The following is a 49,512-nucleotide window of genomic DNA, read 5'->3' as shown; positions in this document are numbered from 1 at the left end:
CGCGGGCGCCGACGACCGCGTCGGCGGGCCGGACCGCCCGGGCCCGCCGCCAGACCGTCTGGTCCGGGCCGAGCTGCCACGGCGCGGGCGGCTGGCCCTCGGGCCAGGCCAGCTGGAGGTGCAGCGCCTCGTCGGTGAGCCATGCCGCGTAGACCGTGGGCAGCTTGCCGCCGTCCGAGGCGAGCCGTGCCGATAGGGCGCGCAGCGCGCGGTCGAGGAACGCGACGGTATCGGCGTCCGCGCCGATCCGCAGCGCGTCGGCGGCGTCGGCCTCGGGCCCGTTGGGGGTGCGGGGCGTGCGGACCGCGCCGGCGGTGACCGACTGCCACAGCGCGGTACGGCGGCGCCGCCCCAGCGCGGCGAGCAGCCCGGCCGCCAGCAGCGGGGCGCCGATGAGCGCCTCGGGCAGCCCGAATCCGTGCCCGGAGCCCTGGGATACGGACGGTGCGGCGACGGCCGGCCCGACCGGGGCCTCTTCGGCGTGGGCGGGCTGCTGGGCGGGCTTCTGCGTGGGCGTCTGGGCCGGGGTCTGAACCGGCGTTTGGGCGGGTGTCCGGACAGGTGCGGTGTGCGCCGCGTGAGCCCCTTCGGCCGCCGTGTCCTTGACCCCGCCGCGCTCCGCGTAGTGCTGCACGTCGGGAGCGGGCTTCGGCGCCGCGACGGGCATCTCCACGAGGTCGCCGCCGCGCGCGTCGGCCGGCATCTCCATGATCCAGCCGGGCCGGATCAGGCTCGCCTTGGACAGCTTCGAACCGTCGGGCTGCGCCCGGTCCTTGTTGAGCTGGTAGATCTCGTTGTAGCGGCGGCCGTCGCCGAGGTGGCGTTCGGCTATCTCCCACAGCGAATCGTGGTGCCGGCCCTCGGGCGGCTGGATCCGGTAGAACTTCGTCGCTTCCTTGGCGGCCTCCGCGGCGGCGGCCGCACCCGGCGTCACCGTCGTGGAGGCGGGCCCGCCGCCCTGCTGCTGCGTACCACCGGCCGCGTGCTGCTGGTGCTGCTGCACCTGCCCCGGCGTCTGCTGGGCGGTCACGGCCGGGCCGCCGCGGTGCGGCTGGTCGTGCAGGTTGCCGAGCTGCGCGAGCCCCGGCGTGAGGCTGGCGGCGCTCGCGCCGATCAACAGCAGCGCCGCGATCAACTGGCGCGCCAGCAACTGGCTCGGCCCCGACGCGGGCACCCGCGACGGCATCCCGATCCCGGAGATCGCGGCCTTCGTCTCCACGATCACGCACGCCGCGAACTGCGCCCACGCCAGCCAGACCACGACGGCCAGCACGTTGATGAACGTCTCCGTCGTGATCGGCTCCCGCAGCACCTCCATCGAGTAGGAGTGCGGCAGCGGCGAGCCGACGATCTTCAGCAGCGCGACCGGCACGCCCACCACCAGGACGGCGAGCGCGAGAAACGCCAGGAGCGCCCGGACGACGTCACCGAACGTACGGCGGCGGCGTGGCGGCTGCGGCCGGCCCGGTTGCGCGGGTTGGGCCGGTCGCCGACTGGCGGTCGTGCGTGCCATGGGCTCGTTCCTCTGCCTTCTGCCTTCGGTGGTGCGGTGGATGGACGGCGACGAATCAGCCGGTGGCGATCTCGGCCGCCGCCGTCCCGTGGACCGTGAAGTCCTTGCTGTAGAAGAAACCCGTCAGAGTGGGACTGTAGGTGAGCTGAATCCTCACCTCTACATGCTGGTCGGTGGTCCTGGCCAGGTCGCAGCCGGAGGCGGCGGCGTCCTCGATGCTGAGCCCCGACCGTGCGGCGAAGTCCTTGACCCGGGCGTCGCAGTTCGCGGTGTTGATCCGCGGCGGAGTGCCCGCGGGCGCGTTCCGCAGCGCCTCCACGTCGATGTCCTGGGCCGCGTAACGGGCCGCCTGCTCGGCGATGTCCGCGGCGCGCTCGCGTTTGTGGATGGACAGTCCGCCGTCGACGACGAAGGCGGCGAGCGTCATGAACACCAGGGCGAACATGAGCACCGCCGCGGTGCCGGAGCCGCGATCGTCGCGGGCCGCGGGCCGTCGCGCCGTCAGCCACGTCACGGTGCTGCCCTCCGGTACGGGTCGAGCGGCGAGGCGCTCGTGGCGGTGATGGTGTTCTTGATGTTGAGTCCCAGAACCCCGAAGCCGCGCACGGTGCACGTCACATCGACGGAGAAGAGCCCGCCGGCCTCGAAGCCCTTACTGGTCTTCGTCACGGTGGGGTGGTCGAGGCAGGTGTCCGCCAGATCCGCCTCGGCCGCCGCCTGGGCCTGGCTCATCGCCGTCGTGCCGTCGCGCTGCAGCGAGCCGGCGCGGGCGGCGTCGCGCGCGGCGCTGTCCACCGCGCCCCGGCCGTCGACCAGCTGTCCGAAGGCGACCAGGACGAGAATGAACAGGATCATGACCGGCGCGAGGATCACCACCTCGATGGTGGAGATCCCCTGATCGCCGGAGCGGCCGGCCCGACGGGCCCTGTTCCGCAGCCAACTGCGCATGACCGGCCTCAGCCCCCGATGTCCGGTACGAAGCGCTCGATCGGCCCCTGCGACTGCTCGTTCACCGTGAACGTCATCCCCGGGAAGACCGTCGGCACGGTGGCCGTCACCCGGATCCCCACGGTGTTGTTGGCGGGTCCGGAGGACGTCACCGTCGGGCCTTCCAGCAGATTCGGTCCGAGCTGCGCGATATAGCTCAACGCCGTCGATCTGGCCTTCGCCTCCCAGCCGCCGGGGTTCCCGTCCGCCTCGGCCCGCGCCTTGCGGGCGCCCGCCTGGGCGGCGGCCTGCGCGACGTGGTCGGCGAAGTAGAAGAGCCCGAACTGCACGGTCGCGAAGATCATGAAGAAGAGCACCGGGGTCAGGAAGACGAACTCGATCGCGGTCATGCCGCGGTCGCCACCGGAGCCGGTGCGACTGCCCACACCGCTGTCGCCGCGGGCGGCATCGAGCCTGCGGCGTACGAAAGACCCTGATCGGCTGCTCATCACTCCGCTTACTTGCAGGTACCCGTGTCGGTGGTGCCCGAGATGCAGTTGCCGACGTCGGTGGCCTTGCCCTTGAGCGCGTTGTTGATCAGTGCGGCGACCACACCGACGATGGTCACGACCACGGCCGAGATGATGACCCACTCGACGGCGGACGCGCCGCGTGAGGTCTCCTCCGAGCGGGCGTGACGCACCCGCCCCTGAATGAACGTGACGAGGAAATCGATCGCGGGGTGACTGATGGGCAAACGGTTCATGGTTCAAGTCCTCTCGACTCGGTGACTACGTGGATCAGACTCTTCGACATCAGACGATTCACAGGGTCCGGATGGTTCGACGATTCGGCGATTCAGACCTTGAAGACCCGCATCGCCGCCGGAAAGATCAGAAAGACCAGGAAGCCCGCACAGAGCAACAGCTGGGCCACGAGCATGGACTGCGACTTCTCGCCTGCCCCGCCCTCGATCTCGGCAAGCTCCCGGTGCCGCATCGTCTCCGCACGCGAGGCGAGCGACTCGCGCACCTTCGCACCGTCGTCGGCGACCAGCCCCAGCGTCACCGACAGGTCCTTCAGCTCCTCGACCCCCAGCTCGTCGCCGAGCCGCCCCAGGGCGACCCACTGGCTCGTGCCGGTGATCCGCGCGTCCGCGAGGGCGTTGCGGATGCGCAGCAGCGCCCAGCCGTCGCCGATCTCGGCGGCGGCCATGAGCGCCTCGGGCAGACCGCGGCCCCCCGCGAGGTTCATGGAGACCAGGTCGAGGTACGCACCGATGACGCGCCGCAGGTCGCGGCGCTTGTCGACGGCGTCGCGCCGTACTTCCACGTCCGGCAGGAAGAAGAAGAGCCCGCCGAAGAGCAGCGCCATCCAGAGCGGGATGACGGGGTTGCTGCCGACGCCGAGCTGCCAGGCGATCGCGAACAGGAACGGGCCGAAGAACACGCCGACCGCGGACAGCATCACCTTCGTGGCGAGGAAGCTGTCCCAGCTGCGGTCGAGGACGGCGAGGTCCGCCCGCAGCGAGCGCTGTTCCCAGCCCTGCTGCAGGTAGAAGGCCGAAACGCGCTGGCCGAGCCGCCCCTTGAGGTCGGTGGCGCGCGGAGCGGGACCGCTCGACGGCCCCGCCGCGCGCAGCGCGTCGATCTGCGCGACGGTCGCGACCGCACCACGGCGGTTCGGCATCAGCGCCCGGACAAGGGCGAAGATGCCGAGTCCGGCGATGGCGCCGACGGTCACGGTCAGGAAGATGCTGTTCATCGGGCGCCCATCTCCTGTCGCTCGGGTGCGTGCGTCAGGAACCGCTCCGGCGTCTCGATCTTCGACAGATTGCGCAGCCACCAGAACCCGGCAGCGAACAACGCGCACACGACGCCCAGCACCAGCTGGCCGACGGCCGTCCCGTACGGCTCGACGAAGCTCCGGTTGAAGATCGCCAGCCCCAGCACAAAGGTCACCGACACCACGATGACGATCTGCACACTGCGCCGGGTGCTCGCGCGCTGCGCCATGACGCGCTGCCGCATGTCGACCTCCTCGCGGGCCGACTTGGCGAGGGCACCGAGGACCTCGCGCAGACCGGGGCCGCGGAGCCGGGAGTTGAGGATGAGCGCCGCGATGATGATGTCGGCGGAGGCGTCGTTGATCTCGTCGGCGAGGTGCTGCAGCGCGTCCGGGAGGGGCGTACGCGACCGCAGCCGGTCGACGAGCGCCTCCAGGTGGGTGCGCAGCGCCGGGGCGGCGGCCCGCGCCGAGGCGGGGATGGCCTGCTCCAGGCCGACGGCGCCGGCGATGGTGTCACGCAGCGATTCGGTCCAGGCGGCGAGCGCCTCGACGCGCTTCATCGCGGCGCGCTCCTCGGCGGCGCCGCCGAAGAGGCGGTCCCAGGTGAAGACGAGGATGCCGGTGGCGGCGCCCATCACCATCCACCGGGTCAGCGCCAGGACGACGAGTCCGCCGCCGATCGCCAGCGAGCCGCGGGTGGACAGGAAGCGGACGAGTTCGGCGGCACGCTTCCCGTTGTCGTTCGCGGCGCCCGGCTTGGGCGCCCAGCCGCGCAGCGCGACGACGAACAGCGCGATACCGCCGCCGACGGCCGTGCCGGCCAGCAGTCCGTACAGCACGGGCAGGGAGAACACACCGGTCATCATCGCCACACCCCCGAGGGCTGGTAGCCGTTGGCGAGGAGTTCGTCCAGGCAGGACAAGGGCGCGTGCGGGTAGGCCCGCCCGTCCTGGCCCTCCGCGAAGACCTCGCTGGACAGGACGCGGCCGTCGATGCCGTTGACCTCCCGGATGGATGTGACGACACGGCGCAGGGTGCCGCCGCGTTCGAAGTCGTTGCGCCGCTGCACGAAGACGACGAAGTCGATGGCGCCCGCGACGAGCATCTGGGACGCCTCGACGGGCAGCCGCTCCTTCGCCTGGAGGGCGTACGTCGAGATGCGGTTGAAGACCTCGGCGGAGCTGTTGGCGTGGATCGTGGAGAGCGAGCCGTCGTTGCCCTGCGACATCGCGTTGAGCATGGTGACGATCTCGTCGCCGAGGACCTCACCGACGATGACGCGTGAGGGGTTCATACGCAGCGACCGCCGCACCAGCTCGGCCATCGAGATCATGCCCTGGCCCTCGGAGTTGGGCAGCCGCTCCTCGAACGCCACGACGTTCGGGTGCAGTTCGGGGAACTGGTCGAGCCCGAGCTCCAGCGCCCGCTCGACGGTGATCAGACGCTCGGTCGGCCCGATGACGTTGGCGAGCGCGCGCAGCAGCGTCGTCTTCCCGGCGTTGGTGGCGCCCGCGATCATGATGTTCTTGCGGGCGAGCACGGCGGCGCTGAGGAACGAGTGCAGTTCAGGGGTGAGCGTGTTGTTGCCGACCAGGTCGGAGAGGAAGACCTTGCCGAGCCGCGCCCGGCGGATGGAGAGCGCGGGGCGGCGCGTGACGTCCATGACGGCGGACAGACGCGAGCCGTCCGGGAGCCGCAGGTCGAGCTGTGGGTTCGCCGAGTCGAAGGGGCGCGACGACAGGCCCGAGTACGCGCCGAGCACCTGGATGAGCTCGATGAGCTCCTCGTCGGACTCGGCGACGGGGTCGGCGCGCAGTTCCCGGCCGTCCGAGTACCCGACGAACACCTGGTCGCAGCCGTTGATGTCGATGTTCTCGACCTCGGGGTCGTCGAGCAGCGGCTGCAGCCGTCCGACGCCGAACAGCGCGGCGTGCACGGCCGCCGCGTACGCCTCCTCGGCCTCCGCGTTGGGCGGCGTGCGGCCGAGGTTGATCTCGGCGCGCGCGTAGTCCTCCAGGATCTGCGCGATGACGGCGCGGGCGAACTGCCGCTCGTCCTCGGGGGACATCGCGGGCACGCCCGACACCTGGTCGAGGCGGCGCTGCTCGGATATGCGGTCGCCCGCGTCCTGCCGGAACCGCTTGACGAGCTGGTGGTCCATGGCGCTCATCGAAGAACCCCGCTCATCGGAGAACCCCGTACCGGTGCGGCACGTCGGCGGTGATCTGCCGGGCCGAACGGATCAGCAACGACTTGTCGAGACGGCCACGGCGGCGGCCAGCCAGCTGCTCGGCGCCCGCGGGGTCGTGCGCGAGGGTGCCGACGACGCGGGCGGCGATCTGCGAGGCCACGAGCATGTCGTTGACCTGGCTGACGATACGGGCGCTCTGTCCCGGTTCGGCGACCAGCAGCACGCCGATCGGCGGGAACCCGAGCGCGGCCGCGCCGCGCTGCGAACCGTGCAGCTTGGCGGAGAGCGCCGCGGCGCGGTCCCGCACCCTGGCGAGCTGCTCGGGCTCCGTCCGGGACACCAGCAGGACGAGCGCGGCATGCGAGAACAGTTCCAGCGAGGGCGAATCGGCGCCGATCCGGCCGCAGTCGGCGAGCACGTCGGCCGCGCCGTTCGGCGACTCGGCGAGCGTCGCGAACGCCCGGCCCAGCGTCGGCCACAGCCCGACCAGCCCGGCCGCCTGCTCGGAACCGCCGAGCCCGACGACCACATCGAGGCCCCCGGCGAGCGGCTGCGCGTGGTCCCACAGCTGTTCGGCGGCCAGCCCGCGGCGGGCCGTCGCGGCCAGCGACAGCATGCCGGTGTTCGGGTCGAGCACACCGCCGTGCGCGGCCTGGCTGCGGTAGACAAGGTCACCGCCGGACGGGTCCGCCTCGACGAGCAGCGCACGGCGCGGCCAGACGGCGGCGAGGGCGACAGCCGTCGTCGTCACACCGGGCGACCCCTTGTCCGCCGCGATCGCGATAAGTGCCATGGCGGGCCTCAGCCCTTGCTGGCGGGAACGAGCACCAGCGAGACCTCACCGGCGGACGCGGCCAGCGTCAGCGGGCCGGCGTCGCTCTGGTCGACGACGATCGAGTACGCGGTGCCGCTACTGCCGAGCGCGTCGCCTCCGCTCGTCGGTGCGGACTTGACCTTGGCGTTGTTGCTGAGCAGCGTGTTCCCGCCGCCGGAGTTGCCGGAGTTGCCGGCAGTGGACTTCGCCGCGTCGTTGCCCACGCGGTAGACGGCGACCGTGTCGCCGACCTTCAGTCCCTCGGGGAACTGCCCGCCCTTGAGGGAGAGTCCGATGATCGCTTTGCCCGCCTTGAGCTGATTGTCCTCACTGCTGAGCATCGCCCCGACAAGAACGGACCCCTTGACGAGGTCGGTAGCGGCCCAGTACTTGGCCAGCAAGCCCTTATCGCTCCACGGTACGTACTTAATATCCGAACCAGCGGCGACCATTACTTCGCGGATCGCCGAAGCCGGAATGACCTCTCCCGCCGGCACGGCTTCCGTGATCTCGATCGCCGAAATCCGGTCCCCGGCACGCATGACCAGCACCGTCGCACCCAGCGCCCCAACGAGGATGAGCAGTACGGCGAGCGCGGCCAGCGCGGGCTTCCGTTCCCGCGGCGCGACCGGCAGCCGCTCACCCGTCGGCCCACCCATCATCGGCCCGGGCACAGACGGCCTACCACCACTGCCACCTGCAGCGGAACGTTCCCTGATCTTCACGTCAATGCCCCCGTCGAGCTGGCGTGCTTGGACTCCTGGCTGCGTGGGGAGAGGTCGTCGCGCTCCGGATGGCGACAGCCCGCAGGCCGGTGTCAAGTCACCGCACGCTATCAGCGCCGCATAAACACCCTCAAGGCGCATCGTGTGACGGGAGACTCACGGAAGCGCAACGGAACCGTCCGTGATCATTCAATGGTGGACGACTTCCGCCCAGGAATGTGACCCCGCCGTGCGGACCCGGTCACAGAACGGGCAGGGTCCCTATAACCGCTCGGACATCACCGGTAGCGTCGAGCCTCAACGCTCTGTCCGCGCATCACACGGGGGACCCCATCGTGACCCGCAGCACGCCGCCCATCGCCGCCGCTCTCGCCACGGCCACGGCCCTGGCCCTGGCCCTGACCGCCTGCGGCAGCGACGCCAAACCCTCCGACAAAATCTCCGGCGTCCCGACCACCGCCCCAACAACGGCCCCAACCACCCCGAGCGCCTCCGCGCCGGAGCCGGGCGCACCGACCTTCAAGCTGCCGGCCGACGTCAAGGTCAAGATCGACGGCTTCGAGAGCACGGACGCCACGAAGAAGGCGGTGCTGCGGGACACCTCGTACGCGATCACCGCGATCCTTGAGGCGGAGGCGATGGCCAGCGACAAGGAGACCCCGAACTTCAAGCGGTACTTCACGGGGCTCCATGGCGCGGAGTTCGCTGACACGATCATCAAGTACGGCAAGGACGGAAACGTCATCACCGGCTCGTACCGCTACTACAAGCCGACGGCGAACGTCACCAACGCCAGCTCCGCCACAGCCACTTACTGCGAGGACCAGCGCAACGGGTACGACAAGGACCGGAAGACGGGCAAGGTCAAGAAGAACGCGCCGTCCCCGCAGGACTACTCCCTCTGGTCGTTGGTCCTCGCCAAGGGCACCACGGGCGACTGGCAGGTGTTCAGCTACGACGTGAAGGAAGGCGCGAAGGAATGCCAAAGCTCTTGATCCGTCGCCTCGGTCGGGGTGCGCTGGCGTCAGCGGTCGCAGTCGCCGCCCTGAGCGCCGCCACGGGTCCGGCCTACGCCGGGCGCACGATTCATCCGAAGCCTCCGCAGAGCTCGACCACTGTGCTGAACAAGGACGGTGAAATCGCGTCCCGGGTCGAGACCACCACCAGCCCGGAGGAAACCGGCTCCAAGCCGATCACTTCCTCGGACGCCACCTGGACGCCTCCCCCTTGCTGGTACGAGCCGTTCACGCCCGAGGAATTCGATGCGCTGCTGTTGGCCAAGTACTACAAGGCCGGAGCCGACCATTCGGGAACAGTCTATGACTACTACTACCAAATACGGTCGAAAATGGAGGCCATCCACTACCACAAGGGCGACAAGGGTTCGTGGTTGGTCCTCGTGCGGAACGAGAACCTCCCGCCCGGTTCGGCAGCTCCGTGCAGTTCGACGACTTCCTGGCAGTGGACGGGCCCCGGCACGCCTCCCCCGCCCGGACCTGTCATCACCGCCAAGATGCTCTCCGACGTCGCCTACGGCGCGACCAAATTGTCCTCCCGCCAGGTGACGCTGAGTCCGGCCGCAGGGAATCAGAAGGTCAACCTCGCCACGTACGTGAAGTTCGACCACCCTATTAATCCCGTATGGGCCACCGCCCAGTTGAAGGCGCTGAACCTCGCCGCCACCGTGGTCGCCGTCCCCTCAGCGCTGCACATCGACGCGGGCACGTCCAACGCCGACCCGCAGTCGTGCAACTACAGCTTCACTCCGTCCGGCGCCACGTACCAGGTCGACAGCTCGAGTGCGGCCTGCAACATCACGTACCGCAAGGCAACCACCGGCGGCGCTCCATACACCTTCAAGGCCCAGATCACCTGGAACGTCACCTGGACCCCGACCGCCACGCCTCAGCCCGGTGTGGGCGAGCGCATGAACGACGGCTACTCGACGTCCGAACAGGCCGTCGCCGTCCAGGAGATCGAGGCCGTCGTCAAGCCGACCTCGTAGTCCAGCCGGTCATGGCCGACGCCTCTCGTCGTCGGCCATGACCCGCGAAGGACGGCTTGACCGCCGAACTGCCGAGCACCAACAACAACCTCCTGTCCACGCGTCTTTCGGGGGATCCGATCGTTACCCGCACCACACTGCCCATGACCACCGCCCTCACCCTGGCCACGGCTCTGGTTCTGACTCTGACCGCCTGCGGCGGCGACACCAAGGCCTCCGACAAGGCCACGGCCGCCCCCAGTACCGCCGCCCGGACCACGGCATCGGCGAGCGTCTCGCCGACCCCCTCCGCGGTCCAACGCCCAGTGATCACGCTTCCGAGCGACGTCAAGGACGTCTTCGAAGGAGCCAGGACCGGCGATCCCAAGAAGGACGCGGTCCTGGCCGACAACGCGGAGGCGATCAGGGGGGTGGACGCGGCGATCGTGGCCGGCAAGCCCAGTGCTCCGGCTGTCGGTTTCTACTACGAGGGCGAAGCCGCCGCCGCCGAGAGTGAGTGGATCAAGCGTTTCGCGGACCACGGCCTCAGCATCACGGGGACCGTCCGGTACTACGACCGCAAGGTCACCTTCCGGTCGGACGGCAATGCGTCGCTGGTGTATTGCGGCGACGAGAGCAAGGGCTTCAACAAGGACCGGGCGACCGGAAAGGCCGACGTGACACCGGTCACGAAGAACTCGTACGTCGTCTACAACACCCTGCTCAAGAAGAACAAGCAGGGCATCTGGCAAACCATCAAGGTCCTGTCCCAGAGAGGGGCGGCCCAGTGCCAGCCGTAGGCGGGCCGCGCGCCCGGCACACATGACGCCCGCGCCTAACCGATCGGCACCGCCCGGATATGCGTCGGCGCACAGCCCGCGTACGTGGTCAGTGCCTGGGCGACGTGGCGGATCACGTCGGTCGGGGTGTGGCGGAGTTGGGCCGGGGTGAAGGCCAGGGGGTGGAGGCCGTGGGATGCCAGGTGGTTGCGGCGGTTCATGGTGCGGTGCCAGTCCGCCGGGCTGAGGTGGTACTCGCGGGAGTCGATCTCCAGGACCACGCCGGTGTCCGGCCAGTAGCCGTCGGGGGTGGCGAGGAACGTGCCGTCGGCGAGGAGCAGGGTGGCGTTCCAGAGCGGTTCCGGCAGGCCGCCGGTGCGCAGCACTTCGCGGGCCTGGGCCTCGGAGACGGAGCGGACTCCGGCGAGCAGCTCCTGTATGACGGCGCGGATCGGGGCGATGCCGCGGGCCGAGGTGCCGAGGATCTCCTCGGTGAGCGCTTCGACGGAGCAGCGGCCGCGCTGGACGGCCTCGGCGCAGGCCGCCCGGACCTGCTGGAGGTCGGCTCCGAGCCGGGTGGTGTCCACCAGCGCCCGCGGCAGCGGCGCGGTGGGGAAGCCGGCGACGTTGCGGGGTCTCGGTACGTGGCGGGAGCGCAGGACGGTGACGAAGTCCCGGCTGCCGGGGTACCGATTGCAGGGGACGAGCACATGCGTTCCCGGCAGGGGCGGTACGTAGCGCAGCCCGAAGAGCCGTAACGCCTCGGGCCCGGTGAGCATCGCGCCGTCGCCCGCGTACAGGAGCGCCGCTCTGGTCCGTTGTCGTGCGGTCGGGGGGCCGTTGTGGAAGAGATAGGTGCGCGGAAGCAGCCGCTGCCAGGGGCCGCCGGGGCGGCAGCGGTGGGCGAGGGCTCCGCTTCCCACACCGAGGGCTCGCAGTTGGCGGACGGTCGCGACGCCGTCCTGGCGGAGGTGGGCGAGGGCGTGGCCATCGCGGGGAGAGCTGCGAGCGGTGCGGGCGGTACGGGGACGGGTACGCGGAGAGACTCGGTTCGTGGTCATGTACCGATGATGACTCGTCCCTTTCCTCCCCCGATTCCGCCTGTGGATAACTTTCTGCGAACCGGCCGTCCGACCTCCGTACCAGCGGCGCAGCGCCCTCGCATCCCCGGCGCGGCTGTTCCTGGGACTCGTGGGGCGGATATCGTCCGTATGACCTAGTCGGACCCCCCGGAGGACGATCGTGCGACTGACACTGACCGTGGTGGATCCGCTCGGCGGCAACCGGGCGGATGTCGTGCTGGACGCCGACGCGGCGTCGACCGTGGCCGACATCGCGCGGGAGCTGGACCGACAGGTCGGCGGGGACGGCGCGGCGATCATCTCGATCAGCGGCGGAACGGCCCGGCAGCCGGGATCGCCCGCGTTGTACATCGACGGGTACGCCGTGGATCCGGCGCGGACCGTGGCGGAGTCCCCGCTGCGCGAGGGCGCGGTCGTGAGCCTCTACGACCCGGCGGGCTGTCTGCCGGGCGAGCCGGCCGGCGTGGTCGAACTGCGGGTGGCGGGCGGGCCGGACGCGGGGGCGGTGCACCGGCTGGGCATCGGCCGGGTGGAGATCGGGCGCGGCACATCGGTCCGGATCCGGATCGAGGACTCGGAACTGGCGGAGCGCGCGGCCGTGCTCTCCGTCGGGATGGGCGGCACGTGCCAGGTCACGATCGACGGCGCCACCCGCGACTGGCCGCTCGGCGAGCAGATCGCGCTCGGCAACTCGCTGCTGGAACTGGGCCCCTACATCCCGCCGAACGCCGCCCTGCACCCGGGCGACGACGGCAGCACCCTCGACTACAACCGGCCGCCGCGCATGCTGCCGCCCGAGCGCACCACGCTCTTCCGGCTGCCGTCGCCCCCCGGGGACATCAACGCCCGGCCGCTGCCGTGGCTGATGGCGCTGATGCCGCTGGTCATGTCCGTGACGATGGCGTTCATGATGCACCGGATGATGTACCTGCTCATGGCGGTCGTCAGTCCGATGGTGATGATCGGCAACTACTTCATGGACAAGAAGAACGGCCGCAAGTCGCACACGAAGACCGTCACGGAGTACCGCGCCCACAAGGAGCGCATCGAGACGGACGCGCAGGAAGCCCTCCAGGCCGAGCGGCAGGACCGGGCCGCCGCGTCCCCCGACCCGGCCACGGTGCTCAACACCGCGACCGGGCCGCGCACCCGGCTCTGGGAACGCCGCCGCAGCGACACCGACCACCTGTTGCTGCGCGTCGGCACCGCGAAGCTCCCGTCGGAGGTCGTGCTGGACGACCCCGAACAGGACGAACACCGCAGGCAGGTCGCCTGGGAGATCGATGACGCACCGGTCGCGGTGGAGCTGCGCCGGCTCGGCGTGGTCGGTTTCGCCGCGCCCGGCGACAGCGTGCGGGCGATGGGCCGGTGGGCGGTGGCACAGGCCGCGGCCCTGCACAGCCCGATGGACGTGCAGTTCTATGTACTGACCGACGCGTCGGGACAGGAGAGCTGGGACTGGGTGCGCTGGCTGCCGCATTCGCGGCCGACCGACGGGCAGGACGCGAGCGCGCTGCTCGGCACGGACGCCGAAACGGTGGCGGCCCGGATCGCCGAGCTGACGTCGATACTCGACGGCCGCCAGAAGGCCAAGCAGAAGGCGGGCAGCGCCTCCAACCATGCCGCGTTCTTCAAGGACCCGGACATCGTGGTGGTCTTCGACGGCTCGCGGCGCCTGCGGTCGCTGCCGGGCGTCGTGGCGCTGCTGCGGGAGGGTCCGGCAGTCGGCATGTACGCGCTGTGCCTGGACTCGGAGGAGCGCTTCCTGCCGGGCGAATGCCAGGCGGTGGTGATCGCGGAGTTCGAGACGCCCGCCCAGAACCCGTCCCCCAACCAGGCCCCGAACCAGAACCGGATCCCGGCCCAGGGACAGGCGCCCGTCGGGCAACCGGCGGCCCAGCAGGGCGGCTTCCCGTCGCTCAACGCCTGGTACGAAGGCAGCCAGGCGTCCACGGCCACCGCCGTGGAGCCGGCCGCCGGCTCGTTCCGGCTGCGCGTGGACCAGAGCGGAGCCGCCCGGCTCCGCAAGGTCCGCCCCGACCTGGTGTCGCCCGCCTGGTGCGCGCGGCTCGCCCGCTGCCTCTCCCCCATCCGCGACATCAGCGGTGACGCGGAGGACTCGGCGATCCCCGGCTCCAGCCGCCTGCTGGACGTACTGGAGCTGGAGCCGCCGACCGGTGACGCGATCGCCGCGCGCTGGCGGCTCAGCCCCATCTCGACCCAGGCGGTGGTCGGGGAGTCCTACGACGGGCCGTTCGCGATCGACATCCGCAAGGACGGGCCGCACGGACTCATCGCCGGCACCACCGGTTCCGGCAAGTCGGAGCTGCTGCAGACCATCGTCGCGTCGCTCGCCGTCGCGAACACCCCGGAAGCGATGACGTTCGTCCTCATCGACTACAAGGGCGGCTCGGCGTTCAAGGACTGTGTGCAACTCCCGCACACCGTCGGCATGGTGACCGACCTCGACGCGCACCTCGTGGAGCGCGCCCTGGAGTCGCTCGGCGCCGAACTCAAGCGCCGCGAGCACATCCTGGCCGCGGCCGGGGCCAAGGACATCGAGGACTACACGGACCTGATGAAGCGGCAGCCCGGCCTCAAGCCGATGCCGCGGCTCCTCATCGTCATCGACGAGTTCGCCTCGATGGTCCGTGAGCTGCCCGACTTCGTCACCGGTCTGGTCAACATCGCCCAGCGAGGCCGTTCGCTCGGCATTCACCTCATCCTCGCCACCCAGCGCCCCTCCGGCGTCGTCTCCCCCGAGATCCGCGCCAACACCAACCTCCGCATCGCGCTGCGCGTCACCGACGCCAGCGAATCGTCCGACGTCATCGACGCCCCCGACGCCGGCACCATCTCCAAGTCCACACCTGGCCGGGCCTACGTCCGGCTCGGCGCGACCTCGCTCGTGCCGTTCCAGTCCGGACGCGTCGGCGGCCGGCGCCCCGGCGCCGTGGATCCGACGGTCGCGTCCCCCTGGGTGGGCCTGGTCGAGTGGTCGCAGCTCGGCCGACCCGTACCGCGGCGCCCCGCCGGCGCCAAGGGCGAGGAGGACGAGATCACCGACCTGAAGGTGCTGGTCGAGGCGGTCTGCGAAGCCAACGAACGGCTCGGCATCCCGCCCCAGCACAGCCCGTGGCTGCCCGCGCTCCCCGACACCCTCCTCCTCGACGACCTGCCGGTACCCGTCACGACGGGCGCGCTTCCGCCCGCGCCGTACGGCATCGAGGACCTCCCGGCGCTGCAGGCCAGGCGCCCGGTCGCCGTGGACTTCAGCACCTTCGGCCATCTGCTGGTCGCCGGTGCCCCGCGCTCCGGACGCTCCCAGCTGCTGCGCACCATCGCCGGCTCGCTGGCCCGTACGCACAGCGTCCGGGACGTGCACATCTACGGCATCGACTGCGGGAACGGCGCGCTCAACGCGCTGTCCCGGCTGCCGCACTGCGGCGCGGTCGTCGGCCGTGCGCAGACCGAGCGCGCGATCCGGCTGATCGGCCGCCTCAAGGCCGAGATGACCCGCCGCCAGGAGGTGCTGGCCGCCGACGGCTACGCGGACATCGGCGAGCAGCGCGGCGGCGTCCCCGAGGAGGACCAGCTCGCGCACATCGTCGTCCTGCTCGACCGCTGGGAGGGCTGGCTGCCCTCGCTCGGTGAACTCGACCACGGGGCGCTGACCGACGACCTGTTCACGATGCTCCGCGAGGGCGCGAGCGTCGGCATCCACGTGATCATCACCGGCGACCGGACGCTGATGGCGGGCCGGATCGCCACCCTCACCGAGGACAAGATGGCGTTCCGGCTCTCGGACCGCTCCGACTTCTCCCTCATCAGCGTCAACCCCCGCAAGGTCCCGGACGAGATAGCCCCCGGCCGCGCCTACCGCGCCGAGTCCGGCATCGAGACGCAGGTCGCGCTGCTCGACCCGGACGCGTCGGGGCAGGGCCAGGCTGCCGCGATCACCGCCATCGGGGCGGCTGTCCTGGAGCGGGACGCCGATGTGCCGCGCTCGCGGCGGCCGTTCAAGGTCGACGTGCTCCCGTCGCGGCTGTCGTTCGCCGACGCGTGGGAGATGCGCGACACCGATGCCGCCCGCTCCCCCCTGTGGGGACTGGTCGGCGTCGGCGGCGACGAGATCATGGGCTACGGCCCCGACCTGTCCGACGGCCTGCCGGCGTTCGTCATCGGCGGCCCCGGCAAGTCCGGCCGCAGCACCGTCCTGTTGTCGCTCGCCCGCAGCTACCTCAAGCAGGGCGCCCGCATCATCGTCGTCGCACCGCGGCCGTCGCCGCTGCGCGACCTCGCGGGCACCGAAGGAGTGCTGGGCGTCTTCACCGAGAGCGATCTGTCCGCCGAGGATCTGACCAAGGCGCTGGAAGCGGCGGGCGAGAGCCCGGCAGTCGTCCTCCTCGACGATGCCGAGCTGCTGCGCGACATCGACGCCAAGGACGTCCTGCGCGACATCATCGCGCGCGGCACGGACCTGCGCCGGGCGCTCGTGCTGGCCGGCAGCGAGGAGGACATCTGCTCCGGCTTCTCCGGTTGGCAGGTCGACGCGAAGAAGGCCCGCCGCGGCGCGCTGCTGTCACCGCAGCAGACGATGAGCGGCGAGCTGATCGGCGTCCGCCTCGCCCGCAGCAGCGCCGGCGGCCAGGTCACCCCCGGCCGCGCCCTCCTGCACCTGGGCGACGGCGAACCGCGCACGGTGACGGTGCCGCTCGCCTGACGGCCTCGAGGCCAGGCCGTCCCACCACAGGCGAATCACGCCTGTGGTGGGACGAGCCCATGCGCCCAGGGACAAGCCCGTCAGACGGCGGGAAGCGCGTAGAGCAGGTCCCCGTGGACCACCAGCAGGCGCTTGCCCGCGGCGGTGAGGGTCCAGACGCCGGCGCCACCCTTGTCCTCGGAGAGGCCGTCGTTGGCGCTGTTCCGGTAGATCCAGCGCGGGGCACCGCTCTTGGCGTCGAAGGCGAAGATTCCTCCCTCCTGAAAGTACGACACCCCGTAGACGGAGTCCCCGGCCCGTACGAACTGCAACGGCCCGGTCCCGTCGGTGAGTTCGCGCTGCCAAAGCACGTTCCCGCTCTTCGCGTCGACCGCCCAGACGCCCTTGAGCACCACGGCGCCATACACCACACCGTCGGCGGAGGAGAGCGGGGAGCTGAAGCCGTTCTTGTGCTGTGCGGGTACCGACCAGCGCTCGGCGCCGCTCTTCAGGTCGTAGCCGCGCATGGACTTGCCGCCGATGACGACCTTGTCACCGTGCAGGACCGGCCGATAGGCGGCGTCCTCGCCCACCTTCTTCGTCCACACCTGGTTGCCGTGCGCCACCTCGCGAACCGTCACGTTGTAGTTGTTGTCGGCGTAGACGAGATAGCTGCCGTCGGTCGTCGCCGAGACGTCCCAGTCACCGGCGCCCGGGTCACGTTCCTGCTGCCACAGCATCTTGCGGGTGCCGATGTCGACGGCGGCCACCACCGTCCGGGTCTTGCTGGTCTCGGTGGCGTTGGGATCCTGGATGGTGGCGATGAGATACACGTGCTTGTCGTCGGCGGCGATCGGCTTCGGGTCGGTGAGCCGTCCGCCCAGGTTGCTGCGCCAGACCTCCTTGCCGGTCACCGGGCTGATGCCGACGAAGTCACCGTTTGCCTCAGGGCTTCTGAAGAACAGCAGATCGTGGCCGATCACCAGTTCACGCGAAAGGTCCGCGACCTCCGGGGTGGACCACTTCAGCTCACCAGTGCTGATGTCGTGCGCGATCAGCGGGTTGCCACAGATGATCATCAGATTGCCGTACGCCATGGCCGGGACGCCGTATTGCAGGCTCAGCGATAGGGCCTGCTTGCGCCACAGCGCCTTCGGGCTCATGCCGTTCGCCGGGGTGGTGAACACCGGATCCGGCGTGGGCCCCTTGCTGTTCGTCACCAGGCCGGTCGGATCGACCACCGGGTCCTTACCGCCCTTCCCGCTGTACGCCCACACGGCCCCGCCGCCCGCGGCCGCGACCGCGATGCCGGCGCCGAGCGCGAGGAACCCACGCCGGGAGCGCGCGCCGGAAGCGGCGGCGGGTTCCAGCGCTGTCCGGTCGAGGGTGGTCGGGGTCCGGGGCGTGGGCGCCTCGCCGGGCATCGGGGGCTGCGGCACGGTGGCCGCGCCCGTCCCGTGGGCGGGGGTGTCCAGGTCGAGGATCCGCGAGGCGTGCTGGGCGATGGTCGAGGAGACCGGGCCCGGCAGCCAGTTGTGCAGTACGGAGGCGGCCCCTTCCGGAGCCAGCGCCTCGCTGATCTGCTGCGGCGTCGGCCGCTGCGCCGGGTCCTTCTGCAGACAGGCCAGCACCAACGGCCGCAGCGAAGCGGGCACTTCGGTCAGATTGGGGGTGCCGTGCACCACCTGGTAGAGCAGCGACGCCGCCGTCCCGATCCCGAACGGCTGCTGGCCGGTGGCCGCGTACGCCAGCACCACGCCCAGCGAGAAGACATCGCCCGCCGGCCCGGCCACCTCGCCGACCGCCTGCTCGGGCGGTATGAACCCGGGCGAGCCGACGACCACGCCCGTGCTGGTCATCCGGTCGCCGTCGACGGCCCGCGCGATACCGAAGTCGATCACCCGTGGCCCGTCCGCGGCCAGCAGCACGTTGGACGGCTTCAGATCCCGGTGCACGAGTCCCGCGCCGTGGATCACCACGAGCGCCTCGGCCAGCCCGGCACCCAGCGCGCGCACGGACGCCTCGGGCAGCGGGCCGTGCTGCTCGATCACCTCGTCGAGCGGCGGGCCGAGTACGTACGCGGTCGCCAGCCACGGCAGCCGGCCCTCGGTGTCGGCGTCGACGACAGGCGCCGTATAGGCCCCGGAGACCGCCCGCGCGATCTCGACCTCGTGCCGGAACCGCGCCCGGAACTGCGCGTCCTCGGCCAGTTCGGGACGGACCACCTTCACGGCGACGGTCCGGCCGCCCGGCGACCGGGCGAGATAGACCCGCCCCATGCCACCGGCGCCGAGCCGTCCCAACAGGCGGTAGGCCCCTAGGCTCTGCGGGTCTTCCGGCTCCAATGGCTGCATCAACAGCCACCCCCGTCTCCTGTGTGCGCATACGTATGGTCGGGTCGCCCCGACGGGGCAGCCTATTGCGCCGGGTTTCGCACCCCGGATGCGGTCCCTTCACCTGTAGGCCCGTCACCTTTGGGCCCGTGCGTAGGGTGGGGAACCATCAGCCGCACCAGTGACGTCCCAGCCGTGTGACGTCGCCCAACGGCGCATGACGAACGGGACACCGTATCCACGCAAGATCTCCATCATTTGGAAGATCAGCCGGAGCGGCCCGGACGGAACAATCGATGAGGACCTCCCGTCCGGCACGTTCTTCAGGACCACGGATGTGACCGTCCGAGAGGTCCGGACCGACCAACGCTCAACGAATGCAACGGGATGAACCATGGGTGATCTGCAGATCAACGGAACCGTGATGGGGGACCTGCGCAGAACGTTCTCCACCATCGCGCAGCGCATGGAGAACGTCAGCCGGACCATGGGCAACGCCAACGGTGAGGGTGTCGGGGCGCCCAAGCTCATCGACGACGTGCACGACTTCGCGGACGAGTGGAAGTACGGCGTCAAGCAGATCGGCGAGCACGCCGACACCGCGGTCCAGATGATCGACCAGATCGGCAAGACCTTCGACGACGCCGATCTCCAGCTCGCCAACTCCCTCAAGCCGGAAGGCACGTGCTCGTGACCCGCAGTTTCCCCCACCTCGGGTTCGATCCGACGCCCGGCGACGTCGAGCAGACCCGGGCGCTGTCCCGGCAACTGGGCGATCTGACGACCGAGTTGACGACGACCGTCAGCGAGTTGCAGCAGATCGAGTGCGGTTACTGGAAGGGCGAGGCGGCCAAGGCCTTCAGCCAGCACATATCCCATGACGTCACCCCGTTGATCAAGAAGGCGCACGACTCCTTCGGCCGCGCCGCCACCGCGATCGGCGGCTGGGCCGAGCAACTGCACGGCTTCCAGGACGAGGCCGCCGCGCTGGAGCGCGAGGCCGCGACCAAGCAGGACACCCTCGACGACGCCAAGCGGGCGCTGGGCTCCAACCCCACCGGGCTCCCGAGCGGCACCGAGACCCCGCACCCCCAGCCCGGCGCCTCCCCCAGCCCCACGGCCGCCGACGAGAACAAGAAGAAGCACAGGGACGTCACCGACGCCGACACCGCCCTGCAGGGCGTCCGGCACCGGGCCGAGGAGCTTCACAACCGCTTCACCCGGGCCGCGCAGTCCGTCAGTCACGACCTCGACAAGGCCGGCGACATGGCGCCCGACAAGCCGGGCCTCTTCCACCGCATGGTCAGCGGCGTCGAGGGCGCCTGGAACGACACGGTCAAGTGGGTCCAGGACCACGCCGACATGATCAAGCTGATCGGTGACCTGCTCGGCGACCTCAGCGGCATCCTCGGCATGCTCGCCATCATCACGGCCCCGTTCGAGCCGCTCGGCGCGATCTTCGCGGGCGCGGCGGTGGCCACCAGCGCCCTCGCCCTGGTGGCGCACCTCGTCGCCAAGGCGGCCGGCGCGGACGTCAGCTGGATGTCCATCGGGCTGGACGCGCTCGGCGCGGTCCCCGGCCTCGGGGCGTTCTCCAAGGGCGTCAAGGTCGCCGACGGCGCCGTGGCGGCCGGCCGCGCGGCCGAACTCGGCGAAGGCTTCCGCGGGGTGACGACCATCGGCCGCAACATCGTCGGTGTCGGCGACCGGGTGGCCGGCGCCGTCAGCTTCACCGTCAAGGGCAAGACGATCGGCCTGTGGGGCCTCAAGAGCGGCGGACTGATCAAGGCCGAGGGCATGATGGGCCGGCTCGGCCTGGTCGCCGAGCAGAACTACGCCAAGGGCCAGTGGCTCGGCACCCGCGGCCTGGATCTCATCAGCAAGGGCAAGTGGGCGATCAACCCGATGTCCGGCCTCGGCCGCGGTATCGACGCCGGGATCAAGATCGCACCGAAGCTATGGTCGGTCCCGCAGCACATCGGTGAGGCGCTGCACCCGGGCGACCGGTTCAACCAGGCGGCCACCGCCCACTGAGGCACCGCCCACCGGGCCGGCGCCCACGGAACCACCGCACCCTGATCCACCGCTCGCCGATCCACCCCACCCTGGTCGGCGGGCACCGAGCACTGAGGACGGCGAGACGATGGACTGGTATCCGGACGCGGGCGAGGCCTCGCTGTTCCGCACCACACTGCGCTTCGCGACCGGGATGGCCCCGCCCGTCTCCGGCTCGCGGTGGTACCGGGACACCGGCCGCCACGACATCCAGCCGGACCTGGTGGCCGCCGGCTGGCCGCCGGGACCGGAGTGCACCGTACGGACGAAGAGCGAGCAGACGACGCGGCGCGCCGGCCGCGCCGCCTGGCTGGGCATCCCGCTGCTGCTCAACCTCATCTCCAACGCGGGCGGCGCGCCGGGCTCGCCCTTCGGCGACGTCGCCCTGCGCGGCGACCCGCAGGACCCCGAGAACGAGGTCGAGGACTTCCCCGTCATGTGGGCGGCGCCCGGCACCGTGGCCCGTACGCTGCCGTGGCAGCTCGACCCGTCCCGGCAGGCCAAGGGCTACCGCACCGACGCGGTGGTGACCGACCGCCGGCTGGTCGTCCTCGGCATCACGTCCGTCACGGCTCCGGCGGACGTGCTCTGGGAGGCGCCGCGCGAAAGCATCGCGCGGGCGGAACGCCGGGAGTACGCCGAGACCAAGGCCGACCTGCTGATCACCTTCGCGGACGGATCCTGGGTCCGGATGTCCGCCGGCTCGGCCGACAACGCCGCCAAGGTCGTCCAGCACCTGAACGGCACGGTCCGCACCCTGACCGACGACCAGCTGACCGGCGGCCAGCGCGAGCGCGTCGCCCGTTTCCTGGCCGAACTCCCGCCGAACGCCGAGGCCCCGGCCTTCACCGTGCTCCCGAGCGGCATCGTCCGGGTCGAGGCACGCGTCCCGGCGAAGCTCGGCAAGCGCCTGTTCGAAACCCACACGATCCTGATGGACCACGCGGGCGCGCCCGCGGCACCCCGACCCGGCGACCTGTGAGCGACACGACTCCATGACCATTTCCGATCTCACCCCCTCCATCCCGGCCACCCTCGGCGGACCGGACATACCTCCCATGTGGTTCGTCGTCCCCGACGGCTTCCACCCCCTCCCGATCGCCGCCACCCCGGAGGAACGCGCCGCGGGCGCGGCCGACTTCGTACGGGAGCTGTTCCCCAACGGCGACGACGACCTGTGGACGCCGGCCGCGCTCTTCTACGCGGGACTCGCCGAGCTGATGACCGAAGGCGGCCTGGCCTTCTCGGCGATGGGCCTGTTCGGCATCGACGACGGCGGCATCGCGCACTGCTCGTTCACCGTCTCCGCCGTCGAGTCCGACCATCCGTCGGTCGAGGTCGCCGCGCTGGGACTGCGCGAGATCATGACCCGCGACCCGCTCAACGACGCGCGCTGGCTGGACCTGCCGTGCGGTCCCGCCGTCTCCGCCGTCTCCATGCGGGAGATCACCATCGGCGGCGAGATGACCGCGACCGGCGAGGACGCCTCGCTGCTCACCGGCCAGATCCAGGTCTATGTGCCGTTCCCCACCGGTCCGTTCACCGCGGTCTTCACGCTCGACACGGCAGCTGTGGACTACTGGGGCGAGATCAGCGACATGACGGTCGCGATCCTGCGCACCGTGAGCTTCACACCGCCGGAGGAGCAGGCAGCCGAGGGCGCATAACGCCCACCACCTGCTGTCAGCTCGTTTCGGTGCGCTGTCGCGGTATCGCGGACTCCTCGAGGAAGCGCTCCACCGTCTCGTACCAGGCGGTGGGCTGTTCCCAGTGGACGAGGTGGCCGGCGTCCGGGATCTCGGCGTAGCTGCCGCGGGGCAGGACGCGGACCATCTCCTGGGCCTCGGCACGCCCCAGTTCGCCCTCCAGACCGCGGACGACGAGGGCGGGGCAGCGGACCTGGGTGAGCTCCTCCCAGTGGGCGTCCAGGATCCAGGGGGCCCGGGAGCGGAGCATGTGGCGGCGGGCGAAGACGGGCCGCCAGCCGTCACCACGCTCCTCCATGATCTCGGTGTAGAAATCGCCCCTGGTGGGGCGCGGAGGATCGGCCCAGGGGTCGTCCTCACCGAACCACCTGCGGACGTCGGCGAGGCTGGCGAAGGGCAGTGGCCAGGAGGCGAACCAGGACTCCCACTCGCGCTGGCTGGCCTCCCCGAGGGCGGTGGCGCGCATGTCGCAGACGACGACGGCCCGCACCAGGTCCGGGCGGCGGGCGGCCAGCTGCCAGGCGGTGAGACCGCCCATGGAGTGCCCGACGAGGGTGACGGGAGCGAGGCCGAGCTGCTCCACGGCCGCCTCGGCGTCGGCGAGGTACGCCTCCCGGCTGTACGGGCCCTCGGGCTTGTCGCTGCGCCCGTGGCCGCGCTGGTCCAGGGCGATGGCGCGGTAGCGGGGGGCGAGCCGGCGGGCGGTGCCGGCCCAGTGCGAGGCCCGGCCCATGAGTCCGTGCAGCAGCAGGACCCCGGGTCGGTCGTCGGAGCCGTCCTCCTTGGACTCGGCGGCATAATCCCAGGCGGCGAGCCGGACGGAGCCCGCTCCGGTCACCTCGATACGTCGGATCATGTGCCGCACCCCCTGACGAACTGGTCGGGTCTTCCGGCGCCTACGTTATCGAACTTCTATTCGATAAGACGGGCCACGCGCACAACATCGCTCTTTCGAGTGACATCACTCAAGGATTGACCGCCGCAGCCGAGGGGAGATCTCCTGCGGGGCGCGACACGAAGGGGAAGCGGTCGCGCGGAGTACTCGGGAAGCTCGGGGTTCCGGGTCCTCCGAGGGGAGCACCACCAGGGGAGGGACAAGGGGAGGAGGGCCCCGGCGCCATCAGGCGCCGGGGCCCCCGCCCCCTCCCACCAGGACAAACCGCGGGTCCTACCGCTTGGCCACGAAGACGTGCGACGCGACCTCGGCACCCAGCTCGGCGGCCTCGCCGCCACTGCCCACGAGGACCCCGCCCGCGGAGGTCGTCACGCTCACCACCGCGCCCGGCTGCACACCGGCCCGCCGCAGCGTGTACATCAGCTGGGCATCGGTCTGGATCGGCTCGCCGATCCGCTTCACCACGACGCTGGCGCCGGCCGGGCCCGGCGACAGTTCCGCCAGGCTGACCATGCCCTCCTCCAGGAAGGGATCCGCCTCGGCCTTCTCGCCCAGTTCCTCGAGACCCGGGATCGGGTTCCCGTACGGCGACTCGGTCGGGTGCCGCAACAGCTCCAGCACCTTGCGCTCCACCGCCTCGCTCATGACGTGCTCCCAGCGGCAGGCCTCGGCGTGCACCTGCTCCCACTCTAGGCCGATCACGTCGACGAGCAGGCATTCGGCGATCCGGTGCTTGCGCATCACGCGCGTCGCCGTCCGCCGGCCTTCGTCGGTCAGTTCCAGGTGACGGTCACCGGCGACATGCACCAGGCCGTCACGTTCCATGCGCGCCACCGTTTGGCTGACCGTCGGGCCGCTCTGATCGAGCCGCTCGGCGATTCGGGCGCGCATGGGGACCACACCCTCCTCTTCCAGCTCCAGGATGGTGCGGAGATACATCTCCGTCGTGTCGATGAGTCCGGACATGCGCGCCCCTCAATAGCTAGTGCGTGGCCCTGCACCAATTCTGACGCATCCCACCGACAACCGGCCCCGGCGCGGGATTCTTGACAGCGACGGCAGCGTGGCCGCACGGTGATCCGCATGAGTGAGCCCCGCGACGATCTGGCCGGCGAATACTTCGATGCGGCCATCGCCCTTCTCCGGAGGGTACGGGACGAGGAGTCCGCAGGTATCACAGCGGCGGGCAAGGCCATCGCCGACGCCATCGCCAACGGCAACCGGATCTTCGCCTTCGGCGCCGGGCACTCCTCGCTCGCCGCCCAGGACGTCGTCTACCGCGCGGGCGGCCTCGCCCTGGTCAACCTGCTCGCGGTGCCCGGCGTCGTCGGTATCGACGTCATGCCCGCGACCCTGGGCAGCGCCCTGGAACGGGTCGACGGCCTCGCGGGCGCCGTGCTCGACACCAGTCCGGCCAAGCCCGGCGACGTCCTCGTCGTCATCTCGCTGTCCGGACGCAACGCCCTGCCGGTCGAAATGGCGCAGAACGCCCGCGCCCTCGGCCTGACGGTCATCGGCGTCACCTCCGTGGCCTACGCCAAGGAGACCAAGCCCCGGCACGCGTCCGGCACGTTCCTCAAGGACCACTGCGACATCGTGCTCGACTCGAAGATCGCCGTCGGCGACGCGGAGATCGTCCGTGACGACGTCCCGGCCCCCTTCGCCCCCGCCTCGACCGTGGTGACCAGCGCACTCATGCAGGCCGTCGTCGCCACCGCGGTCGCGGAGCTCGCCGCCCGCGGCATCACGCCGCCGCTGCTGCGCTCGGGGAACGTGGACGGCGGCCATGACTGGAATGGCCGCATCTTCGAGGAGTACGGCTCACGGATCTTCTTCCGCCACTGAGCGCGGATCTTCCTCCGCCACCGATCCGCCGCTGAGGCGGCAGGCCGCCGGACCGTTCGGCCGTCCGGGGCGGCGCCGCCCCGGCACAGCTCTCGGCCCAGCTCTCGGCCCGGCCCTCAGCCCAGTTGCTGCGCCAGGTCCAGCGCCGCGGCCACCCGCACCGCCACGTCCTCCGCGTACGCCGCGTCGGAACGGTCGAAGAGACGGCGCCCCGCGCCCCGCAGGAACGTGACGGCGCCCAGAGTGCGTCCGCGGCTCCGCAGGACCGTGGAGAGGCCGTGGACCGTCCCCTCGGGCCAACGGCGGGCCGCCGCCCACTCGTCGATCCTGGCCCGCGAGGCGGGCTCGGCCGCGGCGAGGGCGCCGAAGCTGGCGCGTACGGTGCCGATCCGCTCCACGGCCTGCAGCACGGGGTGCGCCGCCCCGTACGCCACCGGGATCGTGCCGACCGGGACGGGCAGACACGGCCCCGAGGACCCCTCCGGGGTAGAGGCGGCGCGCACCAGCCGGCCGTCGTCCCCGGCGAGGTCGACCAACGCGTGGTCGGCGAACCCGGCCAGCGCGAAGTCCAGATAGGTGGTCGCGGCCTCCACCGGGTCCTCGCACTCGGACGCCGTACGCCCGGCCCGGTGCAGCTGGTTGTGCCGGAAGCGCAGCAACGATCCTTCTTGCTCCGCGAGTTTGGCCTCCGTCACGTCCAGGAACAGCCACCCGACGCCCAGCGGCACCGGTTCCTCGCCGAGCGGCGACCCGAGGCGCACGAACCCGCTGCGCCAGCAGTGCCGTTTGGCGCTCTCGTCGCCGCGCAGGCTCAGCCACAGCTCGGACGGGACCGGCGGGCTGCCCTCCGCGAGCACGTGCTGCAGCGCCGTCTCCAGCTCCTCCAGGCCCTGCTCCAGCAGATCGCCGAGCGGCCGGCCGAGCAGGGTGTCCCGGCCGGTGCGCAGCAGGCGGGCGGCGTGCGCGTTCACGACGGCGGGCCGCAGGTCCGCGTCGATCAGGACGACACCCCACGAGGCGTCGTCGAAGAGCGCCTCGCTGAGCGCGATGGAGCGTTCCAGGTCGATCTGGGCGTGCACCTCGGAGAAGGCGCAGTAGACCCCGGCGGGGCGGCCGTCCTGACCCTGCACGGCCGCGGACTGGGTGCGGACGAGCACCCGGTGGCCGTCCTTGGTCAGCAGCGCGAACTCGTGCACCTGGCGGCCGGGCGCGTCCATGGCGCCGAGCAGCCTCGTCTGCACGTCGTGCGCGTCGGCGCTACGGGCGGCCCAGCCCGAGAAGCCGCGGCGGCCGACGGCATCGTCCGCCGACCAGCCGAGGATCCGTACGGCTTCGGAATTCCAGTGGGTGATGACACCGTCGCGGTCGAAGGCGCACAGGCCCGCCTCCATACCGTCGAGCAGAGCGGCGAGTAGCTGCTCGTCGCCATCACTGAGCGGCTTCGCATCGAATGGCTGCACGTCGAATCATTCAACCCCGGTGTGACTCAGCCCACACGGCATTTCGATAAATCGGTTGTGCGTCCCGGGGCCGGTTCCTAATGTTGCGGTCACACATGAAGGGAGGTGGTTCGCAGCATGATGTGCAGTCGGACACGTGAGGTGACTGCGGGCTAGTCCCGCGCACCAAGCTCGTCGCGCAGACTCCGTGCACGGGGTCGAGGGGCGGGCCAATCCCACGCAGTCACCCGACCCGCGGGCTCGTCGGACTTGTCCGGCCGGTGCCTGGAGGAAACTCCAGGGAGCAGCCCGCGGGTCGTTTGCGTTGTCGAAAGGCCGCGTGTGCGTTGTCGAAAGGCCGCGTGGCCGCCGGGTTCTACGGCGCCAGCCGTACGACGTTCCAGGAGCCCGTTTCGCTGTTCTCCCCGTCGGCGCGCTCGTAGCGCAGTCGGTCGTGCAGCCGGTTTTCGCGCCCCTGCCAGAATTCCACGCTCCGGGCGCGCACCCGGATGCCTCCCCAGTACGTCGGCACCGGGACGTCGCTGCCCTCCGGGTAGCGCGCCTCCAGCTCCGCGTAGCGCCGTTCCAGCTCCTCCCGGGACTCCACGACCGAGGACTGCGCACTGGCCCACGCGCCCAGCCGCGAACCGTGCGGGCGGCTGCGGAAGTACCGGGCGGTCTCGTCCGTCGAGACGCGTTCGACGGTGCCGGAGACGATGACCTGGCGGGCGATCGGATGCCAGGGGAAGAGCAGCGAGATCTGCGGGTTCTCCACCAGATCGCGGCCCTTGCGGGAGCCGTAGTTCGTGTAGAAGACGAAGCCGCGCGGGTCGAAACCCTTGAGGAGCACGGTCCGTGAGCTGGGGCGGCCCTCGGCGTCGGCGGTCGAGACGATCATCGCGTTCGGCTCGGTGAGGCCGGCGGTCACGGTGTCCGCGAACCAGCGGGTGAACTGCGAGTACGGGTCCGCGGCCAGCTCGGCCTCGGTGAGACCCTGGGCGCGGTACTGCTCGCGCATGACGGCGGGATCGACATGATGCTGCACCCGGACATCTTGCATCCCCTGGGACCCGTACGTCCCGGCGGTGCGCCACGCGGGCCGTCCTGCCGGGGATCCTGTGGGGTCGGCGCGGTGGCCGGTAGGGGGTATCCGGGCCGGAAAAGGGCCGGAAACCGGCCGGCCGGGCCGAAGAGTGTGCCGCACCTCACGCTTCCCGTCATGTGCCAGAACCGACAGAATTGCGGGTCGGGCAGCTGTGGCCTCTTGACATCAAGAGATACCGTTTCTGACTCCGGCCTCGGGTCTCCGATGGAGCAGGGTGACCATCACCCGAGCGGGGCATTACCGGAACGGCCGTCCAAGCAGTCGGCCGGCCAAGCACCTGTCGACCACATCACGAGGAGCCGCCTGATGTCCGACTTCGTACCCGGACTCGAAGGAGTAGTCGCGTTCGAGACGGAGATCGCCGAACCTGACAAGGAAGGCGGCTCTCTCCGTTACCGAGGCGTCGACATCGAAGATCTCGTCAGCCATGTCTCATTCGGAAACGTGTGGGGCCTGCTGGTCGACGGCAAGTTCAATCCGGGCCTGCCGCCTGCCGAGCCGTTCCCGATCCCGGTGCACTCCGGCGACATCCGTGTCGACGTCCAGTCGGCGCTCGCCATGCTCGCCCCCGTGTGGGGTCTGAAACCGCTGCTGGACATCGACGTCGACGAGGCCCGTGACGACCTCGCGCGCGCCGCCGTCATGGCGCTCTCCTACGTCGCCCAGTCGGCGCGCGGCCAGGGCCTCGCCATGGTGCCGCAGAAGGAGATCGACAAGGCGCAGACGATCGTCGAGCGCTTCATGATCCGCTGGCGCGGTGAGCCCGACCCGAAGCACGTGGCCGCCGTCGACGCGTACTGGACGTCCGCCGCGGAGCACGGCATGAACGCCTCCACGTTCACCGCCCGCGTCATCGCCTCCACGGGTGCCGACGTGGCCGCGGCCCTGTCCGGCGCCGTCGGCGCCATGTCGGGCCCGCTGCACGGCGGCGCCCCCTCCCGCGTCCTCGGCATGATCGAGGAGATCGAGCGGACCGGTGACGCGAGCGCCTACGTCAAGCGCGCCCTGGACAAGGGCGAGCGCCTGATGGGCTTCGGCCACCGCGTGTACCGCGCCGAGGACCCGCGTGCGCGCGTGCTGCGGCGTACGGCGAAGGAGCTGGGCGCCCCCCGCTTCGAGGTCGCGGAGGCGCTGGAGAAGGCGGCGCTCGCGGAGCTGCACGCGCGGCGCCCCGACCGGGTGCTCGCCACCAACGTGGAGTTCTGGGCGGCGATCGTCCTGGACTTCGCCGAGGTTCCGGCGCACATGTTCACGTCGATGTTCACCTGTGCCCGGACGGCGGGCTGGTCGGCCCACATCCTGGAGCAGAAGCGCACCGGCCGGCTCGTCCGCCCCTCCGCCCGCTACATGGGCCCCGGCCCGCGCGACCCGCGCGAGGTCGACGGCTTCGCGGGCATCGGGCACTGAGTCCACGTCAGGTGCTGCTGAATCGTTGATGCTGTGGCCTGCTCCCACCCTCGTACGGGGTGGGAGCAGGCCACAGTCGTCGGCGGGCCCTGCCGTCCTGACGCCCTGGATTCAGGCGTCCGGCCCCCCTGCCCTTGGTTCAGGCGTCCGGCAGCGCCTCCGCCAGGAGTTCGGCCAGGTGCCGGCCCGGGGTGTCGGCCAGCTCCGCGAGCTGCGTGCGGCAGGAGAACCCGTCCGCCAGAACGGCGGCCCCCGCGGGTGCCTCCCGGACCGCCGGGAGCAGTTGCTCCTCGGCGCAGGCCACCGACACGTCGTAGTGGCCCTGCTCGAAACCGAAGTTGCCGGCCAGACCGCAGCAGCCGCCGGAGGGCGTGCCGGTGAGGCCGGCGCGCTCGCGCAGCCGCCGTTCTGCGGCGTCGCCGAGCACGGCGTGCTGGTGGCAGTGCGTCTGTCCGACGACCGCACGGTCGAGGCGGGGCGGTACCCAGTCGGGGGCCAGCTCCTCCAGCACCTGCGCGAAGGTCCGGACGGAGGCGGCCAGCCGGGCCGCGCGGGGATCGCCGGAGCCGAGCAGTTCCGGCAGGTCGGCGCGGAGCGCCGCCCCACAGCTGGGTTCGAGGACGACGATCGGCAGCCCGGCGTCCAGCGCGGGTGCGAGGGCGTCGACCGTGCGGCGCATGACCGTACGGGCCCGGTCCAGCTGCCCGGTGGACACCCACGTCAGACCGCAGCAGACGGCCTTCGGCGGCAGGACGACCCGCAGGCCGGCTGCCTCCAGCACCTTCACCGCGGCCTGTCCGACCTGCGGCGACAGATAGTTCGTGAAGGTGTCGGGCCACAGCACGACGGTCGTGCCGGGCGCGGTCGTGCCGGGCGCGGTCGTTCCAGCGACGTCCGTCGCGGTCTTGCCCGCCCCGGCCGGGCGGCCGGCCTGCCGGCGGAGGGCGCGGTGGTTCCACCAAGTGCGGAAGGGCTCGTGGGCCAGCGCGGGGATGTGGCGTTGCGGCGCGATGCCGCCGGCGCGCTTGGCCACCCCCGCCAGCGGCCCCCGGGCCAGGGCGTTCAGGACGCGCGCATACGGTGCGGCGGCTCGCAGCCAGACCGGGAGCCATCCCATCGAGTAGTGCGAGCGGGGGCGCAGCCGTCCTGCGTAGTGGTGGTGCAGGAACTCGGCCTTGTACGTCGCCATGTCCACCTCGACCGGGCAGTCGCTGCGGCAGCCCTTGCAGGAAAGGCACAGGTCGAGCGCGTCGCGGACCTCCTCCGACCGCCAGCCGTCCTCGATGATCTCGCCGGCGAGCATCTCGTGCAGCAGCCGGGCGCGGCCGCGCGTGGAGTGCCGCTCCTCCCCCGTCACCCGGTACGACGGGCACATCACGCTGTCCCCGCCGGACGAGGTGGTCGCGGACGTACGGCATTTGCCGACGCCGACGCAGCGCCGGACGGCCGCCGTGAAATCGCCGCCGTCACCCGGATAGGTGAACTCGACATCGACGGGATGCGACGCACGGGACGGCAGCACGCCGAAGCGGAGGTTGCTATCCATAGGAGCGGGGCGGACGAGCATCCCGGGATTCATTCCGCCCGCCGGGTCCCAGAGATCCTTGAAAACTCCAAAGAGAGCCACGAGTTCGGGGCCGTACATCTTCGGCAGGAGTTCCGCCCGCGCCTGGCCGTCGCCATGCTCGCCCGACAGCGAGCCACCGTGGGCGACGACCAGGTCGGCGGTCGCCTCGGAGAAGCGCCGGAAGCGGGCGATGCCCGCCGGCGTCAGCAGGTCGAAGTCGATACGGACATGCACGCAGCCGTCGCCGAAGTGTCCGTACGGGGAGCCGCGCAAGCCGTGCTCGCCCAGCAGCGTCCTGAACTCCCGCAGATACGCGCCGAGCCGGTCCGGTGGCACCGCGCAGTCCTCCCAGCCGGGCCATGCCTCGGTGCCGTCGGGCATCCGGGTCGCGGTCCCCGAGGCGTCCTCGCGGATCCGCCACAGGGCGCGCTGGTCGGCCGGCTCCGAGACGACGGTGTGGTCCCTGGCGCCGTCGGCGGCGGCGTGGCGGCACAGCTCCGAGGCGCGGGCCCGCGCCTCGGCCGCGGTGCCGCCGCCCATCTCCACGAACAGCCAGGCGGCGCCGCGCGGCAGCGACTCCCGGGCGGCGGCGCCCACCAGGTCGGCCGCCATGCCCTCGACGGTCAGCGGGTGGTGGGGCAGCAGCAGGTGCGCGGCTTCGGCGGCGGCGCTCTCGTCCTCGTACCCGAGCACGGCCAGCGCGCGGGCGGCCGGCGGCTCCACCAGCCGTACGGTGGCGCGGGTCAGCACGCCCAGGGTGCCCTCGCTGCCGGTGAAGGCACGCGCCAGATCCCGGCCGTGCTCGGGGAGCAGCCGGTCCAGGGCGTAGCCGGAGATCCGGCGCGGCAGGTCGGGGAAGCCGGTGCGGAGCACGGACAGCCGCTGGTCGGCGAAGGCGGCGGTCCGGTCGTGCAGCGGCCCCGGCAGGCCGCGGCCGAGGGTGGCCCGCTCCCCGCCGTAGGTCAGCACCTCCAGCTCGTGCACGTTGTCGGCGGTCGTCCCCCAGGCGACCGAATGCGAGCCGCACGCGTTGTTGCCGATCATGCCGCCGAGGGTGCAGCGGCTGTGGGTGGACGGATCCGGGCCGAAGGTCAGCCCGTGGCCGGCGGCCGCCGCCCGCAGATCGTCGAGGACCACACCCGGCTGCACGACCGCGGTGCGCGCCTCGGGGTCGATGTGCTCGATCGCCCGCATGTGGCGGGTGAAGTCCAGCACCACTCCGACCCCCGTCGCCTGCCCGGCGATCGAGGTGCCCCCGCCGCGCGGCACCACCGGCACGCCGTACTCGCGGCACACCGCCAGCGCCGCCGCCACGTCGTCCGCGTCGCGGGGCGCCACCACGCCCAGCGGGACCCTCCGGTAGTTCGACGCGTCCATCGTCACCAGCGCCCGCGCCCCCGCGTCGAACGCGACCGTGCCGCGTACCGCCGCCCGCATCGCCTGCTCAAGATCCATACGCCAACCTTGTCTCACCGGGTGGACCAGTAGCGGGACCGGGTTCAGGACGGATTACGCTTCGCCCGTGGCTGATATCCAGATTCCCGCTGACATCAAGCCCGCCGACGGCCGTTTCGGCGCGGGCCCCTCCAAGGTACGGACGGAGGCGGTCGAAGCGCTGGCCGCGACCGGCACGTCCCTGCTCGGCACCTCTCACCGGCAGGCTCCGGTGAAGAACCTGGTGGGCCAGGTCCGTGAAGGTGTCCGGCAGCTGTTCTCCCTGCCCGAGGGCTATGAGGTAGTGCTCGGCAACGGCGGGTCCACCGCGTTCTGGGACATCGCCACCCATGGTCTGATCCGGCAGAAGTCCCAGCATTTGTCGTTCGGCGAGTTCTCCTCCAAGTTCGCGACCGCGGCCAAGCTCGCGCCGTGGCTGGACGACCCGTCGGTCGTCAAGTCCGACCCGGGTACCCACCCGGTGCCGGTCGCCGAGGCCGGTGTGGACGTGTACGCGTTCACGCACAACGAGACCTCGACGGGTGTCGCCGCACCCATCAAGCGCGTACAGGGCGCCGACGCCGGTTCACTCGTCCTGGTGGACGCCACCTCCGGTGCGGGCGGCCTGCCGGTCGACATCACCGAGACGGACGTCTACTACTTCGCCCCGCAGAAGTCCTTCGCGGCGGACGGCGGCCTGTGGCTGGCCGCGTTCTCCCCGGCCGCGCTGGAACGCGCCGCCGAGATCGCCGCGTCCGGCCGGCACATCCCCGCGTTCTTCGACCTGCCGACCGCGATCGACAACTCGACGAAGAACCAGACGTACAACACCCCGGCGCTGTCCACGCTCTTCCTGCTCGCCAACCAGCTCGACTGGATCAACGGCCAGGGCGGCCTGGACTGGGCGGTCGCCCGCACCGCGGACTCCTCGTCGCGGCTGTACGGCTGGGCCGAGAAGTCGTCGTACGCGACGCCGTTCGTGGCCGACCCGGAGCAGCGCTCGCAGGTCATCGGCACCATCGACTTCGACGACGCGATCGACGCCACCCAGATCTCGAAGGCGCTGCGCGCCAACGGCATCGTGGACACCGAGCCGTACCGCAAGCTGGGCCGCAACCAGCTGCGGGTCGCGATGTTCCCGGCGGTCGACCCGGCCGACGTCGAGGCGCTGACGGTCTGCATCGACTACGTCATCGACAAGCTGTAACCGCACCCGCGACGCACGACTGACGAGGGGTCCGGCCGGTGACGGCCGGGCCCCTCGTCAGTCGGGACGGCGGCGAAGGATCCGGCGCAGGCCGGTGGCCGCGACGAAGATCGCGGCGAGCACCGCGAAACCGACGACGGTCACACTGTGGCCGGACGAGCCGTCCTTGGCGGCGTCCGCGGCCGGTCCCTTGCCGCCCGGCCGGCCCGTGCCGGCGGATCCGGTGGCGTCCGGGGCCACGGAGTCCGGCAGGTCCTCGCCGTTGAGCGGCGCCCGCCAGACCTCGCTGTTCTTCCCCTCGCTGCCGTACATCAGCGCTCGGCCGTCCGGGGTGAAGGCCACCGACTCGCCCTGCCGCTGCATCGGCACATCGAGGCTGCCGATCTTCGTCGGGGCGTCGCCGGACCACCGCCAGGCGGTCGCCCAGAAGTAGCCGCGCAGCACCAGCCGGGTGCCGTCGGGCGAGAACGAACCGTCGGTCACCCAGGGCACCTCGGCGATCTTCCGGAAGACGTTCACCCCCTTCGGGCTGAGCTTCTTCGGGCCCGCGTACAGGGCGCCGCCGTCCTCGTTCTTGCTGGCGATGTAGACCCGGCCGGTCTTGGGGTGCACCATCAGCGCCTCCGCGTTCCGCGGGCCGCCCTCGTACTGGACCGTGTAGCGGATGACGTCCACCGTCGTGTTCCCCAGCTGCTTGGGCTCGGCGAACCGGTAGATCCACACATGCGGCCAGGTCCCGCCGAGGTTGTCGCCGATGTCGCCGACGTAGATGTCGCCGTCCGGGCCGATGGAGATCGCCTCCACGTCACGGGGGTCGATGCCGCGCATCGTGACCCTGGCGACGGTCCTGCCGGTCGCGGAGTCCACCGCGTAGACGTACGGGCCGTCGTCGCTGTCGTTGTGGGTCCAGTACACGCCCTTGTGGAGGTGGCTGGCGGCCAGTCCGCTGGACTCGGTGATCCGGGGGTCGCTGATGGTGAACGCGACGGCGGGCCCGCCGTCGGCGACGGCCCCCGGCACCGGTCCGAGAACGGCGAACGCCGCGGCGGCGACTGAGGCGGCGAGGGCGATGCGGGAGCGCGGCATGCCCCCAGCCTGCCATCCCGTCATGTGTCGGGCTTCACGCCGCCGGGCATCGCGGCCGGGGCCGGGTATCCGCGATGATCTCAGCGTGCGTTATATGTTCGTCGGCGATTCCATGACCATCGGCAGCGCGGGCGACTTCACCTGGCGTTACCGCATGTGGCAGCACCTGTGCTCGCTCGGCGAGCCGTTCACGGTGGTCGGCCCGCGCACCGCGCTGCACGACAAGGAGCGCGGCGAGCCCGTCTCGCACGCGTACGCCGACCCGGCCTTCCCGGCGGACGCCCGGCGGCATCTGGCCGGCTGGGGTGAGGGCTGGCTGCACATGGCGCCGCTGATCGGGGACGCGGTGCGCGCGCACCGTCCCGATCTCCTGCTGATCTCGCTCGGTCTGATCGATCTCGGCTTCTACACGACCGCCGAGCAGACCGCGGAGAACCTGCGGAGCTTCGTCGGCGAGGCACGGTCCGCCAATCCGCGGATCCGCATGGTGCTGCTGCCGGTGATACCCAACATCCGGGCCGACCACGATCTCCCCTTCGCCGAGCAGTGCCGGGACCTCAACGTCCGGATGGCCAAGGCCGTCGCCGATCTGGACACCGGCGCCTCTCCCCTGCTGCTCGCGTCCCGGCCGGACGGCTACGAACTGTTCACCGACACCTACGACGGCACGCACCCCGGTCCCTCCGGCGAACACCGCCTCGCGGCCGCGTTCGCCGACGCGATGCACCAGGCCTGGGGGGTCGGCGGACCGTATGCGGGCCGATAGGCGCGGCGCCCCCTGACACGCCCGTCCCAGCGGGCGGCCACCCCCTTGCTTCGAGCGCACTCGAAGAGCTTGGCTTAGGGGTCATGGAGTACACGCAGCTCGGACGCACGGGTCTCAAAGTCAGCCGCCTGGTGCTCGGCACCATGAACTTCGGTCCCCAGACCGATGAGAACGACAGTCACGCGATCATGGACTCCGCGCTCGGCGCGGGCGTCAACTTCTTCGACACCGCCAATGTGTACGGGTGGGGCGAGAACAAGGGCCGCACCGAGGAGATCGTCGGGTCCTGGTTCGCCAAGGGAGGCGGGCGCCGCGAGAAGACCGTTCTCGCGACGAAGGTCTACGGCAACATGGCCGCCGAGGGTGACGCCTGGCCGAACGCCGACCGGCTCTCCGCCCTCAACATCCGCCGTGCCGCCGACGCGAGCCTGAAGCGGCTCGGTACGGACTACATCGACCTCTACCAGTTCCACCACATCGACCGGAACACGCCCTGGGACGAGATCTGGCAGGCCGTCGACGTCCTCGTGCAGCAGGGCAAGATCCTGTACGCCGGTTCGTCGAACTTCGCCGGCTGGAACATCGCGCAGGCCAACGAGGCGGCCGCCCGTCGCGGTTCGCTGGGCCTGACCAGCGAACAGTGCCTGTACAACCTGGCCGAGCGGCGTGCCGAGATGGAGGTCATCCCGGCGGCGCAGGCGTACGGCCTCGGGGTCATCCCGTGGTCGCCGCTGCACGGCGGGCTGCTCGGCGGGGCGCTCCGCAAGGAGCGCGAGGGCGGCGGCGCGCGCTCGACGTCCGGCCGCAGCGCGGACGCGCTCAAGAGCGCGGCGCAGCGCGACCAGATCCAGGCGTACGAGGACCTGTGCGACAAGCACGACCTGGCGCCCGGTGATGTCGGTCTGGCGTGGCTGCTGACCCGGCCCGGGGTGACCGGGCCGATCGTCGGCCCGCGGACGCAGGCGCAGCTGGACTCGGCGCTCAACGCGGTCGAGCTGAAGCTGTCGGAGGAGTTCCTGTCCGCACTGGACGAGGTCTTCCCCGGCCCGGGGCCGTCCCCGGAAGCCTTCGCCTGGTAGGACCCGGCCAGGCCGGGTCCCGGTGAGAACCGGGGCCCGGCGGGCGGGGCCGGTGGCCGCGGGCGGGCGCGACGGCCTCTCAGCGCAGCAGTGCGCCCGCGACCACCACGACGAGCATCAGGACGAGGGCGGCGGTCACTACACGGGTTCGGGTCTTGGGGTCCACGTGTCGAGGTTAACCGGCCGGGGTCACCGGCCCAGCGGCCAGGTCGCCACCGTCTCGTAGTGGGCGTCCGGCGCCGGGTGGCTGCGCACCAGCGCGAGGGTGTCCGCGGACCACGGCGTACCCAGGAAACCGTCGAGCGCGGCGGCGTACGGGCCGAGGGCCACGCCGCCGCGGCTGCGGGCCAGCGTGAGGTGCGGGGTGTACGCGTGCTCCTGCGCCGGATCGACGCCGGCCTGCCGGGCGGCGCTCTGGACGGAGTCCGCCAGTTCCGCGAGCCGGCCGGTGTCGCCCGCGGCGCCCGCCCACAGCGCCCGCTCGCCGAACCGGCCGCCGCCGGACAGCTGCAGTTCGCAGGGCGCGTACCGCCGCGCGACGGCGGCGAGGCCGTCCCGCAGCGCGGGGAGCGTCCCGTCGGCGACCTCGCCGAGGAAGGCGAGCGTGAAGTGCCATCCGGCGCGTTCGGTCCAGCGCAGCCGGCCGGCTCCGGGGAGCCGGTGGAGCGGGGAGACGGCCAGATCGAGTTCGTCCGCCACCCCGGAGGGCGGCAGGACCGCGGCGAACAGTCTCATGCCGACGGCCTCACGCGGCCGTCACCAGTGGGGCGGCCGCGCCCTCACGGGGCACGAACTCGATCAGCCGGTGGTCTTGTCCCCGGTGCAGGTCCACCTTGAGCCGCAGCCCGCCGACCCGGGCCAGCACCAGGCCGACACCGACCGCCGCGAGCGCCGCGACGAGGCCGCCGGACAGGAACCCGACGCGGGCCCCGTAGGTGTCCGTCACCCAGCCGACGACCGGGCCGCCTATGGGGGTGCCACCGACGAAGACCATCATGTACAGGCTCATGACGCGGCCCCGCATGGCGGGGTCGGAGGCGAGCTGCACCGAGGCGTTGGCCGAGGTGTTGAACGTCATCCCGAAGACGCCGATCGGCAGCAGCAGGAGCGCGAACATCCAGAAGGACGGCGCCACCGCGGCCACCACCTCCAGCGCCCCGAAGGCGAACGCGGCGGCCACCAGCAGCCGCAGCCGGGTCCGTCCGCGGCGGGCCGCGAGCAGCGCGCCGCCGAGCGAGCCCAGCGCGATGATGGTGTTCAGCAGCCCGTAGGTGCTCGCACCGGAGTGGTAGACGTGGTTGACGAAGCCGGTGAGGATGATCGGGAAGTTGAAGCCGAAGGTCCCGATGAACCCGACCAGCACGATCGGCCAGATCAGCTCCGGGCGCCCGGCGACGTAGTGCAGGCCCTCCCGCAGCTGGCCCTTGCCGCGCGGCACCCGCTCGACCTTGTGCAGCTCGGCGGTGCGCATCATCAGCAGGCCGGCGAGCGGGGCGAGGAACGACAGCCCGTTGAGCAGGAATGCCCAGCCGCTGCCGACCGCGGTGATCAGGACACCGGCGACGGCGGGGCCGATCAGCCGGGCGGCCTGGAAGTTCGCGGAGTTCAGCGAGACCGCGTTGCGGATCTCGCCGGGGCCGACCATCTCGACCACGAAGGTCTGCCGGGCCGGGTTGTCGACGACGGTCACCATGCCGAGGGCGAAGGCGATGACGTACACGTGCCAGACCTGGACGTGCCCGCTGAGCGTCAGTGCGGCGAGCAGCAGCCCGAGCCCGCCGAGCGCGGCCTGGGTGCACAGCAGGATCTGCCGCTTGGGGTAACGGTCGGCGATGACACCGCCGAACAGGCCGAAGAGCAGCATCGGCAGGAACTGCAGCGCGGTGGTGATACCCACCGCGAAAGAAGAACCGGTGATGCTGAGCACCAGCCAGTCCTGGGCGATCCGCGACATCCAGGTGCCGGTGTTGGACACCACGGCGCCGGTCGCGAAGAGCCGGTAGTTACGAACCTTGAGCGAGCTGAACATGCCGCGCTTCGTGGTCGTATCGGGTTCTTGTCCGGGTGCGGTGTCTGAGCCGGCTGCCGAACTCAATCTAGGTTCGCCTCCCCTGTGTGGCGTTGCGCTTCACTTCTGGTTGTTCCACGTTCTTCTGCACCCGCCGTCCGCCGGTCGGGTATCACTACATCTCGGGTGTCACTGCTTCTCGGAACGTCTCGGGTGTCACTACAGCTGCGCGAGCTTCTCCAGGACCGGCGCGGCGGCACGCAGCACGGCGCGCTCGTCGTCGCTCAGCCCCTCCGTGAGCTGCGCCAGCCACACGTTGCGCTTGCGGCGGCTCTCCTCGAGCATCGCCTCGGCCTGCTCCGTCTGGCTGACGACCACCTGGCGGCGGTCGTCGGGGTGCGGGTCCCGGCGGACGAGGTCCTTGGCCTCCAGCATCGCGACGATGCGCGTCATGGAGGGCGGCTGGACGTGCTCCTTGCGGGCCAGCTCCCCGGGTGTGGCGGAGCCGCAGCGGGCGAGGGTACCCAGCACGGACATCTCGGTCGGGCTGAGCGACTCGTCCACCCGCTGGTGGCGCAGTCGCCGCGACAGTCGCATCACTGCGGAGCGCAGAGAGTTCACTGCGGCGCGGTCGTCCTCGGACAGTTCGGTCACATTCATTAGCGTAGCTCATTACCTAGGCTAAGTAAACCTCACCCATATGAGTGAGTTAGCGCCCGAAAACGACACCTGGAACCACCCCCGGCGGGGACCTTTGGCATATGGCATCGAGAGTGCTCAGCCTGCGTATAGACGCCGACCTGCTGGATCGGCTCCGTGACCACGCCGCCAAATGCGGAACGAGCGTCCAGGACTACGTGGTCCGGACGCTCGTTCGCGACGACTTCGACGAGCGGTTCAAGACCGCCGTCGACGAGACGGAGCGGTTCTACGCCGCTCCGCCGGGGTGAGTGGCACCCCGACACCATCCCGACACCACCCCGACAACACCGGGGCGGTCAGGCCGGGCCCAGGCCGGGCCTCAGGTCAGGCCGAGGGCCGGCATCAGGTAGTAGAAGCCGAAGACCGCCGCGACCACGTACAGGGCCACCGGCACCTCACGGCCGCGCCCCGCGGCCAGCCGCAGCAGGCAGAAGCTGACGAAGCCGATGCCGATGCCGTTGGTGATGGAGTACGTGAACGGCATCATCACCATCGTCAGGAACGCCGGGACGGCGATCGTGAAGTCGTCCCAGTCGATGTCCCGGACGCTGTTCGCCAGGATCAGGAAGCCGACCGCGATCAGCGCGGGAGTGGCGGCCTGGGCCGGGACCATCGTGGCGAGCGGGGTGAAGAACAGCGCGAGCACGAACATCAGCCCGGTGACGATGCTGGCGAGGCCGGTCCTGGCACCCTCGCCGACACCGGCCGTGGACTCCACGAAGCAGGTGTTGGCGGAGCTGGAGGTGGCGCCGCCGAGGGCGGTGGCGATGCCGTCGACCATCAGCACCTTGTTCATGCCGGGCAGGTCGCCCTTCTCGTCCAGCAGGTGCGCCTCGTCGCTGACGCCGAGGATCGTGCCCATCGCGTCGAAGAAGCAGGACAGCAGCACGGTGAAGACGAACAGCACCCCGGTCAGTATCCCGACCTCGCCGAAGCCGCCGAAGAGGCTGACGTTGCCGATGAGTCCGAAGTCCGGGCCGGCCACCGGGTTGCCGGGCCACTCGGGGACGGTCAGCCCCCAGGCCATGCCGGGGATGTCCGCGACCGCGTCGATGATCAGGGCCAGCACCGTCATCGCGACGATGCTGATCAGGATCGCGCCCGGCACCCTGCGGATGATCAGGGCCAGCGTGAGCAGCACGCCCAGGATGAAGACCAGCACCGGCCAGCCGTTGAGGTGGCCGTCCGAGCCCAGCTGCAGCGGGACGGTGGTGTGCGCGGCGTCCGGGATTCGGGTGACGAAGCCCGAGTCGACGAGGCCGATCAGCATGATGAACAGGCCGATGCCGATCGCGATGCCCTTGCGCAGCCCCAGCGGTACCGCGCTCATCACCCGCTCGCGCAGCCCGGTGGCGACCAGCAGCATGATCGCGAAACCGGCCAGGACGACCATGCCCATCGCGTCGGGCCAGCTCATCCTGGGTGCGAGCTGCAGGGCGACGACGGTGTTCACACCGAGGCCGGCCGCGAGCGCGATCGGCACATTCCCGATGACGCCCATCAGGAGGGTGGTGAAGGCGGCGGTCAGCACGGTGGCGGTGACCAGCTGGCCACCGTCCAGGTGGTGGCCGTACTTGTCCACGCCGGAACTGAGGATGATCGGGTTCAGCACGATGATGTAGGCCATCGCGAAGAAGGTGGCGAGCCCGCCCCGGACCTCGCGGGAGACCGACGATCCCCGCTCGGAGATCCGGAAGAAGCGGTCGAGGCCGTTCTTGGGCGGTGCGGGTGACGGGTTCTTGGCGTCGACCGAGGCGGTGGCCGAGGGGGACATGTAGGTCCTCTATTTGTGCGTTCGTACGACTGAAACCAGTCACCGGGGGACCGCTTCAGTATGAACAAACGAGTGATCGAGCGCTATCTCCGCGCGTAGACCCTTGCGGCGACCGGCCGCACCCCACCATGGGGCACCTGCCGGCACCACGTACCCTGACCGCATGAGCAAGTGGAAAGCCACGCACGAGACACCCGAGCCGCTGGAAGCGAACGACATCGCGACCGTCCTCGTCGGCACGGTCGTCTGGTTCGTGCTCTTCATCGGGCAGCTCCCCTTCTACGGCTGGTACGCCGACCACGGCCACGCCTGGTGGATCTGGACCTGCCTCGCCGGCAGCCTGCTCGGCCTCTTCGGCCTCTGGTACGTCCGGAGGCGCAACGCGGCCCTGCAGCGGGAAGCCGCACAGCGCGAAGCCCGGCAGGACGGCCGGAACGTCACCCCGTAGAACATCACCCCATACCCGTCCGAACGGTCACCCGGACCGCTCCGTCCGGCGGGTGAACCGGGCGAACCGCACGTAGCGTCGGTGCCATGACGGATCGCACGGACATCCAGGTCGTTGCCCGCAACGCCGGACTGACCAGCAGTGAGGTCGCCGAGCGGGTGGCCCGGGGCGAGGTGAACGACGTTCCGGTGCGGTCGTCGCGCTCCACCACCGAGATCGTCAAGGCCAACGTCTTCACCCGGTTCAACGCCATCATCGGCGTGCTCTTCCTCGTCATCCTCGTCGTCGGACCGATCCAGGACGGCCTCTTCGGCTTCGTCATCGTCGCCAACACGGCGATCGGCATCATCCAGGAGATGCGCGCCAAGAAGACCCTCGACAGCCTCGCCGTCATCGGCGAGGCCAAGCCCACCGTGCGCCGCGACGGCACGGCCGTCGAGATCCACACCTCCGCGATCGTGCTGGGCGACCTCATCGAGCTGGGCCCGGGCGACAAGGCCGTCGTCGATGGCGAGGTCGTCGAGGCCGAGGGGCTGGAGATCGACGAATCGCTGCTCACCGGTGAGGCCGACCCGGTGCTGAAGAAACCGGGCGACCCCGTCATGTCCGGCAGCTTCGTCGTCGCCGGCGGCGGCGCGTTCACCGCCACCAAGGTCGGCCGGGGGGCCTACGCCGCGCAGCTCGCCGAGGAGGCGTCCCGCTTCACCCTCGTCAACTCCGAACTGCGCAACGGCATCAGCGAGATCCTCAAGTACGTGACGTGGATGATGGTGCCGACCGCGATCGGCCTGATCATCAGCCAGCTCGTGCTCCAGAACCACGACTGGCGCGAGGCGGTGCGCCGTACGGTCGCCGGCATCGTGCCCATGGTCCCCGAGGGACTGGTGCTGCTGACCTCCGTCGCCTTCGCGATCGGCGTCATCCGGCTCGGCCGCAAGCAGTGCCTGGTGCAGGAACTCCCCGCCATCGAGGGCCTGGCGCGGGTCGACGTCGTCTGCCTCGACAAGACCGGCACCCTCACCGAGGGCGGGATGGACGTCACCGGGCTGCGGATGCTCGACGGCGCCACTGAGCCGTACGTCCAGCAGGTGCTCGGCGCGCTCGGCGGCTCCGACCCGCGGCCCAACGCCAGCCTTCAGGCGATCGTCGCCGCCTACCCGGTGACGGTGAAGGACGGGGCCGGAAGCGACGGCTGGCGGTGCACCGAGGCGCTGCCCTTTTCCTCCGCGCGCAAGTACAGCGGCGCCGCCTTCAACGAGCCCGACGGCGACAGCAGCACCTGGCTGCTCGGCGCGCCCGACATCCTGCTGCCCACCGGCCACACCGCCCTCGCCGACATCGACGAACTCAACAACCAGGGCCTGCGGGTGCTGCTGCTCGCGCGCACCGACCGCCGGCTCGACGATCCGGGCGTCGCCACGGACGTCGTCCCGCAGGCGCTGGTCATCCTGGAACAGCGGCTGCGCCCCGACGCCGCCGACACCCTGCGGTACTTCGAGGAACAGGGCGTCCACGCCAAGGTCATCTCCGGCGACAACGCGATCTCGGTCGGCGCGGTCGCCGGCAAGCTCGGGCTGCCCGGCGCGGAGCACCCGGTCGACGCCCGCCAACTGCCCACCGACCGGGACGCGATGGCGGACGTGCTGGAGAACGGCGCGGTCTTCGGCCGGGTCACCCCGCAGCAGAAGCGCGACATGGTCGCCGCGCTCCAGTCCCGGGGCCACAACGTCGCGATGACCGGCGACGGCGTCAATGACGTGCTCGCCCTCAAGGACGCCGACATCGGCGTCTCCATGGGCTCGGGATCCGAGGCGACCCGGGCCGTCGCGCAGATCGTGCTGCTCAACAACAGCTTCGCGACGCTGCCCTCGGTGGTCGCGGAGGGCCGCCGCGTCATCGGGAACATCACGCGGGTGGCGACGCTGTTCCTCACCAAGACCGTCTATTCGGTGCTGCTGGCGCTGCTGGTGGTCTTCTGGCAGGTGCCGTATCCGTTCCTGCCCCGCCATCTGACGCTGCTGTCCACCCTGACCATCGGTGTCCCGGCGTTCTTCCTGGCGCTCGCTCCCAACAAGGAGCGGGCCAAGCCGCACTTCGTACGACGGGTGATGCGGTACTCGGCGCCCGCGGGCGTCATCTGCGGGGTGGCGACGTTCGGCGAGTACCTGCTGGCCCGCCACCACTACACCGGTGACGGGGCGCTGGACGCCGAGACCAGCAACGCGACCCTCACCCTGTTCCTGATCTCCATGTGGGTGCTGGCCATCGTCGCCCGCCCCTACACGCTGTGGCGGGTCTGCCTGGTGCTGGCGATGGGCGCGGGCTTCCTGATCGTGCTGGTCACGCCCTGGCTGCAGAAGTTCTTCGCGCTCAAGCTGGTGGGTACGGAGGGTCCGTGGGTGGCGGTGGGGGTCGCTCTCGCGGCCGGGCTCGTTCTGGAACTGGTCTGGCGAACGCTCCGCGTCCACGACAGCGACTGACGACCCGCCGGGATACCGCGGACACCGGGAACACCCGGGATGCGGCGGTTACTTCACGAACTCGGCGGCGTTCTCCTCGGCCCACACCGCGAAGCTGCGCGCCGGGTGACCGGTCAGCTCCTCGACGGCGGTGGTGAGGTCGACGGGCTTGCCGTCGGTGGAGCGCCAGTAGTCGAGCAGGCCGTCGGCGTAGGCGGCGGGCACGTACTCCGCCATCTCCGCCTTCCAGGCCTCGGGGTGACGGCGTCGAACGTGAAGGGCCGGCCGGTGGTGCGGGATCAGTGGTGGTCGTCGGGCTGGGCGTTGCGCGGCATGAGCCACACGAGGCCGGTGCTGAGGAGCGCGACGCAGGCGACGACGATCAGGCTGTAGGTCATGGCGTGGGCCTCGTCGTCGGAGGCGAGGGTCTTGAAGTAGACCGTGGTGACGACGGCGGCGCCGATGGCGTTGGCGAGCTGCTGGACGGCGCTGAGGGAGCCGCTGGCGCTGCCGGCTTCCTTGGGGTCGATGTCACCGATGGTGACGTCGCAGATGGTGCCGAAGCAGGTGCCCATGCCGAGACCGATGATCAGGATCGGGGTGAGCAGCGACCAGGTGCCGAGGTCGGTGCCGTAGGCGTGGACGAGGGCGAGCAGCCAGCCGGTGCCGATCAGGGTGATCAGCAGGCCGATGAGGACGAGGTTGCGTCCGAGCTTGCCGACGAGCTGGTAGCAGGCGATGGAGGCGACGACGATGCCGGCGGCGACGGGGGCGAGGCCGAGCGCGGCGCGCATCGGGGAGTAGCCCAGACCGTTCTGCAGGAAGAGCGAGAGGACGAACAGCAGTCCGGCGTTGGCGGCGAAGAACACGATGCCGAGGATGAGGCCGGAGGTGAAGCCGCGGTTCTTGAGCAGCGACGGCTGGATGAGCGGGCTGGCGGCGGTGCGCTGGCGGTGGCAGAACAGGCCGAAGAAGACGAGGCCGGCGGCGAGCGAGGCGAACGGGACGAGGTTCCAGCCGTTGGAGGAGCCCTCGATCAGGCCGTAGAGCAGCCCGAGCATGGTGCCGGCGAGCAGGCCGGAGCCGATGCCGTCGACGGCGGTGGTGGAGTCGCCGGTGTCCTTCGGCAGGAGCTTGACGGCGGCGACGATCGCGAAGCCGCCGAGCAGGATGTTGATGAGGAACATGGAGCGCCAGCCGGCGCCGAACAGGTCGGCGTCGATGAGGAAGCCGGCGAGGATCGGGCCGCCGACGGCGGAGATGCCGAGGGTCGGACCGAAGGCGCTGAACGCCTTGCCGATCTGGTCACGCGGGAAGACGGCACCGAGGATGCCGAAGCCCTGCGGGATCAGCAGGGCGCCGAAGGCACCCTGGACGAGGCGGGCGACGATGATCGAGGCGGGACTGAAGGACAGTCCGCAGGCGATGGAGGCGACGGTGAAGCCGGTGAGGCCGACGAGGAAGACGCGGCGGCGGCCGAATTTGTCGCCGAGGCGTCCGCCGACGACGAGGAGCACACCGAGCGCGAGGGCGTAGGCGGCGCCGAGCCACTGGATGAGGGCGGCGCCCCCGTTCAGGTCCTTGCTGATGGTGGGTGCGGCGATGTTGGTGATCGTCGCGTCCAGGAGGTCCAGGACGTCGGCGATGAGGATGACGGCGAGGACGGCCCACCGCCGGTTCGGCGAGACGGCCTCGGCGGCCGTGGCAGGGGAAAGCGTGAGTGTGGACATGAGAGCTGGTCTTTCGGAGAGAAGGGCGCGGCCTGAGCCGCGTAGGATGCAACCGCGGCGATCAGATTGCGCCGCGCAGATGTTGCGTCACGCACATAAATCTGGAGCAAGAAGGACCCGATGTCAAGCCGAAAAGAATTGCTCGCCCGGATCGCCGACGAGAGCCAGCGCCACTACGCCGCCTGGACGGTCTTCAACCAGGCCATGGCCGACCACCTCGGCCTGCACCCCACCGACCTTCAGTGCCTGGGTCTGCTCGGCATGGAGCCGGAGCCGCTGAGCACCGGGCGGATCGCCAAACTGACCGGCCTCACGGCCGGCTCCGCGACCCGGCTCGTCGACCGTCTGGAGAAGGCCGGCCTGGTCGTCAGGACCGCCGACCCCGGCGACCGCAGGCGCGCGCTCGTCGCCCTCGCGCCGGAGGCGCTCACCAGGGTCGGGGAAGCCTGGGACGAGCCCGGCGAGGCCTTCACCGAGATCCTCGACGGGTACAGCGACCGCGAGCTCGACGTCATCGCCGACTTCCTGGGCCGCGCCACCGAAGTGGGGCGGGCCCAGGCGGCCAGACTCAGCTCAGGCCACTGACGGCCTGGTTCGGAGTCACTCCCTAGTCGAACCAGCGGGCGCGGGCCAGTTCCTCCGTGCGGGACGAGTCCTCCAGCAGCGCCGCGAGCTCGAAGCGGCGCTGCCACTGCCCCGCGGCCCACGCCAGCCCGGCCGCGACACCCTCGACGGTCGCGGCGTGCAGGACACCGTCGACGTAACGCCAGTCCAGCTCCGTGCCGCCCGCCACCACGAGCTCCTCGTGCTCGACGTACGACCGGGGAGCCGTCGGCAGCAGCTCGTGCACGGCCGCCGGGACCTCGTGGGTCTCCCCCTCGGAGACCACCGGCGCGTCGTACGCCTCGCTCAGCCGGCGGACCTGGAACAGCTCCGCCAGGTCCCCCGCCCGGTACGGCGGTACCGGCAGCAGCGGCTGCCCGGCGGCCAGCGGCAGCAGGTCCGGGGCGTCCGCGACCAGCGCGTCACCCGCGTCCACGACGCACACCTCGCCGTCGACGACGGCCCGCAGCTCGTCCGGCAGCGTCACCTGCTCCGGGTCGAGCGCGGCCAGCGCCGCGTACAGCCGCAGCAGCTGCGCGGAGGTCACCGGCCGGTCCGGGTCGGCCAGCCGCGCCAGCAGCTCGGCGCCGCCGCCCGGCTCGTCCAGCAGCGCCGACACCGTCGTCCGGACGCCCAGCGCGCGCAGCACCTGCTCGTCCACATCGACATCGGCCTCGTCGTACAGCCCCGCCAGCAGCGGATCGCCCCCGGCGGCCCGCAGACCGACCGGCCGGCGGCCGTCCAGCACGGGGTGGTCGCGCAGCCACCACGCCGAGTACGCACGCACCGACTCGGTCGTACCGTCCGGTAGCAGCACCCGTACGGGCGCGGTGATCGCGTCGCGCAGCGGCGGCCGGGACAGCATGGCCAGCGCCTGCGGCCACGCGTCGTCGTCGACCAGATCCAGATCCCGGACCGCGACGATCTCCGTGGCGACCGGCGGGACATCCGTCTCCGGCAGCCGGTCCAGCACGTCCTCGCACCACACGTCGACGGCGTCCAGCAGGCCGACGTCGTCCGGCTCTGCCCAGTCGCTCTCGCGCGGCTCCAGCTCGTCCGGATCCAGCACCACGTCAGCCGCCCGCACCAGCGCGAACGTCGCCAGCACGCCCACGGCCGTCAGCGGTTGCTCGCCCCAGCGGTCGGCCAGCTCCTGGTCCACGGGGGCGAGTTCGCCCTCCCGCAGCACCTGCTCCAGCGCGCTGCCCGGCAGCACCAGCTCGCCCGCCGGGGCCAGTTCGCCCTCGTCGTCGGGCAGCGCCAGCGCCCCCAGCCACGGCTCGTCGCCCGGCACGAGACCCGCCGCCTTCACCAGCCCGAGCACGACCTCCGCCAGCTCGTCGGCGTCCAGGCCGTCCTCGTCCCAGATCTCCCCCGAATCCAGCGAACCGGCGACGGCCGCCCGCACCTGCGGGGTCGTCAGCACGGCGTTCGGCGTCGCGGACAGCGCGCCCAGCTTCTCCAGCAGCGGATGCACCGCCTCGGGGTCGGCCACCTTCAGCCCCAGCCGGGCCAGCGGCGCGAGGTCCACCCCGCCGTCGGGCAGCGGCAGCAGCACCTGGCGCGGACCGACGACCGTCCGGCCGTCCGCCAACGGCACCGGCAGGCCCGTCAGCCGGTCCGGATCCGTCCCGGCCAGCGCGTCGTACAGCCGGCGCCACCAGACCGCCGGGCGCTCGGCGCCCGCCAGCCGGTCGATCGCGTCGGCCAGCGACAACCGCGCCACACCCAGCGCACGCAGCTCCGGGCGGCGCTCAAGACTCGCCGGCAGCAGCGTCGGGAACACCTCGGCGAGCACACTGACGGCCTCCGCCTGCGCACCCTCCACGACCTCGGCGTCCACCGGCCGCAGCGCCTCGCCCTCGACCACCGGACCGCCGACCCCGCCGTCCCACCGGCCCTCCGCCACCTCGGGCGCGTCGCCGCTCATCGGCACCGCCACCGCCCGCGGCAGGAACGCCGTACGGGGCAAACCGGCCAGCACCTGCCGGCGCAGCTCCGCGTCCAGCTCCCCCTTGCCGAGCGGCCCCGGCACCAGGTCCACGATGCCGGCCCCGACCGGCTGCCAGTCGCGCAGCAGCTCCACATAGGTCTCGGCCGCCCGCGCGACCAGAAAGTCCGTCAGCGGACCCGGCGCGGCGTGCCGCCGGCTCGGATCCATCGGGAACGACGCGATCAGCAGCGCCGGCAGGCCCAGCGGCTCGTCCGTCGGCGTCGGGGCGTGCACCACGCCCGCCGTACGCGGCCGGCCCGGCGAACCGTCCCCCTCCACCGGCACCGCCCAGGTCACCGACCACACCGGCCGCAACCGCTCCTCCACCGGCCGGTCCGCCAGCAGCCCCGCCTCCAGCGGACCCGCCGCCGACGCCACCCGCCACCGGGTCGCGGCACCCGCCGCGCTGTCCTCCACGAGGACCGTTCCGTCGTCCTGACGCTGCGTCAAAGTCCTTACGCCGTCCGGCGTGTCGATCACGACCTCGGACAGCCCTGGCAGCGTCAGCAGCAGCGCGTCGTCGATCCCCGCCAGCAGCCGCTCCGCCAGATCCTCCGCGGCACCGTCCCGCAGCGGCAGCACCACGACCGTGTCGTACCCGTCCGGCGCGGAACCCTCCGCCGGGAACGGCAGCCGCAGCAGCGGCACATGCCCGTCCCGGCGCCGCAGCTCGTCCGCGAGCCCCGGCGTCTCCGCCGCCAGCGCCCTGGCCTCCGCCAGCGACCACCGCACACCCCCGGAGCGCCCGACCACCGCCGGCTCGTCACTCACCGCCAGCACCGACGCGAACCCCACGCCGAACCGGCCGACGGTGGTCTCCGCGTCCTCCCGCTTCGCCGACGCCCGCAGCGTCGACAACGACTCCACCCCCGCGGCGTCCAGCGGCGCCCCGGTGTTCGCCGCCGCCAGCACGGCGGGGCTGTCGCCCTCCGCCGCGTGCAGCGTCAGCCGCAGGCTGCCCCGCACCCCGGCCCGCACCGCGGCGTCCGCCGCGTTCTGCGCCAGCTCGACGACGAGCCGGTCCCGGTAGCCGCCGAGCGCCAGGTCCTCCTCGGCGTTGGCGTCCTCCCTGAACCGCGCCGCCGACGCCGCCCACGCGTCCAGCACCCCGCGGCGCAGCCGCCCCGTCCCGAAACCATCCGCCGCCGCTGCCCCGCCGGATTCCCGTACCGCCGCTGCGCCGCTCACGTCGGTGTCTCCCTCGCCTCGCGTAATCCCCTGCCTGGGGAAGGTATCGCTTCATGCGCCTCCGGCGGACCTGGCGGGTACGTCAGCCCCTGCCGACGGGGCGGTGCGGGACGCGGGTCCCGCGACACCGCCACGCCTGCGGCGGGCCGCACCGCCTCCGGCGGGGGGTGCACGTACG

41 protein-coding genes and 1 pseudogene are annotated in these 49,512 nt (G+C 71.3%); 17 read left to right on the top strand and 25 right to left on the bottom strand.

Going from position 1 to position 49,512, the window contains the following annotated elements:
• The 10 genes and pseudogenes from O3W51_RS35655 to O3W51_RS35610 form a co-directional block, all read right to left on the bottom strand.
• Window positions 1-1,513: pseudogene (locus tag O3W51_RS35655) on the bottom strand (hypothetical protein); the annotation flags it as partial.
• A gap of 55 nt (window positions 1,514-1,568) precedes the next feature.
• On the bottom strand, window positions 1,569-2,027 hold the full coding sequence (locus tag O3W51_RS35650) for a TadE/TadG family type IV pilus assembly protein (protein WP_244809219.1): 459 nt from the start codon (window positions 2,025-2,027) through the stop codon (window positions 1,569-1,571).
• Window positions 2,024-2,461 (bottom strand): TadE/TadG family type IV pilus assembly protein, encoded by a 438-nt coding sequence (locus O3W51_RS35645; protein WP_138353527.1) that lies wholly within the window; start codon window positions 2,459-2,461, stop codon window positions 2,024-2,026. The genes O3W51_RS35650 and O3W51_RS35645 overlap by 4 nt, the downstream gene beginning before the upstream one ends.
• 8 nt (window positions 2,462-2,469) lie before the next feature.
• Window positions 2,470-2,949, bottom strand: a complete 480-nt coding sequence (locus O3W51_RS35640) for a TadE family protein (RefSeq protein ID WP_138353526.1) — start codon at window positions 2,947-2,949, stop codon at window positions 2,470-2,472.
• Between the two features lie 8 nt (window positions 2,950-2,957).
• Window positions 2,958-3,206 (bottom strand): hypothetical protein, encoded by a 249-nt coding sequence (locus O3W51_RS35635; RefSeq protein WP_138353525.1) that lies wholly within the window; start codon window positions 3,204-3,206, stop codon window positions 2,958-2,960.
• A 92-nt stretch (window positions 3,207-3,298) separates the two neighbouring features.
• Complete coding sequence (locus tag O3W51_RS35630) at window positions 3,299-4,204, bottom strand: type II secretion system F family protein (protein ID WP_187144915.1); 906 nt, start codon at window positions 4,202-4,204, stop codon at window positions 3,299-3,301.
• Complete coding sequence (locus O3W51_RS35625) at window positions 4,201-5,091, bottom strand: type II secretion system F family protein (RefSeq protein WP_138353597.1); 891 nt, start codon at window positions 5,089-5,091, stop codon at window positions 4,201-4,203. Before O3W51_RS35625 ends, O3W51_RS35630 begins: the two co-directional genes overlap by 4 nt.
• A complete protein-coding gene (locus O3W51_RS35620; RefSeq protein WP_138353524.1) occupies window positions 5,091-6,398 on the bottom strand; it encodes a CpaF family protein in 1,308 nt (435 codons plus the stop codon). The genes O3W51_RS35625 and O3W51_RS35620 overlap by 1 nt, the downstream gene beginning before the upstream one ends.
• Window positions 6,399-6,411: 13 nt before the next feature.
• Entirely contained in the window at window positions 6,412-7,212 is an 801-nt protein-coding gene (locus O3W51_RS35615; protein ID WP_138353523.1) for a hypothetical protein, read from the bottom strand.
• Between the two features lie 8 nt (window positions 7,213-7,220).
• On the bottom strand, window positions 7,221-7,895 hold the full coding sequence (locus O3W51_RS35610; RefSeq protein ID WP_232485321.1) for a hypothetical protein: 675 nt from the start codon (window positions 7,893-7,895) through the stop codon (window positions 7,221-7,223).
• 398 nt (window positions 7,896-8,293) lie between these two features.
• Between O3W51_RS35610 and O3W51_RS35605 the strand changes: the two genes are divergently transcribed.
• Genes O3W51_RS35605 through O3W51_RS35595 form a run of 3 tightly spaced genes read left to right on the top strand, consistent with a single transcriptional unit; the run spans window position 8,294 to window position 10,742 of the window.
• Entirely contained in the window at window positions 8,294-8,953 is a 660-nt protein-coding gene (locus O3W51_RS35605) for a hypothetical protein (RefSeq protein ID WP_164295980.1), read from the top strand.
• Complete coding sequence (locus O3W51_RS35600; protein ID WP_138353520.1) at window positions 8,938-9,963, top strand: hypothetical protein; 1,026 nt, start codon at window positions 8,938-8,940, stop codon at window positions 9,961-9,963. The genes O3W51_RS35605 and O3W51_RS35600 overlap by 16 nt, the downstream gene beginning before the upstream one ends.
• A 56-nt stretch (window positions 9,964-10,019) precedes the next feature.
• Entirely contained in the window at window positions 10,020-10,742 is a 723-nt protein-coding gene (locus O3W51_RS35595) for a hypothetical protein (RefSeq protein ID WP_244809222.1), read from the top strand.
• 35 nt (window positions 10,743-10,777) lie between these two features.
• Here the strand turns inward: O3W51_RS35595 and O3W51_RS35590 are convergent, their stop codons facing one another.
• Window positions 10,778-11,782 carry a hypothetical protein gene (locus O3W51_RS35590; RefSeq protein WP_198357798.1) on the bottom strand — a complete coding sequence of 335 codons (1,005 nt, stop codon included), beginning with the start codon at window positions 11,780-11,782 and terminating at the stop codon, window positions 10,778-10,780.
• Between the two features lie 181 nt (window positions 11,783-11,963).
• Between O3W51_RS35590 and O3W51_RS35585 the strand changes: the two genes are divergently transcribed.
• Window positions 11,964-16,526, top strand: coding sequence for an FtsK/SpoIIIE domain-containing protein (locus tag O3W51_RS35585; RefSeq protein ID WP_198357799.1), 4,563 nt, complete (start codon window positions 11,964-11,966; stop codon window positions 16,524-16,526).
• 80 nt (window positions 16,527-16,606) lie between these two features.
• Here O3W51_RS35585 and O3W51_RS35580 read toward each other — a convergent pair whose 3' ends face one another.
• Window positions 16,607-18,859, bottom strand: a complete 2,253-nt coding sequence (locus O3W51_RS35580) for a serine/threonine-protein kinase (RefSeq protein ID WP_269288365.1) — start codon at window positions 18,857-18,859, stop codon at window positions 16,607-16,609.
• A gap of 373 nt (window positions 18,860-19,232) precedes the next feature.
• Here O3W51_RS35580 and O3W51_RS35575 point away from each other — a divergent pair, with 373 nt between their 5' ends.
• The 4 genes from O3W51_RS35575 (at window position 19,233) to O3W51_RS35560 (ending at window position 22,560) form a co-directional block, all read left to right on the top strand.
• Window positions 19,233-19,532, top strand: a complete 300-nt coding sequence (locus O3W51_RS35575; RefSeq protein ID WP_187144916.1) for a hypothetical protein — start codon at window positions 19,233-19,235, stop codon at window positions 19,530-19,532.
• Complete coding sequence (locus tag O3W51_RS35570) at window positions 19,529-20,872, top strand: putative T7SS-secreted protein (RefSeq protein WP_269288363.1); 1,344 nt, start codon at window positions 19,529-19,531, stop codon at window positions 20,870-20,872. The genes O3W51_RS35575 and O3W51_RS35570 overlap by 4 nt, the downstream gene beginning before the upstream one ends.
• 109 nt (window positions 20,873-20,981) lie before the next feature.
• The gene (locus tag O3W51_RS35565; protein WP_198357802.1) at window positions 20,982-21,875 is read left to right on the top strand and encodes a hypothetical protein; all 894 of its coding nucleotides are present in this window, start codon (window positions 20,982-20,984) and stop codon (window positions 21,873-21,875) included.
• 13 nt (window positions 21,876-21,888) lie between these two features.
• Window positions 21,889-22,560, top strand: coding sequence for a hypothetical protein (locus O3W51_RS35560; RefSeq protein WP_138353514.1), 672 nt, complete (start codon window positions 21,889-21,891; stop codon window positions 22,558-22,560).
• Window positions 22,561-22,576: 16 nt separating this feature from the next.
• On the opposite strand, the gene O3W51_RS35555 is transcribed toward O3W51_RS35560, so the two are convergent.
• Window positions 22,577-23,455 carry an alpha/beta fold hydrolase gene (locus tag O3W51_RS35555; protein WP_138353513.1) on the bottom strand — a complete coding sequence of 293 codons (879 nt, stop codon included), beginning with the start codon at window positions 23,453-23,455 and terminating at the stop codon, window positions 22,577-22,579.
• A 312-nt stretch (window positions 23,456-23,767) separates the two neighbouring features.
• Complete coding sequence (locus O3W51_RS35550; RefSeq protein ID WP_138353512.1) at window positions 23,768-24,460, bottom strand: metal-dependent transcriptional regulator; 693 nt, start codon at window positions 24,458-24,460, stop codon at window positions 23,768-23,770.
• Window positions 24,461-24,577: 117 nt separating this feature from the next.
• Between O3W51_RS35550 and O3W51_RS35545 the strand changes: the two genes are divergently transcribed.
• Window positions 24,578-25,339, top strand: a complete 762-nt coding sequence (locus O3W51_RS35545) for an SIS domain-containing protein (RefSeq protein ID WP_138353511.1) — start codon at window positions 24,578-24,580, stop codon at window positions 25,337-25,339.
• A 116-nt stretch (window positions 25,340-25,455) separates the two neighbouring features.
• Here the strand turns inward: O3W51_RS35545 and O3W51_RS35540 are convergent, their stop codons facing one another.
• Window positions 25,456-26,799 carry a PAS domain-containing protein gene (locus tag O3W51_RS35540; RefSeq protein WP_269288361.1) on the bottom strand — a complete coding sequence of 448 codons (1,344 nt, stop codon included), beginning with the start codon at window positions 26,797-26,799 and terminating at the stop codon, window positions 25,456-25,458.
• Window positions 26,800-27,154: 355 nt separating this feature from the next.
• Window positions 27,155-27,796, bottom strand: a complete 642-nt coding sequence (gene pdxH / locus O3W51_RS35535; RefSeq protein ID WP_198357814.1) for a pyridoxamine 5'-phosphate oxidase — start codon at window positions 27,794-27,796, stop codon at window positions 27,155-27,157.
• Between the two features lie 393 nt (window positions 27,797-28,189).
• Here pdxH and O3W51_RS35530 point away from each other — a divergent pair, with 393 nt between their 5' ends.
• Window positions 28,190-29,290, top strand: a complete 1,101-nt coding sequence (locus O3W51_RS35530; protein ID WP_138353509.1) for a citrate synthase 2 — start codon at window positions 28,190-28,192, stop codon at window positions 29,288-29,290.
• A 139-nt stretch (window positions 29,291-29,429) separates the two neighbouring features.
• Here O3W51_RS35530 and O3W51_RS35525 read toward each other — a convergent pair whose 3' ends face one another.
• Window positions 29,430-32,312: an FAD-binding and (Fe-S)-binding domain-containing protein gene (locus O3W51_RS35525; RefSeq protein WP_269288359.1), complete on the bottom strand. Its 2,883-nt coding sequence runs from the start codon at window positions 32,310-32,312 to the stop codon at window positions 29,430-29,432.
• Window positions 32,313-32,379: 67 nt separating this feature from the next.
• Here O3W51_RS35525 and serC point away from each other — a divergent pair, with 67 nt between their 5' ends.
• Window positions 32,380-33,498, top strand: a complete 1,119-nt coding sequence (gene serC / locus O3W51_RS35520; RefSeq protein ID WP_138353507.1) for a phosphoserine transaminase — start codon at window positions 32,380-32,382, stop codon at window positions 33,496-33,498.
• Window positions 33,499-33,555: 57 nt separating this feature from the next.
• Here serC and O3W51_RS35515 read toward each other — a convergent pair whose 3' ends face one another.
• Entirely contained in the window at window positions 33,556-34,584 is a 1,029-nt protein-coding gene (locus O3W51_RS35515; RefSeq protein WP_138353506.1) for a hypothetical protein, read from the bottom strand.
• A 94-nt stretch (window positions 34,585-34,678) separates the two neighbouring features.
• On the opposite strand from O3W51_RS35515, the gene O3W51_RS35510 reads away from it, so the two are divergent.
• Both O3W51_RS35510 and O3W51_RS35505 read left to right on the top strand, forming a co-directional pair.
• On the top strand, window positions 34,679-35,350 hold the full coding sequence (locus O3W51_RS35510; RefSeq protein WP_232485338.1) for a GDSL-type esterase/lipase family protein: 672 nt from the start codon (window positions 34,679-34,681) through the stop codon (window positions 35,348-35,350).
• An 83-nt stretch (window positions 35,351-35,433) separates the two neighbouring features.
• Window positions 35,434-36,429 (top strand): aldo/keto reductase, encoded by a 996-nt coding sequence (locus O3W51_RS35505; RefSeq protein WP_138353504.1) that lies wholly within the window; start codon window positions 35,434-35,436, stop codon window positions 36,427-36,429.
• A 189-nt stretch (window positions 36,430-36,618) separates the two neighbouring features.
• On the opposite strand, the gene thpR is transcribed toward O3W51_RS35505, so the two are convergent.
• The 3 genes from thpR to O3W51_RS35490 form a co-directional block, all read right to left on the bottom strand.
• Window positions 36,619-37,164 carry an RNA 2',3'-cyclic phosphodiesterase gene (gene thpR / locus O3W51_RS35500; protein WP_138353503.1) on the bottom strand — a complete coding sequence of 182 codons (546 nt, stop codon included), beginning with the start codon at window positions 37,162-37,164 and terminating at the stop codon, window positions 36,619-36,621.
• Window positions 37,165-37,174: 10 nt separating this feature from the next.
• Complete coding sequence (locus tag O3W51_RS35495; protein WP_269288358.1) at window positions 37,175-38,524, bottom strand: MFS transporter; 1,350 nt, start codon at window positions 38,522-38,524, stop codon at window positions 37,175-37,177.
• A gap of 132 nt (window positions 38,525-38,656) precedes the next feature.
• On the bottom strand, window positions 38,657-39,097 hold the full coding sequence (locus O3W51_RS35490; protein ID WP_138353501.1) for a MarR family winged helix-turn-helix transcriptional regulator: 441 nt from the start codon (window positions 39,095-39,097) through the stop codon (window positions 38,657-38,659).
• A 101-nt stretch (window positions 39,098-39,198) separates the two neighbouring features.
• Here O3W51_RS35490 and O3W51_RS35485 point away from each other — a divergent pair, with 101 nt between their 5' ends.
• On the top strand, window positions 39,199-39,387 hold the full coding sequence (locus O3W51_RS35485; protein WP_138353500.1) for a ribbon-helix-helix protein, CopG family: 189 nt from the start codon (window positions 39,199-39,201) through the stop codon (window positions 39,385-39,387).
• A 71-nt stretch (window positions 39,388-39,458) separates the two neighbouring features.
• On the opposite strand, the gene O3W51_RS35480 is transcribed toward O3W51_RS35485, so the two are convergent.
• Window positions 39,459-40,913 carry an NCS2 family permease gene (locus tag O3W51_RS35480; RefSeq protein WP_198357804.1) on the bottom strand — a complete coding sequence of 485 codons (1,455 nt, stop codon included), beginning with the start codon at window positions 40,911-40,913 and terminating at the stop codon, window positions 39,459-39,461.
• 163 nt (window positions 40,914-41,076) lie between these two features.
• Between O3W51_RS35480 and O3W51_RS35475 the strand changes: the two genes are divergently transcribed.
• Entirely contained in the window at window positions 41,077-41,361 is a 285-nt protein-coding gene (locus tag O3W51_RS35475; protein WP_138353498.1) for a DUF2530 domain-containing protein, read from the top strand.
• Between the two features lie 86 nt (window positions 41,362-41,447).
• Window positions 41,448-43,841: an HAD-IC family P-type ATPase gene (locus O3W51_RS35470; RefSeq protein ID WP_269288355.1), complete on the top strand. Its 2,394-nt coding sequence runs from the start codon at window positions 41,448-41,450 to the stop codon at window positions 43,839-43,841.
• Window positions 43,842-43,889: 48 nt separating this feature from the next.
• On the opposite strand, the gene O3W51_RS35465 is transcribed toward O3W51_RS35470, so the two are convergent.
• Both O3W51_RS35465 and O3W51_RS35460 read right to left on the bottom strand, forming a co-directional pair.
• The gene (locus O3W51_RS35465; protein ID WP_164295951.1) at window positions 43,890-44,057 is read right to left on the bottom strand and encodes a hypothetical protein; all 168 of its coding nucleotides are present in this window, start codon (window positions 44,055-44,057) and stop codon (window positions 43,890-43,892) included.
• Window positions 44,058-44,119: 62 nt separating this feature from the next.
• Entirely contained in the window at window positions 44,120-45,550 is a 1,431-nt protein-coding gene (locus tag O3W51_RS35460; protein ID WP_269288353.1) for an MFS transporter, read from the bottom strand.
• 120 nt (window positions 45,551-45,670) lie between these two features.
• Between O3W51_RS35460 and O3W51_RS35455 the strand changes: the two genes are divergently transcribed.
• Window positions 45,671-46,135, top strand: a complete 465-nt coding sequence (locus O3W51_RS35455; RefSeq protein WP_138353495.1) for a MarR family winged helix-turn-helix transcriptional regulator — start codon at window positions 45,671-45,673, stop codon at window positions 46,133-46,135.
• 22 nt (window positions 46,136-46,157) lie between these two features.
• Here the strand turns inward: O3W51_RS35455 and O3W51_RS35450 are convergent, their stop codons facing one another.
• Window positions 46,158-49,334, bottom strand: a complete 3,177-nt coding sequence (locus O3W51_RS35450; RefSeq protein WP_269288352.1) for a sacsin N-terminal ATP-binding-like domain-containing protein — start codon at window positions 49,332-49,334, stop codon at window positions 46,158-46,160.
• Window positions 49,335-49,512: the final 178 nt, after the last annotated feature.

The organism is Streptomyces sp. H39-C1, assembly GCF_027158125.1.
GTDB classification, from domain to species: Bacteria; Actinomycetota; Actinomycetes; order Streptomycetales; family Streptomycetaceae; genus Actinacidiphila; species Actinacidiphila fildesensis.
The sequence above is the reverse complement of the archived record's forward strand: the minus strand, read 5'-3'. Positions and strand labels throughout refer to the sequence as shown.

Excerpts from the sequence above, each read along its gene's own strand:
- O3W51_RS35555 (WP_138353513.1), bottom strand. The coding sequence starts at position 23,455 with ATGATCCGACGTATCGAGGTGACCGGAGCGGGCTCCGTCCGGCTCGCC.
- O3W51_RS35455 (WP_138353495.1), top strand. The coding sequence starts at position 45,671 with ATGTCAAGCCGAAAAGAATTGCTCGCCCGGATCGCCGACGAGAGCCAG.
- O3W51_RS35645 (WP_138353527.1), bottom strand. The coding sequence starts at position 2,461 with ATGCGCAGTTGGCTGCGGAACAGGGCCCGTCGGGCCGGCCGCTCCGGC.
- O3W51_RS35550 (WP_138353512.1), bottom strand. The coding sequence starts at position 24,460 with ATGTCCGGACTCATCGACACGACGGAGATGTATCTCCGCACCATCCTG.
- thpR (WP_138353503.1), bottom strand. The coding sequence starts at position 37,164 with ATGAGACTGTTCGCCGCGGTCCTGCCGCCCTCCGGGGTGGCGGACGAA.
- O3W51_RS35460 (WP_269288353.1), bottom strand. The coding sequence starts at position 45,550 with ATGTCCACACTCACGCTTTCCCCTGCCACGGCCGCCGAGGCCGTCTCG.
- O3W51_RS35470 (WP_269288355.1), top strand. The coding sequence starts at position 41,448 with ATGACGGATCGCACGGACATCCAGGTCGTTGCCCGCAACGCCGGACTG.
- O3W51_RS35565 (WP_198357802.1), top strand. The coding sequence starts at position 20,982 with ATGGACTGGTATCCGGACGCGGGCGAGGCCTCGCTGTTCCGCACCACA.
- O3W51_RS35490 (WP_138353501.1), bottom strand. The coding sequence starts at position 39,097 with ATGAATGTGACCGAACTGTCCGAGGACGACCGCGCCGCAGTGAACTCT.
- O3W51_RS35615 (WP_138353523.1), bottom strand. The coding sequence starts at position 7,212 with ATGGCACTTATCGCGATCGCGGCGGACAAGGGGTCGCCCGGTGTGACG.
- O3W51_RS35635 (WP_138353525.1), bottom strand. The coding sequence starts at position 3,206 with ATGAACCGTTTGCCCATCAGTCACCCCGCGATCGATTTCCTCGTCACG.
- O3W51_RS35580 (WP_269288365.1), bottom strand. The coding sequence starts at position 18,859 with ATGCAGCCATTGGAGCCGGAAGACCCGCAGAGCCTAGGGGCCTACCGC.
- O3W51_RS35630 (WP_187144915.1), bottom strand. The coding sequence starts at position 4,204 with ATGAACAGCATCTTCCTGACCGTGACCGTCGGCGCCATCGCCGGACTC.
- O3W51_RS35485 (WP_138353500.1), top strand. The coding sequence starts at position 39,199 with ATGGCATCGAGAGTGCTCAGCCTGCGTATAGACGCCGACCTGCTGGAT.
- O3W51_RS35545 (WP_138353511.1), top strand. The coding sequence starts at position 24,578 with ATGAGTGAGCCCCGCGACGATCTGGCCGGCGAATACTTCGATGCGGCC.
- O3W51_RS35505 (WP_138353504.1), top strand. The coding sequence starts at position 35,434 with ATGGAGTACACGCAGCTCGGACGCACGGGTCTCAAAGTCAGCCGCCTG.
- O3W51_RS35465 (WP_164295951.1), bottom strand. The coding sequence starts at position 44,057 with ATGGCGGAGTACGTGCCCGCCGCCTACGCCGACGGCCTGCTCGACTAC.
- O3W51_RS35575 (WP_187144916.1), top strand. The coding sequence starts at position 19,233 with ATGGGTGATCTGCAGATCAACGGAACCGTGATGGGGGACCTGCGCAGA.
- O3W51_RS35480 (WP_198357804.1), bottom strand. The coding sequence starts at position 40,913 with ATGTCCCCCTCGGCCACCGCCTCGGTCGACGCCAAGAACCCGTCACCC.
- O3W51_RS35620 (WP_138353524.1), bottom strand. The coding sequence starts at position 6,398 with ATGAGCGCCATGGACCACCAGCTCGTCAAGCGGTTCCGGCAGGACGCG.
- O3W51_RS35600 (WP_138353520.1), top strand. The coding sequence starts at position 8,938 with ATGCCAAAGCTCTTGATCCGTCGCCTCGGTCGGGGTGCGCTGGCGTCA.
- O3W51_RS35515 (WP_138353506.1), bottom strand. The coding sequence starts at position 34,584 with ATGCCGCGCTCCCGCATCGCCCTCGCCGCCTCAGTCGCCGCCGCGGCG.
- O3W51_RS35475 (WP_138353498.1), top strand. The coding sequence starts at position 41,077 with ATGAGCAAGTGGAAAGCCACGCACGAGACACCCGAGCCGCTGGAAGCG.
- O3W51_RS35530 (WP_138353509.1), top strand. The coding sequence starts at position 28,190 with ATGTCCGACTTCGTACCCGGACTCGAAGGAGTAGTCGCGTTCGAGACG.
- O3W51_RS35640 (WP_138353526.1), bottom strand. The coding sequence starts at position 2,949 with ATGAGCAGCCGATCAGGGTCTTTCGTACGCCGCAGGCTCGATGCCGCC.
- O3W51_RS35510 (WP_232485338.1), top strand. The coding sequence starts at position 34,679 with ATGTTCGTCGGCGATTCCATGACCATCGGCAGCGCGGGCGACTTCACC.
- O3W51_RS35590 (WP_198357798.1), bottom strand. The coding sequence starts at position 11,782 with ATGACCACGAACCGAGTCTCTCCGCGTACCCGTCCCCGTACCGCCCGC.
- O3W51_RS35560 (WP_138353514.1), top strand. The coding sequence starts at position 21,889 with ATGACCATTTCCGATCTCACCCCCTCCATCCCGGCCACCCTCGGCGGA.
- O3W51_RS35525 (WP_269288359.1), bottom strand. The coding sequence starts at position 32,312 with ATGGATCTTGAGCAGGCGATGCGGGCGGCGGTACGCGGCACGGTCGCG.
- O3W51_RS35625 (WP_138353597.1), bottom strand. The coding sequence starts at position 5,091 with ATGACCGGTGTGTTCTCCCTGCCCGTGCTGTACGGACTGCTGGCCGGC.
- O3W51_RS35610 (WP_232485321.1), bottom strand. The coding sequence starts at position 7,895 with ATGATGGGTGGGCCGACGGGTGAGCGGCTGCCGGTCGCGCCGCGGGAA.
- pdxH (WP_198357814.1), bottom strand. The coding sequence starts at position 27,796 with ATGCGCGAGCAGTACCGCGCCCAGGGTCTCACCGAGGCCGAGCTGGCC.